Consider the following 43,261-nt stretch of genomic DNA (forward strand, 5'->3'; position numbering starts at 1 on the left):
CCCGGCGCTGGCGGCGGTGCTCGACCGGCTCGCCCCGCGCGCTCCCCGCCGGCAACTGGACACGCTCGACGTCAGCGCGTTGCTCGCGGCGATTCCCCCCACCGCACGACGCGGCGAGGTCGACGACGGCTTCGCGCCGCTGCTGTACGGACAGCCACCGCTCGAACCGGCGCACGACGTGTCCGTCGTCCACTTCACCGAACGGCGTCCCTTCCACCCCATGCGGTTGCACGACGCCATCGACGTGCTGCTCGACGGCGTGGTGCGCGCGCGTGGCCGGGTGTGGCTCGCCAGCCAGCCCGACGTGGCGCTGTGGCTGGAGTCCGCGGGCGGCGGGTTGCGCGTCGGCAACCTCGGCCCCTGGCTCGCGGCGACCGACGACTGGGAGGAGGCCGACGCGGACCGGCGCGCGGCCGCGTCGCTGCGGTGGGACCCGTACTACGGCGACCGCGACCAGGAGATCGTCGTGATCGCCAGGTCCGCCTCCCCGACCAAGATCACCGCGATCACCGCGGCCCTGCGCGCGGCCCTGGTCACCGACGAGGAGCTCGCGCTGATCGCCGAGCTCGACTTCGCCGACCCGTTCGCCGACTGGCACGAGGAGATGGAACTGTAGATGCGCACCCCGGTGACCGTGCTGTCCGGCTTTCTGGGCGCCGGCAAGACCACCCTGCTCAACCACGTGCTCGCCAACCGCGAGGGCCGGCGGGTGGCGGTGATCGTCAACGACATGAGCGAGGTCAACATCGACGCGGCGCTGGTGGCCGGTCAGGGCTCGCTCGACCGCACCACCGAACGGCTGGTGGAGCTCACCAACGGCTGCATCTGCTGCACGCTGCGCGAGGACCTGCTCGACAGCGTCGGCGAGCTGGCGCGCTCTGGCCGGTTCGACACGATCCTGATCGAGTCCACCGGCATCTCCGAGCCCATGCCGGTGGCCGCGACGTTCGACTGGACCTTCGACGACGGCACCAGCCTGTCCGACCACGCCCGGCTCGACACGATGGTGACGCTGGTGGACGCGGCGGGTTTCCTGCGCGAACTGACCACCGGCGACCGTCTCGACGCCCGCGACCTCGAAGCCGCCGACGGTGACGAGCGCTCGATCTCCGACCTGCTCGTGGACCAGGTGGAGTTCGCCGACGTGCTGGTGGTGAACAAGACGGACCTCGTGACGCCTTCGGAGCTCGCGCGGCTCGACGCCGTGCTGCGGCGCCTCAACCCGTCCGCTCGCCTGCTGCACACCCGTCAGGGCGTCGTGCCGCTGTCCGAGGTGCTCGACACCGGCCGCTACGACCCGATCACCGCCGCGCAGGCACCAGGCTGGGCCGCGGAGCTCGCGGGCGGGCACACGCCGGAGACCGAGGAGTACGGGATCAGGTCGGTCACCTACCGCGCTTCCCGGCCGTTCCACCCGTCGCGCCTGGCGGAGGCGCTGGCGGACTGGGAGGGCGTGTTGCGCAGCAAGGGTTTCTGCCACCTCGCGACGCGGCCGGACGTGCTGGCCGTCTGGTCGCAGGCCGGGCCGAACCTGAGCCTCGAACCCGGCCAGTTGCTCGGCACGCCGCAGGCCCGGCAGGAGCTGGTGTTCATCGGGGTCGACCTCGACGTCACCGAACCCGCCCGCCGCCTGGACCCCGCGCTGCTCACCGACTCGGAGCTGGCGGCCGGGCCCGAGGTGTGGCGGACGTTCGAGGACCCGCTGCCGGAGTGGGACATCAGCGAACTGCACGATCATCTTCGCTAACGTAATGAGGTGCGTGCCGTTCCGTACCGGGCCCAATGGGAGTCACCGGATCTCGTCGCCGACATCCTCTCGGGCGCCCTGCGGGCATCTGACGACCCGCTGTGGGCTCGATCCGGGGCGGATTCTGTCGACGAGTACGAGTTCTGGAGCTGGCGCGCCTGCGGGATGGCCTGCCTGAAGATGGCGCTGGCCTACTGGGGCCACGAGGAACCGCCGCTCGTCCAGCTCGCTGAGGAGGCCTCGGCCCACGGCGCCTACTTACGGCACGAGACCGGTGTAAATGGGATGATCTACGCGCCGTTCGCGTCCTACGTGGAGCAGCGGTTCGGGCTGACCGCTTTGAGCTGCCCCGAGCTGCCGCTGTCAAGGGTTGCTGCGGAGACCGCGGCCGGGGCGCTCGTGCTGGCCTCGGTGCACCACGGCGTGCGTCGGCCGGACACGACGCCACCTCACCGCGGTGGGCACCTCGTGCTGGTGATCGAGTGCACCGATGCCGAGGTCGTGTTCCACACCCCGTCCGGGGATCGCGCGGACAACCAGGCGTTCGCGACGGTCAGCCGTGAGAGGTTCGAACGGTTCTACGCCGGGCGCGGGGTCGTGTTGCGACCCTCACGAGCATCATTCGAAATGCCGACCTAGGCGCACCGGCGCAGCAATCGAAACGCGCCACGAAACATCACCGTTCGGCGGTTCTCAGCCCCATTCGCGCGGTCGATGCTCGACGTCGGATGCAGCTGATCGACGAGTTGGACAAGGGCGACGCAGACCTGCCCAACGACCTGCTGAACATGTTCTATGAACGTGACTACGACGCGGCCCGATCTGACCGACGGTGCTATCTTGCACAGGCTCGTTCACACCCGCTGGCATCAGTCCCAAGAGTCGACTCACGCACACTCCATGGACTGCGCAGCGATAAAACAGAACGTTTTGTCACCTCTAGCCTCACGGAAGTCCACCACTCTGGATCGATCCAGTCGGCGGAGCAGGAGGATTTCAGCGTGCAGGAACATCCGAACGTGTTCGTGCCGTCAGGCCGCACGTTCTCGGACGATGGAGAACCAGTGTCAACGCCAGAAGCCCCTCGTACGGCGGAACTACGCCGTGACGGCGTGAGCAATCCACAGGTGTGGGGGGCGGTTCCGCTGCGAAATCCCGATTTCGTGGGCAGGAAGCAGTTGCTGGATCAGCTCCGCCAGCGGCTCCTGGAGCCCGGTGCGACCGCGACCCTTCCCGAAGCGCTGCACGGCATGGGCGGTGTCGGCAAGACGCAGATGGTCGTTGAATACATCTACCAGCACGCGTCGGAATACGACGTCGTGTGGTGGATCTCGGCCGAACAGCCGGCGCAGATAACGTCGAGTCTCGTCGAACTCGCCAAGAGGCTTGGGGTACCCGAGTCCACCTCCGCGGACACCGCCATCCCCGCGGTGCTGGAGGCGTTGCGCCGGGGCGAACCTCCGCACTCCCGCTGGATCCTGGTCTTCGACAACGCCGACAGGACGGAGACCGTCCGCCCTTTCATCCCCGCCGGCAACGGCCACGTGGTGATCACCTCGCGCGACTCCACGTGGGCGGGCGTTGCCAGAGCGGTCGAAGTGGACCTGTTCAGCCGCGCCGAGAGCAAGCAGTTGCTGAGTCGCCGCAGCGGCGCGCTGACCGACGCCGATGCCGACCGGCTCGCCGAGGCGCTGGGCGATCTTCCACTGGCGATCGAGCAGGCGGCGGCATGGCGTGACCAGACCGGCATGCAGGCCGAGGAATACCTCACGCTGCTCGATCAGAACCGCACGGAACTGCTGGAAACCGGAACCTCGAGCAACGACCAACTCCCCGTCGCCGCAGCGTGGAACGTCCCGCTGAACCGGTTGAAGAGGGAGCACCGGGCGGCATTGCAACTGCTGCAGGTCTGCGCGTTCTTCGGCCCGGAACCGATCTCCCGCAACCTGTTCAGCGGCGTGTGCGGTGCCCCCGTACCCGAAGCGCTCGCCGAAGCGCTCAGCGACCCGATCAAACTTCACCGCGCGGTGAAGGAGATCAGCCGGTACAGCCTCGCCAAGATCGATCACCGGAACAACACGCTGCAGCTGCATCGTCTGGTGCAGACCGTGTTGAAGAATCGGCTGGACACGGGTGAGCAGGAGAAAATGCGGCACGCCGTGCATGTGCTGCTCTCCCACGGGGATCCCGGTGACCCGGAGCTCAGGGACAACTGGCCTCGTTACGCCGAACTGCTGCCTCACGCCACGATGTCGCGGGCGGCGGACGGCCTCGAAGAGCCGGTTCGTCTGCTGATGCTCAACCTCGTCCGCTACCTGCACGCCAGCGGTGACTACGGCGGCGCGCGGGATCTTTCCCACCAGTGCGTCGAGGCATGGCGAGCGCACCGCGACGAGACCGATCTGTACATGCGGGTAATGGCACGCAGCCACGCGGCGGCTCAGAACAGGATCGGCCAGAGCGCCGCCAATCCCGTCGTGTTCATGAGCCACTCCAACGCCGACCAGGACCGGTTCGTGGTGCCGATCACGAAGTCGCTTGAGCGGCGCGGCGTACGCATCTGGCTGGACCGCTACGACATGCTTCCAGGTCATCACATCGCTGGGGAGGTCTTCGAACAGATCGACAACGCCGACGCGTTCATCGTCGTGGTGTCCCGCCACACCCCGGAATCCGCATGGGTGCCGAGGGAGGTCGACCACGCCGTGAAGCGAGCCGACCGCGACAAGGATTTCCGCCTGATCTGCATCAGGCTGGACGGTGTCGAAGCTCCGGCCGTACTGGGGAACATCGCGTCCGTCAAGATTGATGCGTCACTCGACTACGGCGACCACCTCGAGAAGATATTGCGGGTGATCTACCGCAAGCCCGATGAGCGCGACCTGGGCCCTGTCCCGGAGTGGGCCAACACCTAGACCTCGCCGCCTCCGACTGCGACGAACGATCCGGCGCTGACCGAACTGGTCGCGGTCAGCGCCGTGTTCTTCGAGCGACAGAGCTGAACCGCCGAAATTCCATGATCTCAGGAATCTGTCCTCCTGCTCCTTTCGGGTGAAAGGAGCAGGACCGGATAACACCTTGAGCTCCGCCGATCGATTCCCGGTGCACACAGACGGCGTGAACGCGTCGCGACACCCGGCCGGAGGCGCGAAGTGGAATGTCTACGCATCCCGCCACGACGAATGATCGCGATCGTCCTGATCACGATTTCGTGCGCCTTCCTGCTCATCACCCCAGGTGCTACCGCCACCAAACCGGAGAGCGGCGATCGGTGGCTCACCGAACAGATGCTGGGCTTGAAGGAATTGCGGGGCTACTACCCGCTCACCAACCACGAGGTTCCCGCGGCAGAGGTCATCCAGGGAAACGGCGTCTACTTCGACACCATCAGGCAGGGCAGCCTGATCACCGCGCACCTGCGTGGTTACGCCTCGATGGACGGGTCGTCCGACCTCGACATGTGGCTGATCGAGACCACGAACGCCGAGTTCTCCGGTGCACACCGCGGTGAGGCGCGTCCCGGCTTCGACGCACGCTTGAACACCTTCACCCAGGAACGCACCGACGACGAGAGGACCAATCACACCGTCATCTTCGGACGTGGTCGGGTCAAGGCGAAGATTTCGCTCATGACGAGTTCGCCCGCCGACACCGCTGTTTCGACGATCCAAGGCATTGCGAACCAGCAGTACGCGAAACTCGCCGACTCTCCAGATCTCTCCGATCAGAAGGCCGTGTCGCTCAGGACAGTGCAGATCCGCCTGTACGTCGGCACCGTGCTCACGCTGTTGTTGCTCCAACTGGGGATCTGGCTGGCAGTCTGCGTCAACGACCGCAGCACCCGCGAACGCATCCTCCGGTTCGTGTTGCGGAGGCAGCTACAGCCGTGGCGCGGCCCGGCTCGGTTCGACGATGTCTCCGACGAGGCCCGGACGCGCGCACGAAACCACACACGGGGTGCCGTCATCCGCGGCGCGATCTTCCTCGCGCTGTTCACCGCCACGTACCAACTCACGACCGTGAGGCAGTTTCTTCTCTTCGCCGCGCTTGGTGCGGTCGTGTCGCTTGTTCAGGTGTTCACCGCTCGCCGCGGGTTCGCGGCTGTGCAGGGCTTCCGGGCCTCACTGGTCGTCGTGGCGACCAGTGCGACCGGCATCGCGCTCGCGGGCACCGGCCTCCAAGCGATCCTGTTGACGGCGGTGGCACCTCTGGCCGCTCCCGCCGAACTCTCCCAGGAAGGTCTCACCAAGGCCACGCAGATCTTCTTCGTCATCGGCCTGATGCTGCTTGCCCTCGCAGACATCCCTCATCGGCTCGCACGACGCTTCGCCTCCCGCAACGCACAGAGGAGACTCGCAGCGGACGGGCGACAGGAAATCCTCCTGCTCCGATCGTTCCTCGACGACAACCTCAAGATCAGAACACGACGAACGGGCCGGCACAACCTGCTCGAACGACTGGCGCTGCGCCGGCGGGAACGAGTGGAAGAGCTCGTCGCCTGGTGCTTGTGGCGCCAAGGGCCGGTGGTTGCGCTCGGCGAACCAGGAACGAAGCTGCCACCGTTGGGCGCGGCCCGCACCTATCACGGCGCCGACTGGCAGCAGGCGGTGAAGGACAAGATCCACTCCTGCCGTTTCGTGGTGTTCCTCGTCGGGCGCACTCCGTCGCTGAAATGGGAGATCTCAGCAGTGCGGCAGGCAGGAGCGCTGCAGCGTGCGATCTTCGTGATTCCGCCGGTTCCGCTGAAGGAGGCGCGTGCGCGCTTGACCGTCCTCGCAAGCGCCTTGGGCATGGACGAGCAGGTGTTCCCGCCCTTCGACCTGCGACACGAGTTCACCCTCGTTCTCGGGTTCGACGTGGACGGCACGCCACGCCTGCACGTGGCGGACGGCCGGGACGACACGGCGTTGCTGCTCGCGCTCGAACACGCGGCCGAGGCGGTCCAGCCCGCTGCTCAGGTGTGGCTGGCTGATCCGTCGCCGGCCGCAGCGGCCGTGCCCAGGTCAGTCGATTCACTGTTGCGGGTGTCGCCCACCCGTCGTGAGGCACGCGCCGCGAGGTGGAGCCGAAGATGGCAGACCTGGCCCTGGCTCGCGAGCATCTCGCTCTCGTTCCTCTCCAGCGCTCTGGTGGCAGTCGGTCCAGCCGCTCCGCCTCTCCCGCCGATGCCCGGAACGGCACTGTCCCAGACACCGCTCAGCTCGACCGCCGTCGTGGGCGCGGGGAAGTTCATCGGGGCCGATCGAACGACCAAGCAGCTCGTTTCGCTTGATCAGACAGGCACCACACCGGTGCACACGATGACCGAGATCCCCCAACTGTTGACCGCGACCGACAACATGGTCTTCGTCTCCACGTTCCGGCCGTACACGCTCATCGCATTGCGCGGCAACGGCGCCGGGTACGACGAGATCTGGCGCGTTTCCCTGCCGTCCATCGCCTTCGGGATCCAGGTCGTGAACGATCGGGTCGCTGTGGTGACCCCGCGCACCGAGGAGGTTCGCGCGTTCGACGTCGGGACCGGAGCGAACATGACCACGACCAAGCTGCCTGGCGGCCCTCTCGCACTGGCTTCCCACCAGGGCCAGCTCCTGGTGGCCAGCACCGCGGACAACACGCTGACCTGGGTCGACCCGCACGCCGGCACCCCCGGCCGGAAAATGACATTGCCCGTGATTCCCGATCACCTCCAAGTGGTGGGCGACACGCTGTTCGTCAGCAGCATCGAGAACTCCGCTCTCGTCAAACTCTCCCTTGTGGACGGTCAGGTCCACGCTCGCGCCGAGATCGGCAGGTTCAACGGCATCATGACGATCGGGGCACGTCACGTGATGGTCGGCACGTACGACGAGACCCCAAAGCTGTTCCTGCTGGATGCCGGGAAGCTCGATCAAGAGTCCGTTGTGGACGTTCCACGTCAACTGACCGAGGCGATGTTCTCGGACTCGGCCTACTACATCGCGCTGGGAACTCCAGGCGTACTCACCCGCATCCCGGAAGAGCCGTGATCCCTGCACGACAGGCCACAGCCGTTCCACGAACAAGATCGCAGAGGTGCATCACCTTGAACGACAAGCAAACGATCTTCATCGCCTTCGCGAAAGAAGACGAGACCGCGCGTAATCTTTTCACGGGCCAGCGAGTCAGCGCACGCACGCCGTTCGAGTTCGTCGACATGTCGGTGAAGGAGCCGTACGAATCTCTCTGGAAGGAGCGAGTGCGAACTCGCATCCGCCGCTCGACGGGCGTTGTCGCACTCATCAGCTCGCACACGCCACGTGCGACCGGGCAACTGTGGGAGATCGCTTGTGCAGTGGAGGAGCGCAAGCCACTGATGGGCATCTGGTTGGAGGACTCCTACCGGACCAAGCCGCCGCAGATGGGTCTCGCACCCTGTCGCACGTGGACGTGGAACGCCGTGGCTGAATTCATCGATGGGCTCTGACATGAAACGCGCATTGCTGGTAGGTGTGGACCACTACGACCACCACAGGAACCTGAGCGGTTGTGCGAACGACGCGCGTGCGATCGAGCCACTGCTCGCCTTCAACGAGGACCGCTCCAGAAATCTGAGATGCCACTCGCTGACCGAAACAGTCACCCGGTCAGAACTGCGCACCGAACTGAAGGACCTGCTCGCCGCCGGCGCCGACTTCGCGCTTCTGTACTTCGCCGGCCACGGTGCACAAGAGACGAACGATCTCGCTCTGATGACCAGCGACAGCACGTCGGACGATCTCGGGGTTCGGTTCAGCGAAGTCCTCGCGCTGATCGGAAACTCAGACGTCAAAGAGGTGGTAGTGATCCTCGACTGCTGCTTCTCCGGCACGGCGGGAACCGTGCCCGGCCTCAGCAAGGACTCGGCAGTCGTGCGCTCAGGCGTCTCGATCCTCACTGCGAGTCGCGGAGACCAGTTGTCCGCCGAGGTCGACGATCGCGGCGTGTTCTCGTCTTATCTCGAGGGCGCTCTGGACGGTGGAGCAGCCGACGTGCTCGGCCAGGTCACCGTGGCAGGTCTGTACTCCTATCTCTGGGAGTGCTTCGACGATTGGGGCCCGCGTCCGACGTTCAAGACCAATGTGGACCGCCTGCACGCCGTGCGGAGGTGCAAGCCGTCGATTCCAGTGGACACGTTGCGGGAGCTGACCAACTGGTTCCCCAGTGCGGACTACGAGTTTCCGCTCGATCCGACCTATGAGCCCGACAAGGAGAAGACGCAACTTCCACCACATCCCGTGAACGAGGCTGTCTTCGCCAAGCTGCAAGCTTGCCGTGCGAACAAGCTCGTCGAGCCGGTGGCACACGAACACATGTACTTCGCGGCGATCAACCGCGGGAGCTGCCGCCTCACTCCGCTCGGCAAGCACTACTGGTCGTTGGCAGAGCAGGATTTGTTGTAATGATCATCGGCGTCAGCGGACACCAGCATCTGCCCACTGCGGCGCGGGCTCACGCGGAACGCGACATCCGTGTTCTTTTCGACCGCCAGACCGAGCCAGCGGTCGGCATGTCCAGTCTGGCAGCAGGTGCGGACCAACTGTTCGCGCAGGTAGTGCTCGGTGCAGGTTGTGCCTTGCACGCGGTGATCCCTGCGGCGGACTACGAACACACGCTCACCGGCGCGGCACAGGACAACTACCGCCGTCTACTCATCGCGTCCGCGCAGGTGACACGGCTCGACTTCGAGCACGCGGGCGAGACCGCCTACTACAGCGCGGGCCGATTCATCGTCGACCATTGCGACCTGCTCGTGGCCGTGTGGGACGGTGAACCCGCCCGCGGGCTGGGAGGCACCGCTGATGTCGTGGCGAAAGCCCGCGAGGTCGGGCGCGAGGTTCTGGTCGTCTGGCCACAGGGTGTGCGACGGCAATGATCACCACTCTGCAGGGACTCGTTGTCGCGCTGCTGGCCTTGTTGCCAGGAGCGTCGTACACCTTCGCGTTCGAACGCGTCGCCGGCAGCTACGGCATCACCTTCTCGGATCGGCTGGTTCGTTTCCTCGTTTCATCCGCGCTGCTGCACGCCGCGCTCTCCGGACCCGAGTTCCTGCTCTACCGGAACTTCGTCGTGGGAAAACGGTTGGTGGAGGGCACGGTCTCTTGGTGGGTGCTCGAACTGCTGGCACTGGCATACGTGATCGTTCCCACGGTCGCGGGCACCGTGCTCGGCTGGGGGCACAAGCACCACAAGAGGTGGGCGGTCCTGATCGTCGGCGAGTCACCCGAGCCGCGGGCGTGGGACTACTTCTGGCGACACGCGGAGCAAGCATTGGTCCGGATCAGGCTCAAGTCAGGGACGTGGCTCGCGGGCTATTACGGCACCACTGCGGACGGCCGTCGCTCATACGCCTCGGGCCATCCAGAAGAGGGGGACCTCTACCTGGCGTTGGGACTGCAGGTCGACCCCGTCTCCGGTGAGCTCGCACTCGCCGACGGGGTCCCTGTTCCCGTCGCCGGTGAACGTGGACTGCTGGTCAGATGGCCAGAGATCGAATACATCGACATCCAGGAGTACTAGATGACCAGGAAGCAACGCACTCCTGACCCTTCGGACCGCACACCTCGCCAGCCCGCGACACCGGCCAACGAGTCCAACAAGCGCGGAGGGTACGCCGCGCCCGAGAAGCCGTTCTCTCTTCCGTCCGCGCCGGCAGGGCCTGCGCAAGGCGGTCAGACGCCGAAGGAACCGGACACCGGGAGCGCCTCTTCCGGAACGTAACGACGTCCCTGCCCGGCACGAGTGTGGCGAGGCCGTTCTGCGCCCATTCGATTACCGAATGAGCGCCGTGGGCATATTCGTGCCGACCAGGAACAGCGCCCGGTGAACCGCTTTGCGCCGGTTCACGTACTCGCCTGCGTACCGGTAAGGTCCGCGACCTGCGAGTCCGGCAAGGCCGAACGGGTGAAAAATGCCGAATTCCCGTCAACCAGGTCAAACAATCGTCAAGGGTGCCGTAGCGAAATTCGGCACGGGGTCGATATCGCGGGCAGCGACCTCGACGGGGGCATCTGCCGGCGGTCGGGCCACGGACGATCGCGGGAACGAGGTGCAGGTGACCAGGGTCTTCCTCAGCTACGCCGAAGAGGACGGCAGCGCGGCCAGGAGGGTCGCGGCACTGCTGGAGCAGCACGGCTTCGACGTGTTCTGGTACGAGAAGACCAACCTGGGCGTGTTCAACCAGACGCTGGCGACCGAGCTCGGCAGGGCGGACCGGTTCGTGGCCCTGTTCTCCCGCCACTACCAGCAGTCCGACTGGTGCATGAAGGAGTTCTACACCGCCGACCGGATGGCGACCGACACGAAGACCAATCGGCCGGTGATCACGGTGTGCGACGTCGGCGAGTTCGACGAGCCGGTGGACCCGTTCGTCGGCAACCACGCGCGGCAGGACCTGCGGACGCTCAGCGAGACGCGGCTGGCCGGGCTGCTCGCGACCTTCGGGGTGCAGGCGGCGGCGGCAGAGGAGGGCGGGAGGTTCCGCAACCGCGAGCAGGAGCTGACCAACCTGCTCAACGCGCTGAGCCTGTCGAGCGGGCAGGACCTGTGGGTGGTCGCGGCGCCACCGAAGATGGGCAAGTCGTGGTTCCTGCGGGAGGTGGAGCGGGGGCTGACGGCGAAGAAGTGGGGTGGGACCCGGCTGCTCGACCTCGCGCGGTGGCCCGAGCTGTGGGGCGCGCCCGCCAAGGTCGTGGTGGAGCTGATGGGCGTGAACGTGGTGCCCGAGGACGACACGCTGACCGAGGACGAGATCGAGGACATCGCGCGCGAGGTCAGCAAGCGGGGCGACAACCAGCTCTACCTCCTCGACAGCGCCGAACGGCTGGACCGCCACACGGCGGCCGAGGTGCGGAGTGCGTTGACCGACGTGTACGCGCACCTCGTGGAACGTCGGGTGCGCAAGCGGTTCAGCATGATCATCGGCACGCGGCGGCCGGACACGTGGCGTGGGCTCGGGCGGTACCGGCAGCACCGCTTCCGGACGCTGGTCCTGTCGGAGTTCAAGCTCGAGGTCATCGAGGACGCGGTGCGCGACGGCAGTCCCGACGCCGAGGACAGCCTGGTCCGGAAGTCGGCGTTGTTGCTGCAACAGGAGAGTGACGGTCTGCCGGCCCTGCTGCTGGCCTGGCTGCGCTGGGCGCAGGACGCGAACCTGATCGGCATCGAACGGGGACTGCGCAAACCCGCGACCTTCGACGCCGTCACCGCGAAGTACGTGAAGACCGAGCTGCTGACCCGCGACGTGCTGTTCCCGTCCGGCGACGGCAACGTGCTCGCCAAGAAGGCCGTCGAGCTCGCGCTCAAGGTGCTGGTCCCCTACCGCTTGGTCACCCAGTCGCACCTGAAGTTCCACTACGACGACGACCAGGCGCTGCGCGACGCGGTCGGCGCGGCGGGCTGGAAGTTGCGCGACCTGTGGGCCGCACTCAACTCGAACTCGTTGCTGGAGCCCCGCTCCGGCCTGTGGCGGGTGATCAACCCGCCGATCCGGCGCGTGCTCTACCGCTACTACTACCGCTCCGACGACGAACGGGTCACCGCGCACGAGGAAGCGAAGTGGTGTTACCAGCGGTGGACCGTCAACGAGGCCGGCAGCGAGCAGGTCACGATGATGAAGGAGTGTCTGTGGCACGAGCTGTGCCGGCAGCTGTTGCAGCAACCTTCCGAGCTGCGCCAAGCTTTGCCGGAGGCCGCCGGCCAGTACGCGAAGGCGTTTCTCAGCTCCGGGCTCTACGACCGGCGTGAGTTCGTGGAGTGCGTGCACGAGCTGCTCATCGAGGACCACGAGTTCCAGCTCGCGCTGTACGACCACACCGGCCTGTTCCAGGAAGTGCTGTCGGCCATCGACACGGCGGTCTCGGAGGGCACATGACTTGGCGCGGCACCGAGAACGACCACTTCTACATCGGGCGCGAGGAGGAACGCGCGGTCCTGGGCGTCGTCGACGAGGTGCGCGCGGACGGCACCAGCCGGGCGGTGCTGCTGTACGGGCCGGGCGGGGTCGGCAAGACGAGGCTCGTGCGCGAGCTCGCGGACCGCGGGCACGACGGCGCGGTGTGGATGCCGCCGATCGACGTCGACGACTCGGAGTACTGGCTGCTGACCAACCTCGAGCACGACATCGCGGTGAGGCTGGACCCGGAGCACGAGTTCTTCGAGAAGTACTTCCACCAAGCGGCGTCGTTCGAGGACGTCACGCGGCAGCGGATCGGCCTGGAGACGATCAAGGGGCACCTGGAACGGCTCAACGAGCAGTTCGTGGAGTGCTACCGCGCGTTCGTCGCGGCCAGCGGTACCACGGTGGTGATCACGCTGGACACCGTCGAGGCGGTGCGCGGCATGTCGTCGTTCCTGGTGAAGCTCACGCAGTGGATGAAGGAGTTGCCCTCCACGGCGTTCGTGGTGTCGGGAAGGCCGGTGCGGGGCGAGGATCCGCTGCGGGAACAACTCGGCGGCGTGCACCGGCCGTTGGAGACGAGGGTCGTGGCGCTGGGCGGGTTCAGCGCTGCCGAGATCGCGGCCTACTTCGACGCGGGACCGTTGCGGGGCTCGCTCACCGCGGCCGAACGCGACCGGCTGGCCGAGCTGACCGAGGGGCATCCGCTCTGGCTCGCGCTCGCCGTCGCCTATCTCGTGCACCAGGACCCGCCGCGGGAGATGACCGAGGACGGCGAGATCACCGACAAGCGGCGTGACCTGTTCCGGCGGCAGCTGATCACCCCATTCCGCGACACCGGGTTCTGGGCGGAGGCGATCAAACGACTCGCCGTGGTGCGGCACAGCGTGAACCAGACGATCTGGCAGCAGCTGATGAACGACCGAGGGCTGCCCGCGGACGCCGAGTCGTGGGACGAGGCGTGGGAGCTGTTGCTGGCCCGGCCGTGGGTACGGCCGCGCGCGAACCAGCGTTACGTGACGCTGCACGACGCGCTCGCGGAGGAGCTCGCACAGCGGCTGATTCCGTTGGAGGACAGGGACGAGACGTGGCGGAAGACGCTGTGGAGGAACGCCGTGTCCGCGTACTCGGCGTTGTACCGCGAGAAGAGCTCGGAGCAGGAGCGCGAGCTGGAGTCGTTGCCCGAACGCATGAACACCATGCCGAGCACCGGCGACGAGGCGTTGCGCGAGCTGGTGCGCCTGCCCGCCGACAAGCGCGAGCTGGACCAGATCCGCACCGCCGAACTGCACTACCTGCTGCTGCTGTCCTCTGAGGACGGTACCGCCCGGTTCATCGAGTTGCACGAGGAAGCCAAGCAGGACAACGACCTGCTGTTCGAGGAGCTGATCTGCCACGAGCTCGAACGGTTCCTGCCGCACGCCCGGTTCACCGCGCCGCTGGACGACGTGCTCGGCGTCGCCGTGCGCAGGTTCCAGCGCTGGCTGATCGACGACGCGCCGGTGCGGTACCTGGAGATCACGCTGATCATCGCGTCGTTCCTCACCCACAACGAACAGCCCGCGGCCGCGATGGCGCTGCTGCAGGACGTGCCGCTGGGAGACGCGGGACCGGAGATGCGGTACCGGCTGGCGAACGAGCGCGGCAACGCGTGCATGCGCATCCCCTCCCGCATCGCCGACGCGAAGACGTTCTTCCAGGAGTCGGGGCGGCAGGCGCAGCAGCTGCCGTTGCCCGCGCAGGCCAGGCGCGTGGCGCAGGCGAACAAGGAGCTCGGCTTCTACTACCGCAACATCGGTCAGTGGGAGGAGGCGGACAACGCCTACCGCCAGGCCAGGGACACGCTGGCGAGCGTGCTCGGACCCGGCAGCACCGACGACGCCCGCGAGGAGATGGCGTCGATCCAGACGAACTGGGCGTACCTCAAGGCGTTGCGCGGCTCGTACGTGGAGGCGCGCAACCTGATCGAGAGCGCCGTACAGGTGCGGAGGCGGCTCGGCAACCGGATCCAGGTCGGTATCTCCCTCAGCGTGTGCGGCGAGGTGCACCGCTACGAGCGGAACTTCCTGGAGGCGTGGAACGACTACCGCGAGGCCGAGGCGATCTTCCAGGCGCACGGCAGCTGGGCGTGGCTCGGGCAGATCTTCCAGGAGCAGGCGATCTGCCTGTTGCAGGCGGAGCAGGCCGGCGTCCCGCTCGCCGGCGACGCGCTGGAGCGGGCGCAGTCGCTGATCGAACGCGCGCTCGAGATCTGCCGCGACCGGGCGATCCGCGGCTACCCGTCTGCGCTGAACCGGGCGGGCCGGATCTTCGGCATGACCGATGTGGACAGAGGGCTCGACTACCTGCAGCAGTCCATCGTGGCGGCCAAGCGGATCGCGGACGGATGGTTCCTGTCGGCGAACATCATCGAGTACGTCGAGCTCGCCTACCGGGCGTGGTGCGCGACGGGCCGGCAGGAGTACCGCGACGACCTCGACCGGCTCACCGGTGACGTGCGCGATGCGATCACCCAGTACGACTTCTTCGACCTCAAAGGACGCTGGGAGCTCATGCGCGGGCACCTGAACGCGCAGGACTCGCTGGCGGCGGGGAACGAGGACGGACTGCGGCGGGCCGTCCTGCACTACGGCGACGGCTTCACCCTGCTCGCGGACCGGCGGGTGGGATCGCACGGCGCGGCGGCCATCTCCACGGAGTTCAAGCGGTTCCAGCAGGTCTACGATCAGCTCCCCGAGGACATGAAGATCGAGTGGTATACGGTTCTGCGCCGGATGTGGACGGCGGAGAACGAGCAGAAGCAGTTCACCTCCCTGCTCGCCCGCCTCGAACAGCTCTACTGATCCCGCCGCAGGAGGCAGTGCACCATGAGTTCGACCGGCGTCCGGGCGTTCGCGTTGTCCAGCTACGACGTGCCGCACGGGCACGAGCTGGTCGTGCGCAGTTGCGAGGACTGCGCCTGCCCCACCAGCGGCGCGCGCTCGGCGCGTCCGGACAGGACAGTCCACTCCGGACGTCCGCTCGTGCGGTCGCGGGACGTGCTGGAGATGCCGTTGGACTCGGGGCACTGGGTGCTGTTCGCCCCGCAGGGCAACGGCGGCGTCGTGGTGGTGAACGAACGCGGCCTGGACGTCTTCCGGCAGTTCCGCTCCCCCGTCGCGCCGCGCGACCTCGCCGGGCACGACCAGGAGGCCGTCACCCAGGTGGTGCGCCGGCTGGCCGAGCAGGATCTCGTGCACGAACCGGGCTCGCCGGCTGTCGCCTCGTTCGCCGAGTCGCGCGAGCTCACGGCGTGGCTGCACGTGACGAACGCCTGCAACCTGCGTTGCACCTACTGCTACGTGCACAAGTCGTCCGACGAGATGGACACGGCGCTCGCGAAGTCCAGTGTGGACGCCCTGGTCGATTCCGCCTTGCGGCACGGCTTCCGCGCGCTTCGGCTGAAGTACGCGGGTGGCGAGGCCAGCCTGAACGCGGCCGTGCTGCTGGAGCTGCACGACCACGCGGTGGCCCGGTGCGCCGAGCACGGGCTCGATCTGAGCGCGGTCGTGCTGAGCAACGGCGTCGCGCTCTCCCCTCGCTTCACGCGCGACCTGCGGCAGCGGTCGATCAGGGTGATGATCTCGCTGGACAGCCTCGGCGAGACGCACGACGCCCAGCGCCCGACGCTGGGCGGCAAGCCGTCCGCGCACCTGGTGATGCGCACGATCGACCAGCTGATCGAGCGGGGCCTGCCGCCGCACCTGTCGATCACCATTACGTCCGGCAACACCGCGGACATCGCCTCGGTCGTCCGGTTCGCGCTGGCCAGGGACCTGACGTTCAGCTTCAACTTCTTCCGCGACAACGCCTGCACCGGCGACGCCTCCGGGCTGCGCTACGAGCAACAGGCCATGGTCGACGGCGTGGCGGACGCGTTCGCGGTGATCGAGGAGGCCATGCCGCCGTGGAGCGTGCTGGGGTCCGTGCTCGACCGCGGTCAGCTGGTCGAGCCGCGCCGCAAGGCGTGCGGGGTGGGCGACGACTACGTGGTGATCGACCAGCGCGGGCAGATCTCCCAGTGCCACATGGAACTCGACTCCCCCGTCGGCCACGTCGGCGTGGACGACCCGATCACCGCGGTGCGCCGGCCCGGCATCCGCAACCTGCTCGCCGAGGAGAAGGAAGGCTGCCGCGACTGCACGTGGCGCAACTGGTGTTCGGGCGGATGCTCGGTGGCGACGTTCCGCGCGACGGGCCGGTTCGACGTGCGGTCGCCCAACTGCGGCATCTACAAGGCGATCTACCCGGCCGCGCTCCGGTTGGAGGGCCTGCGGGTCCTCCGGTTCGCGGAAGCCTGACCCGGTTCGTTCACCTTTCTGAACAACCGGCAGAACCACCGGCAGAAGTGTTCCAGCCTGCAACAACGCCGTTCACAGTGCGACTATCGAACTGTGAGCACCACGTTCGGGGACTTTCTGCGCTTCTACCGTTCGCGCATTCCGCTGACGCAGGAAGAACTGGCGGAACGCACAGGTCTGAGCATGCGCGCGATCAGCGACATGGAGCGCGGCCGCACTCTCACACCGCAGTCCCGGACCGTGCAGCTGCTCGTCGGCGGGCTCGGGCTGGAGGGCGAGGAGGCGGCGGAGTTCACCGCGCTGGCTCGTGCCAGCCGCCTCCGCGCGGCGGAGGAAAGGCCTGAGGTCCCGGAGGCCGTGGCGGCCGCGGTGGCGTCGTTCACCCTGCCGCCCGTCCTCGTCGAACTCACCGGCCGGGGTGCCGAGCGGAAGTTGCTCGACGGGTTCGCGTGCGACGCCGAGGCGTCGTCGCGGCTGCAGATCGCGGTGCTGCACGGCGCGCCCGGTGCGGGCAAGACCGCGCTCGCCATCGACGCCGGTCACCGCCTCGGCGCGCGGTTCGCCGACGGCTGCGTGTTCCTCGACCTGCGTGGCACGGAGAGCACGCCGGTGCCGCCGGAACGGGCCGCTCAACGGCTGTTGCGGTCGTTCGGAGTGGACGAACGCGCGATTCCGAACGACCCGGACGACCGGTTGTCGCTGTACCACTCGTTGCTGCGCGAACGCGCGGTCCTGCTCGTGCTGGACAACGCCGCCAACGAGGCACAGGTGCGACCGCTGCTCGCCTCCAGCCCCGGCACGCTGGTGCTCGTGACCAGCCGCCGGACGTTGAGCGGCCTGGACGCCCGGCACCGGCTGGCGTTGGGCCTGCTGCCGCTGGACCGTTCCGTCGAGTTGTTGCGCGTCGTCGCCGGTCCCCGCCGCCTGGCCGCCGAGCCGGACGCGGCCGCGCGGGTCGCCGGGCTGTGCGGTGGCATGCCCCTGGCATTGCTGATCGCGGGCAACCGGCTGGCCAGCAGACCACAGTGGACGATCACGCACCTCGCCGACCAGCTGGAGGACGAGCGGCGCCGGTTGTCCGTGCTGCGGGCCGGTGACCTGCAGGTGCGGGCGGCGTTCGAGATCTCCTACCACCAGCTGAGCCCCGGCGCCGCGACGCTGTTCCGTCGGCTGGCGCTGGTGCCGAGCCCGGACACGAGCGCGGACCTGGCCGCGATGCTCACCGAGTCCGGCGAGGAGGCGTTGGAGGAGCTCGCCGACGCGAGCCTGGTCGGCATCAGCGAGACCCCCGGCCGGTACACACTCCACGACCTGCTGCGGGTGTTCGCCGGCGAACGGCTGGAGGTCGACGAGGACCCCGCCGACGTGCGGGAGGTGAGCACACGGCTGCGGCACTGGCTGCTCGCGACGGCAACGCAGGCGGCCCGCGCGTTCGACCAGGACAACCCGGCGCACTGCAAGGAGTCCGCCGGACGTTGGCTCGCCCTGGAGCAGGAGAACTGGCGCGGCGCTCTGAGGTCCGCCGTCGCCGCCGGCGAACACTCACGCGTTCTCGCGCTGGCTCAGGCGATGCACTGGTATTCGGACCTGCACGGTGTCGGCGAGCTGTGGCGTGAGGTGTTCAGCGCGGGTGCCTTGGCGGCGCGGGCGTTGGGGAACGCACGGGACACCGCGGAGCAGCTGAACTATCTCTCGTGGGCGCTCTACGCGCTGTGCGGGCAACCACACGAAGCACTGGTCGTGCACGAGGAAGCAGCGGCCGTTCCTGCCGACGACATCCTGACGGAGGCGTGGACCTGGTACTACGGCTCCGCGATCAGGCGCCGCCTGGGACAGCTCGACGAAGCCGTGTCGCTGAGCCGTCAGTCCGTCGCGCTGTTCGAGCAGGCGGGCTACCTGATCGGCGAGAACCTGGCGCTGTCGCTGCTCGGTCTCATGCTGCACACCGCGGGCTCCATCGACGAGGCCGTCGAGGTGCAGCAACGCGGCGTGCTCCAGCACCGCAAAGCCGGCGGCGACGAGGAACTGCTGTCGATGATGCTCATCCGGCTGGCCAGCACCTTGGCCGCCGCGGGCGAGGTGCCGTCGTCGCTGGACCTGCTCGACGAGGCGGAGTCGTTGTTCCTCCGGCACGGCACGACCGCCGGTGTTGCGCGGGTGCGACACCACCGCGGTCTGGTACTGCTGGACGCAGGACGGCTCGGCGAGGCCCGCTCGCAGTTGCTGGCGGCGTTGGACGAGGCCCGGCTGTCCGACCACCGGGTGGAGATCATGGCGCGGCTGGCGGATCTCGCGGACGCCGCCGGCGAACCGGGCCAAGCCCGCGCGCTGCGAGTCCGCGCGCTGGCGGAATGCGGCCGCTACGACACCCCAGCGGTGCGCACAATCGCTGCCCGCCTGTCCACAGCACTCAACTAACCCCGCTTGCCCACGTGCACGCGGGGCCCCCGCGTGCGCTCCAAGTGAACGAAAGCTCCCCGCGTGTCCTTACCGACAGTAAGTTCAGCGGCGGCGGCCTCGCGGGCCGATGCGGCGGCCGTTGGCCAGGTCGAAGAAGTGCAGCTGCTCCAGACACAGGTGCACGCCGACGTGTTCGCCGTGCACGGGCCGCACGTCCGGACGCACGCGCAACACGAGTTCGCCGGTCCTCAGCTCGTGCAGCCCGCACGCCTCGACACCGGACGCACCGACGTCGACCGACACCAGCGTTTCGTGGCCGTGGTGTTCCAGGTGCCGCACCTGGCCGGTCAGCACCGGGCCGGACGCACCGGCGGCGGCCGGGCGCAGCGCCTCGGTTCGGGCACCCACGGCGATGTCCTCGCCGTCGTAGTGGGCGACCGCACGGGCGCGCATGTCCGGCCACGGCAGGTCGACGGACTGACCGCCGATGTGCAGGGCCACGTGGCTGTCGACGACGACCTGCACGTACGCCTTGAGCAGGCTCATGCGAGGACTGCCGAGGAACGCCGCCACGTGCATGGTCGCGGGGTGCCGGTAGACCTCGTCGGGCTGGCCCTCGTCCTCCAGGACGCCGTCGCGCAGCACCGCGATCCGGTCGGCCATCGTCTGCGCCTCGATCTGGTCGTGCGTCACGTACAGCACGGTCAGCCCCAACGAGCGTGCCAGGCTCACGATCTCCGCGCGCAGACCGGAGCGCAGCACCGCGTCCAGATTGGACAGTGGTTCGTCCATCAGCAGCACGCGCGGGCCGCGCACGATCGCCCGTGCCATGGCCGCGCGCTGGCGTTGGCCGCCGGAGAGTTCGGCGGGGCGGCGCGACAGCAGGTCGCCGATGTCGAACGCCGACGCCACCTCCGCGATCCGTTCCGCCCGCTCGTCGCGCGCACACCCGCCGACGTCCAGCGGAAAGCCGATGTTGTCCGCCACCGTCAGGTGCGGGTACAGCGCGAAGTCCTGGAACACCATCGACACACCGCGGGAGCGGGCCGGCACGTCGTCCGCCTCCACGCCGCCCAGCACGACGTGGCCGGAGGACGGGCGTTGCAGGCCCGCGACCATCCGCAGGATGCTCGACTTGCCGCAGCCGGACGGGCCCAGCAACACCACGAACTCCCCGTCCGCCACGGAGAGGCTGACGTCCTTCACCGCGACCGTGCCGCCCGGGTAGACCAGGCTCACGTCCCGCAGTGCGACGGCGGTCATTTCGTCGACCCTGCCAGCACGCCCTGCACGAAGTACTTCTGGAACAGGAGGAACACCGCCAGCGGCACGATCATCGACAGGAACGCGCCGGTCGCGAGCAGGTCGATGTTGGTGCCGAACTGACGCAACTGGGCCCGCAGCGCCACGGTGATCGGCGCCGAGTCCTGGTCCGCGAACACCAGCGCCACCAGCATGTCGTTCCACACCCAGAGGAACTGGAAGATCGTCAGCGACGCGATCGCCGGCTTGGCCACCGGCAGCACGACCCGCTTGAAGATCACCCACTCCGTCGCGCCGTCCATCCGGGCGGCCTCGATCAGGTCGCGCGGGATGCCGGCGAAGAAGTTGCGCAGCAGGAAGATGGCGAACGGCAGGCCGAACGCGACGTGGAACAGCACCACGCCGGTGATCGTGCCGAACAGGCCGAACGCGCCGAACAGCTTCGCCACCGGGATCAACGCGACCTGGATCGGCATCACCAGCAACCCGACCACGACCACCGTCAGGGTCTCGCGGCCGGGGAACTCGATCCACGACAGCGCGTAGGACGCCAGCGACGCCATCACCACGACCAGGATCGTCGCGGGCACGGCGATGTAGAAGGTGTTGAGGAACGACTGCCACACCGCGTGGTTCGCGACCAGCTCGGCGTAGTTGGCCAGCGTCAGCTCGGCCGGTTTGGTGAACACGGTCCACCAGCCGCTCGCGGTGTTGGCCGACTCGTCGCGCAACGACGCGATCAGCAGACCGAACACCGGAACCAGCCAGAACACCGCGACCAGCGCGAGCAGCACCTGCACGAAACCGTTGCCGAGCCGGCCGAACACGCGGGACACCACGCCCCGGCGAGGTGCGCCGGACACCGGCACGTCGATGCGGACCTCTTCGGCCACCAGGGTCATGACCGCTCCCGTCGGAATCTGCGGATGTTGAACAGCATCGCCGGGGCGACCAGCAGGAACAGGATGACGGCCAAAGCACTACCCGCGCCCTGGTCACCGCCCGTGCCGAACGAGACCTGCCACATCTGCAACGCCAGCACGTTGGCCTCGGACTGCACCGAACCCGGTGCGATGACGAACACCAGCTCGAAGATCTTCAACACGTTGATCACCAGCGTCACGAACACCACCAGCAGCACCGGGGACAGCAACGGGATCGTGACGCGGCGGAACACCTGCCACTCCGTCGCGCCGTCCACCCGCGCGGCCTCCAGCGCGTCCCGCGGGATCGCCGAGAGTCCCGCCGCGATGAACGTGATCGCGAACCCCGTCATGATCCAGATCCACGATGAGATGATCACCGGGGTGATCAGCCCCGGACCGAGCCAGGTCTGGCCGCGGAACGGCAGCTCGAAGTTCGACCGCGGCAGACGCACGGTGACCTCGCCCACAGCCAGGTCGGGGAACGTGAACCTGCCGTCGTCACCCGTGGTCGTGCGCGCCACGACCTGCCCGTCCCGCACGGCCTCCACCGCGATGCCGGGCAGCCCGCGCTCGATCACGTCGACCTTGCCCGCGTCGCCGCCGGCCGACACGTCCAGCCACACCAGGCCGCGCAGTTCCCCGTCACCCGCCTGAGGGGTGGACGCCGGAAGTGCCTGCGCGGGCACCTGCTGGGGGTTGAACCCGATGAGCGGCAACATGACCGTGTCGCCCGCCCGCACCGGCTTGTTCGCGGCGAAACCCGCTTCCGTCGCGGTGTAACCCTCACGCGGCCGCGCGCCGGGATACTGCGAGGAAGGGCTGAACATGTCGTGCACGCCGACCAGGACCGCGTTCACCACGCCCTGGTTCGGCGCCTCCTCGTAGACGAGCCGGAAGATGATGCCCGAGGCGAACAGCGAGATCGCCATCGGCATGAACAGCACCAGCCGGAACGCCGTCGCCCACCTGATGCGCTCGGTGAGCACGGCGAAGATCAGGCCGAGCCCGGTGACGGCCGCGGGGGCGACCACCACCCAGATCACGTTGTTGCGGAACGCGGTCAGCGTCCGCGGGTCGGTGAAGGTGTCGACGTAGTTGCGCACGCCGACGAACTCGTCACCAGTGGCGTCGAAGAAGCTTCGGATCAGCGAGAACACCAACGGGTACAGCACGAGCGCCGCGAGGACGAGCAGCGCGGGCAGCAGGAACGGGATCGCCTGCCGGGGCGAGCGCCCCGGCGCGGCGTCCACGCTCGTGCTGAGCCCCCATTTTTTGGGTGTCATTTGCCGTACGCCTTGGCCGCATTGGCTTCCAGGCGCTGCATGATCGGGTCGACGTTCTTCGGGTCGGCCAGGAAGTCCTGCAGGTCCTTCCACTCCCCCGCGCCCTTCGTGCCGCCGAACGCGGCCGGAGCGAGGTCGGACATGTCGAACCGGACGTTGTCGCCCGCGTCGACGATCCGCTTGGCGAGGTCCTGGGTCACGTCGTCGGGGTAGGACGACTCCGGGATGTCCTTGTTGGGCGAGAGGAAGCCGCCGAGCTCCGCCCAGATCTTGCCGGAGTCCGGCGAGGCGAGGAACTTCATCAGCTCGGTGGTCGCCTTGTCGTCCTTGAACTGCACGGCCATGTCACCGCCGGCGACGACCGCGTCCTTGCTGCCCGCGACCGACGGGAACGGGAAGAACTTCGCGTCCTGACCGACCTTCGCCTTGGTGTTCGTGGTGATCACGCTCGCCACGAAGTCCGCCTCGAAGACCATCGCGGCACTCGACTGCTCACCGAAGACGTTGATCACGGACTTCGGGAACTCGGTCTGCAGCGCGCCACCGGCGATCAGCGTCGGGTCACCCCACAGCTTCGCCAGTTCCTCCAACGCCTTGCGGACCGTCGGATCGGTCCACGGGATCTCGTGCTTCGCGAGCTTGTCGTAGTTCTCCGGCCCCGCGGTGCGCAGGTAGACGTTCTCGAACCAGTCCGTGAGCGTCCAGCCGTCCGCACCGCCGACCGACACCGCGGCCAGACCGGTCTCGGAGATCGCCTTGCTGGTCTTGATCAGGTCGTCCCACGTCGCCGGCGGCGTCGCGCCGACCTGCTGGAAAGCCTTCTCGCTGTACCAGAACGCCGACTTGTTGGCGGTCTTGAAGGTGAAGCCGTAGAGCTTGCCGTCGACGCTCGCGAACTGCTTCCACACCGCCGCGTTGTGGTCGGTGACGGCCTTCTCGACGTCGGCGTTCACCGGCTTCACCGCGCCCGCCTTGGCGAACTGGGCGACCAGGCCGGGTTGGGCGATCAACGCCACGTTCGGCGGTGTGCCGCCGGAGATTCTCGTCTGCAGCACGGTCGGAAGCTCGTCGCCGGCGGGCGTGTACTTCACCTCTGCGCCCGTCCTGGTCTTGAACTCCTGCAACACCTTCTCGAAGTTCTTCTGCTCGTCACCGGTCCACGGACCGACGACCTCGACGGTCTGGCCCGTGAGGTTCTCCGTGGCGGAAGTCCCCCCGGCACCTCCCGTGCACGCGGCAAGTCCCGAGGTGGCGAGCGCGAGCAACGCGATCCACTGCTTCCTCATTGAAGCCCCTCATTTCCAAATGGAAGACCCGGTGGCCGGGTCGAAGAAGTGCAGCCGGGAGGTGTCCACCCAGGCGGCGACGGGTTGTCCTTCGTAGATGCGGGTGCGGGGACTGAACCGCCCGACCAGGACGGTGCCCTTGCCGGAGGTCTTGGGCAGGTCGTCGGTGCCGGCGTCACGCGCCAGCTCACGGGTGTCGTCGGTGACGACGGGCGGGACGTCGACAGGGAAGTGCACGAGGACGTCCGACCCCATGGCCTCCACCAGGTCCGCGACGGAGTGAAGGATCTCGCCCTCGCGGGCGTCGGCGAGCGCGGTGTCCTCCATGTCCTCCGGCCGGATGCCGACCACGACGTCGCGGCCGACGTACTCCCGCAGCGCAGGCCGTTGCCGCAACACGGATTCCGGCAGCAGCAGGGCGTCGGAGTTGAGCGAGACCCAGAAGCGGCCGTCGTTCTCGTCGAGCCGCGCGGACACGAGGTTCATGCCCGGCGAGCCGATGAAACCGGCGACGAACAGGTTCACCGGCCGGTCGTAGAGCTCCTGCGGCGGCCCGACCTGTTGCAGCACGCCGCGTCGCATGACGGCGACGCGATCGCCCAAAGTCATGGCCTCGGTCTGGTCGTGCGTGACGTACACGGTCGTCACGCCGATCTCGCGCTGGATCCGGGCGATCTGCGCCCGCATCTGCACCCGCAGCTTGGCGTCCAGATTGGACAGCGGCTCGTCCATCAGGAACGCCTGGGGTGCCCGCACGATCGCCCGGCCCATCGCGACGCGCTGCCGTTGCCCGCCCGAGAGGTTGCGGGGCTTGCGGTCGAGATGCTCGGTCAGTTCGAGCACCTCGGCCACCTCGCGGACCCGGTGGTCGATCTCGGTCTTGGCGAGCTTGCGCAACGTGAGCCCGAAAGCGATGTTGTCGTACACGTTCAGGTGCGGGTAGAGCGCGTACGACTGGAACACCATCGCCACGTCGCGGTCACGCGACGGCACGTCGTTGACGACCTGCTCGCCGATGCGGATGGTGCCCTCGGTGATCTGCTCCAGCCCGGCGATCATCCGCAGCGCCGTCGTCTTGCCGCAACCCGACGGGCCGACGAGCACCAGGAACTCACCGTCGCGGATCTCCAGGTTGAGGTCGGTGACCGCACGGGTGCCGTCACCGTAGGCCTTGCCCAGACCCGCCAGAACGACTTCTGCCACGCCAACTCCCTGGTTCGGTGTGATTGCAGACCGTAGGCCCGCGCGCCCTAAGGGAGATTTAAGGACGAAACACGATCTCGATAAGCTCGAACGACCTCTCCCAATCGGCGGGTTCGCTGCTTACGCTGCGTGTATGTCGAAGGTGCTGGTGGTCGAGGACGACCCGGTGGTCCAGGCGGCGCTCGTGCACGCGCTGACCGACCTCGGGCACGTCGTGCAGGCCGTCGGCACCGCCGTCGCGGCGTTGCGGGAAGCGGGCACGAACGAGCTCGACCTGGTGATTCTCGACCTCGGACTGCCTGATCTGGACGGTGTCGCGGCCCTGCGGATGCTGCGCGGGGTGAGCAACGTGCCGGTCATCGTGGCCACCGCCCGCGGGGCCGAGAACTCGGTCGTGAGCACGTTGAACGCCGGGGCCGACGACTACATCGTGAAGCCGTTCTCGTCCGAACACCTGGCGGCGCGCATCAACGCCCTGCTACGGCGAACGGGTGGTTCTGCCGGAGTTTCCACATCGGACGTCATGGTGCTGGGCGAGTTGTCGGTCGATCTCGGTCAGCGGATCGCGACGCTCGGTGACTGCGCGCTCTCGTTGAGCAGGCGGGAGTTCGACCTGCTGGCCTACCTGGCGGCACGACCGGGACGCGTGATCTCCCGGCGGGAGATCATCCAGGCCGTGTGGGGGCACCCGTACGTCGGTGACGACAAGACGATCGACGTGCACGCGTCCTGGTTGCGGCGCAAACTCGGTGAGACGGCGGCGCATCCCCGTTACCTGCACACCGTGCGGGGCGTGGGGTTCAAGCTGGCGGCGCCCGAATGAGGTCGGTCATCACCCGTGCGCTGCTGCTGGCGGCAGGACTGGTGACGGTGGTTTTCCTGGCCACGGCTGGGTTTCTGCTGCGCGGACAGGCCGTTTCGGCTGCCGCGGCGGCTGATCAGCGCGATGCGGCGGTGGTAGGTGCGGTGCTCGCGGTTTCCGCGGACCCCGACGCCGTCCGGGGAACGATCGCGCGCACGTCCGCCGGGGCCGAGGGACGACTGTCCGTGGTGCTCGCGGACGGCACCCGGCTCGGCGCCGGCGGCGGTTCCGCGATGGTGTCCGTTGGCGGAGCGGTGGTTTCGGTGGTGCCTGCCGCTGTGCCGTTTCCGTTCGGGACGGCGCTGGTGGTCGTCGGTGTCGCCGGTCTGGTGCTGGCCGGCGGGATTTTCCTGGGGCATCGGCCTTTCACGCCGGTGATCACCGCTTTGCGAGTGCTGGCCTCGTCTTCCGGGCGGCGGGTCCGGTTGACCGGGCCCCGGGAACTGGAGGCGCTCGCCGAGTCGATCAACGAGGCCTCGACGCGGACCTCGCAGCTGGTCGCGAAGGAACGCGAGATGATCGCGGACGTCTCGCACCGGTTGCGCACCCCGCTGGCCGCCCTGCGACTGGACGCCGACGCGGTGGGCTCCGGGCCCGTCGCCGATCGGATCCGCAGCGCGGTCAGCACGCTGGGGCACGACGTCGACCGGATCATCCAGGCGCTGCAACCGGTCGAGAGCGAGGCGGCGAGCACGTGCGACGTGGCATCGGTGGTCGAGGCGCGGATGAAGTTCTGGTCGGCGCACGCGGACGACCAGGGACGGGTGTGCGAGATCGACGTCGGTGAGCCGGCCTGGGTGCCGTTGTCACCCGACGCCCTGGCGGCCGTGGTGGACGCGTTGCTGGAGAACGTCTTCCGGCACACTCCCCCGGCCGCGCCGGTCGGGGTGTCGGTGGTGCGGCACGCGGGCTGGGTGACGCTGGTGGTCGAGGACGGCGGAACGGGGGTCGCCGATCCGTCCTCGGCGCTGCACCGGGGCATCAGCGGAGGCGGATCCACCGGACTCGGCCTGGACATCGCCAGGGCCGCCGCGGTTGCCACCGGCGGGACGATCCACCTGGAACGCGGCCGGCTGGGCGGAGCGAGGGTGCGGTTGCGGTTCGGGGAGGCCAACAGCCACCACGCGCCGGCGAGCCCGCGGGCGTGGCGACTGTGGCGCGGTCATCCCTGAATCGCGGTCACTCCTGGATCAGACCGCGTCGACCTTGAACGGGTCGTGCTCGCTGAGCAGCTTGTCCAGCCGGGCTCTGTCCACCCGGCTGCTGATGGAGGTGTCCTCCTGCCGGTCCCTGATCACCTTGGCCAGCGTGAACGCCGAGGTGATCGAGTAGAGCATCGCGATCCCCAGGAACGCGCGCACCCATCCGTCGACGGGCAGGAACACGACTCCGAGGCTGACGGCGATCAGCGAGAGCCCGAACGAGAGGACCGCCTGCAGGTAGAAGGCAGCGGTCGTCGGGGTGTGCGAGGGCGTGGTGGAAGTCATGATCCTGAGAGTCCTGGGTCACCGCCGGGCTGTCATGAGTACGGCTACTCATGTCCTGGTCACAGGTCGAGCAGCCGGGCGCACCGGACGAGTCCGAGGTGGGAGTAGGCCTGCGGGTGGTTGCCCAGCGACTGTTCCGCGACCGGGTCGTACTCCTCCGGCAGCAACCCCGTCGGCCCGCACAGCGCGGCGAAGCTCTCGAACAACTCCTCGGCGTCGGCTCGGCGGCCGGCCTTCAGATAAGCCTCGATCAACCACGTCGTGCACAGGTGGAAGCCGCCCTCGTCGCCGGGCAGGCCGTCGTCGCGCAGGTACCGGTACACGGTCGGGCCGCTGCGCAGGACCTCCTCGATCGCGACGACCGTGGAGCGGAACCGTTCGTCGGCCGGATCCAGCAGCCCGGACAGGCCGACGTGCAGCGAGGCGGCATCCAGATCCGTGCCGTCGTAAGCGGTGGTGAAGGCACCGACGTCCGGGTTCCAGCCGTGGTCGAGCACGTCCTGGGCGATGGTGTCGCGCAGCACCGGCCAGTCGGGGTCGAGCGGACGGCCGAACGCGCGAGCCAGCGCGATGGCGCGGTCGAGGGTCTGCCAGCACATCACGCGGGAGTAGACGCGGTGGCGCGGCACGTGCCGTTCCTCCCAGATGCCGTGGTCCGCCCACGACCAGCGGCGCGTCACGGCCTGGACCATCGCGGTCACCACGTCCCAGTCGCGGTCGGCCAGGGTGCCGCGGGCCAGCGCCAGGTCGTGCACGAGGTCGGTGATCGGGCCGAAGACGTCGAGCTGGACCTGCTGGTCGGCGAGGTTGCCGACGCGGACAGGCCCGGAGCCCGCGTAACCGGGCAGGGTGGAGATCACCTGTTCCGGGCCGAGCGCGGTGCCGTGGACCGTGTAGAGCGGGTTCAGGTGTTCCGGGCCGGGGGCCGTGGCCAGCACGCGGTGCAGCCAGCCGAGGAAAGCCTCCGCCTCGCACAGAGAACCCAGTGACACCAACGCCTGCACGGTGAGGGCGGCGTCGCGCAGCCAGCAGTAGCGGTAGTCCCAGTTGCGGATGCCGCCGATCTGTTCGGGCAGCGAGGTCGTGGCTGCGGCGAGCACGGCGCCGGTGTCGCGATGGCACAGGGCGCGCAGCGTGAGAGCGGATCTTCGCACCAGCTCGCGCCGGGTCGCGGGCAGCCGCAGCGCGTCCGACCAGCCGATCCAGTCCTCTGTGGACGGTTCGGCGTCCCAGCGCAGTTCGAGCACGAGCGGTGGGATGATCACAGCGGTGGCCGTGCCATCGGCGATCTGCCAGTCCACGCCGGGGGAACACAGCTCGATCGACGTGCCCGCCACGCGCAGACCGTCGGCAGTGCGTTCGAGCCGCACGGGAACCTGGCCGAAGTCGGGCCGTGGCGCGAACTCCACGACCGCGGGCGCCCTGCCCTCGACGACGCGTGTCAAGCTTCCGGCGAGATCGTCGGTGACTCGCAAGCTCGTCCAGCGGGTCTGCACGGTCATGGTGCCGGATGCATACCGTTGGCCGAGCGGCAGTTGGTCCTTTTGGGGCCTGATCGAGAAATGTCCTTCGCCGCCGAGCAGTTTGGCGAACAATGCGGGTGAGTCCGGCGCGGGGTGGCACAACCACGTCACGTCGGCATCCGGCGTGACCAGCGCCAGGGCCCGGCGGTCGGAGAGCAGGCTGTGCCGTTCGATCGGTACGGCCGTGCGCACCAACGGCAACTGGGTCAAGAAGTCCATCACGAGCGGAAACGTAAGAGCACGCCAGGGCCATCGGACCTGTGTTGGTCAAGACTTAGGGCCGTCCTAAAGCTCTTTTATTACATCAAGTTCGTATGCGTGGATTGTTCGCGTTGAGTCATCTCGATAGGGTCCGCGTATCAGTCCAGGTTTGACGTTAGGCGGCATCCTTTGATCGGGCAGCGTGGTCGGGTGCCGTCGGACGCCGACCTCATCGACGCCGTGCGCGACGGCAAGGTCGAGGCCTACGGCCAGCTGTACGAACGCCACGTGCGATCCGCCAACATCCTGGCGATGCAGCTCTCCACGTCCTCCGCGGACGCCGACGACCTGGTCTCGGACGCGTTCGCCAAAGTCCTCGCCGCGCTGCGTTCCGGTGGAGGTCCAGGAGCGGCGTTCCGGCCCTACCTGCTGACGGCGGTGCGGCACGCGGCGTACGACCGGACGCGCAAGGAGAAGCGGCTCGAACTGGCCGGGGACGTCGAGGAGGTTCCGGGCGCGACCAGGGCCACCAGCGTGCCGTTCCGCGACAAGGCGGTGGAGGACCTCGACCAGGCGATGGCCGCCACGGCGTTCGCCACGCTGCCCGAACGGTGGCAGACGGTGTTGTGGCACACCGCGATCGAGGGCCAGTCGCCCGGCGAGATCGCGCCGTTGCTGGGACTGACCGCGAACGGCGTCTCCGCGATGGCGTTCCGCGCCCGCGAAGGACTGCGCAAGGCGTTCCTGCAGGCGCACGTCAACCAGGAACCAGCCGAGAAGTGTCGTGCCACCGTCACCAAGCTCGGCGCCTGGACGCGCGGCGGGCTCAAGGGACGCGAGGCCGTCCAGCTCGACGCGCACATGGACGACTGCGCCGAGTGCCGCAAGCTCGCCAGCGAACTGTCCGACGTCAACGGCGCGCTGCGCGGCATGATCGCGCCGATCGTGCTCGGCACGGGCACCGCCGGCTACCTGGCCGCCGCCGCGACCAAGGGCGCGGCCGTGTCCCTCAGCGCGACCTCCTGGCTCGGTGTGGCCGCCTCGGCCGCCGCGGTCGTGGTCGTCGCCGCGTCCGGCGTCGTCAGCACGGACGGTTCGTCGACGCCCCAGGCCGCCCCGCCGTCCACGTCGTCGACGACCTCGGCCGGTTCCGTGCAGCAGACCAGCCAGCCGGGCTCCATCCCGAGCTCCGGCATCGTCGTCGCGCCGGGCAGCACCGCCGGCTCCGCCACACCGGCGGCCGACGAGAACGTCATCACTGCCACGGGTCCGACCACGACCACCTCCTTCGCCCCCGCGGCGGGCGGCACGCCCAGCCTCGCCGCGAACGCTCCCGCCGAGATCGCGATGACGACGGAGGGCCCGCCCAACGAGATGAACATCGCCATCACCAACAACGGCTCGGCCCCCACGACCCTGCCAACGTTGACGCTGACCATGCCCGACAAGGTCAAGACGGTCGGTCCCGGCAAGATCTCCGCGGGGTTCGTCGGCTGCCCGGCGGGCAAGGACACCGTCACCTGCGAGGGCGGGCAAACGCTCGCGCCGGGCCAGACGATCACGTTCCGGGCGCGGCTGCAGGCCGGACCGAAAGCCGGGAGCGGCACCATCACGGGCTCCGCGGGCCAGCTGCGGGTGAACATCTCGATCACGATCTCGTAGGTATTCCAGGTCGGACAGCGAGAACCGGTGCGACGACGCACCATGAGCCGGTGGAAGAGCTCACGGCGGCGCTCACCGGGCTGGAGGCGCCGTTCCGCACGCTCGTCGACGACTCGGAGTGGGCGCACGCGAGCGTCGAGGGCCTGGTGCTCGACGTCGGCCGGTGGTGGACCGCCGGCGCCGAGACCCGCCTCCAGCCGCAGGTGACGTTCAGCGACGCCTTCAGCGAGGCCGCGCGTCACCGCGGCGGCGTGTACGTCGAGGGGTTCATCTGGGTGAACGGCGGCGCGGTCGCCGCCGCGTGGTGCGGGCAGGGCGACCGGGTCGTGTACGGGCCGCGGGCGGAGCAGTACCTGGGAGTGCCGCTGTCACCGCACTTCTGCCGCCGGATCCAGCAGCGCAACGGCACAGCCGCGGTGCTGATGAGCAAGCATCCCAAGCTGTTGCCGTTGCTGCGAGACGGACTGCCGCGCGGCGCCGTCCTTCCCGGAGGACGGCCGGGACCGCGGTCACTCGGTGCCTAGCGCCGCGAACCTCTCCTCGGCTTCCTGTGCGTGCCGCGCTGCCCGCACGGGGTCAGCAACAACCTTGGCGAGGTGCTTGTGCGCGTTCGCGGCCTCACGCTTGTCGTCGATCCGTTCCGCCAGATCCAACGCCTCGCGCAACAGCGCCTCGGCTTCAGCGGGCCGCCCGGCCGCGGTGAGCACGTCGCCCAGGTAGTTCAGCACGACGGTTTCGGTGGTGACGTCACCGATCGCGCGCACGGCCGCCAGCGCGGAGGTCAACGCGTCGAGCGCCTCGTCGTGCCTGCCCATGGCGTGCAGGATCATGCCGAGCGCGCTCTGGGTGTCCGCCTCGTCGCGACGGCTGCCCATCTCGCGCATCAGGGTCAGCGCCGACGTGCAGGCCTCCAGCGCCTCGTCGTAGCGGCCGAGCGCGCTGTAGATGTTGCTGACGTTGCTCATCGCCTGCGACTCGAGGTGCCGGTCGCCGAGCTCACGGGCCACCGTGATGGCCTGTTCCAGCAGGTCGGCGGCCTCGGCGTGGCGTTCGAGAGTCCGGTAGACCAGGGACAGGTTGTTCAGCGTGCCCGCCACGGCCTGCAGGTCACCCTGCTCGCGGAGCATCTCGATCGCGCGCTCGTTGTAGTAGATGGCGTCGGAGTACCGGCCGGTCTGCCAGAACACCATCGCGTAGTTCTTCGTCGTGATCGCGAGCGCCGCCGGTTCGTCCTTCGCCGCTTCCAGCGCCAGCTCGTTGATCGTGGCCCAGTCACGCGTGTACCCGCGCACCATGCAGAAGTACGTCATCGCGCGCGCCAGTTGCCACGTGTGTGTGCGCCAGTCGCCGTCGAGCGACAGCGCCACGGCGGCGACGAGCGTCTGCCGTTCGGTCTCCATCCACTCCACGGCGTGGTCGTAGTCGCGCAGCACGAGCCGCGACGCCGGCCGGTAGGTGATGTCGACCTCGTACTTGCGGGCCGCGGGCGACATCAGCCGCATCGCCTGGTTCGTGGTGTCCAGGAAGTGGTCGAGCAGCCGGGTCAGCGGCTCGCGCGACGAGTCCACTTTGGACTGAGCGTACTGCCGGAGCAGGTCGTGCATCCGGTACCGCCCGAGCGTGGCCGCCTCCAGCAGGTGCACGTCGACGAGGTCCTCGAGCATCCCGTCGCACTCCAGCAGGTCGAGCTCGCCCAGCGCCGCGGCCTGGTCGACGTCGAAGTCCGTGCCGTGGTGCAGGCCCAGCAGGCCGAAGAGCCGCTGATGTCCGGGCGGGAGCTGACCGAACGACAACGCGAAGACCGCGTCCAGCTCGGATAATCGTCCCTCGCGCAACCGCGTCGCGAGGTGGGCGGTGGTCCACGTCGGACGGCTGCGCAACCGGCCGGCGGCCAGTCGCACGGCCAGCGGCAGCCGGCCGCACAGTTCGACGACCTCGCGGGCCGCCTCGTCGGTGCCGCGTTCGTCGCCGACGATCGTGGCGAACAGCTGCAGCGCCTCCGCCTCGGACAGCACGTCCAGCGTGAGCGTCGACGTGCCCTCCAGCTCGACCAGCCGCGCCCGTGACGTGACCAGCACCAGCGACCCCGGCACGCCCGGCAGCAGCGGCCGCACCTGGGCGGCGCTCGCCGCGTTGTCCAGCACGACCAGCAGCCGCCGCCGGGACAGCTCGGCCCGCCACACCGCCGCCCGTTCGTCCAGGCTCACCGGGATCTCGTCCAGGCCGAGCGCACGCAGCAGCACGTCCAGCGCGTCCGTTGGTTCCACCTGCGCGCGTCCGGCCGTGTGTGCGTGCAGGTCGATGAACAGCTGACCGTCCGGATACTCCAGCCGGTGCGCCAAGTGCACGGCCAGCGTCGTCTTGCCGACACCCGGCATGCCGTCGATCGCGGAGATCACCACCGCCGACCGTCCGGTGACGGCCCTGGTCAGCCGTTCCATCTCGGCCTCGCGGCCGGTGAAGTCCGCGACGTCGCGCGGCAGCGTGTTCAGGGCGGGCCTGGGTTCGTCGCCACGCAACAGCCGGGCGTGCAGCTCGCGCAGTTCGGAGCCGGGATCGGTGCCCAGTTCCTCGGCCAGCAGGACCCGCACGTCCTCGAACGCCTGCAACGCCTCGGCGGGCCTGCTCGCCCGGTGCAGCGCGTGCATGAGCTGCAGCCACAGCTGTTCGCGCAGCGGGAACTGCTTGGTCAGCCGCCGCAGCTCGCCGATCAGCCGCTCGCCCTGTCCCAGCTCGATCGCGAGCCGGGCGTGCTGCTCGGCGACGGTGAGCCGGCGTTCCTGCAACAGGGTGAGCTCGGCCTCCAGCCGTGGCCCGATCGCGAGCCCGTCCAGTGCCGGGCCCCGCCACAACGCCAGCGCCTCTTCGTACTTTCCCGCCGCGGCCCGGTGATCGCCCTGTTTCAGCGCCTCGTCACCGGCGGCGCACAGCTGCCCGAAAACGGTGACGTCGACCTCGTCGCCGGACACCTTCAGCCGGTAGCCGCCGGGCACGGTCACGAGGTCGTCCAGCACGAGCTTGCGCAAGGCCGCCACGTACGTCCGAATGTTCGATTCCGGTGCCGCGGGCGGAGATTCCCACACCGCTTCACTCAAGTGTTCAAAGCTGACCGTCTCGTTGGCGTGCAGTGCCAACGCTGCCAGCAACGCCCGTTGCCGGGGCCCGCCCAGCCGCAGTTCGACGCCCCCACGCCAGATCTGCAGCGGCCCAAGAAGCCGATACCGCACTCACCCTCCTCGCGGGGCATGGTGCCAGAACTCCGGACTGCTGTGCGGAATTTGTGCGGGCGATCTTGGAAACTCTCCTCACGCCGCTGCGAACGGAGAGTACGAGATGGACAGAAGCAAGTGGCCGGCGCAGAGCTGGTCAGGCCAAGCGGCACGATCGCTGCTCCAGTCGTGCGGCGGGCCAGGCCTCCGCCAGGCCGAGTCGCCGTAGTCCGGTTGACGCGCACTCGACCAAGACATCGGATCTCAGCACCTCGGCAACGAGGGGAATTTCTTCCCACTTCTGCGGAAAGGCGAGATCAGAGCCTCTTTTACGACATCGGTGGGCAGCGACACACGACGTGACCGGGCTCGACTGAGGTCCGATGTCCAATCAGAGCCCTACGATGACTGTCATGACCGAGACGGCGAAACGGCGCCCAGGGCCGCGGATCGAAGAAGTCGCGCGGGTCGCAGGGGTTTCCAAGTCGACCGTTTCGCGCGTGATCAACGACGAGCAGTACGTCAGCGCGAAGGCCCGCGAGGCCGTGCACGCCGCGATCGCCGAGCTGGGCTACTCCCCCAACCAGGCCGCGCGGGCGCTCGCGGGCAACCGGGCGAACGCGATCGCCCTGGTGGTCTCCGAGCCGACCGGCCGAGTGCTCTCCGACCCGTTCTTCGCCGGCGTCCTGCGCGGGATCCACGCCGAGCTCGCCGGGCGGCACATGCAGCTGTTGCTGATGATGAGCCAGCCGTCGGACACCAGCGACCTGGTCATGTACCTGAGCAGCGGGCACGTCGACGGCGCGCTGCTGGTGAGCCTGCACGGCGACGACCCGCTGGTGCCGATGCTGGCCGAGATCGGGCTGCCGGTGGTGTCCGGCGGACGGCCGCTCGGGAGCACCTCCGTGCCGTTCGTGGACTCGGACAACTTCACCGGCGCCCTGGACGCCACCCGGCACCTCGTCTCGCTGGGCCGCGAGCGGATCGGCACCGTCGCGGGCCCGAAGGACATGGCCGTCGGCGCGGACCGGCTGAGCGGTTTCAAGCGCGGCCTGGCCGAGGCCAAGATCGCCTCCGACCTCGTGGTGCACGGCGACTTCACGCCGGAGAGCGGCGCGCGGGCCATGGAGCGGTTGCTGCAGAAGGCCCCTGACCTCGACGCGGTGTTCGTCGCGGCGGACATCATGGCCCTCGGCGCCCTGCAGGTGCTGCACGCCCAGGGCAAGCGCGTGCCGCAGGACGTGGCGGTGGTCGGGTTCGACGACTCGGTGTTCGCCACGACCGCGACACCGCCGCTGACGACGATCCGCCAGGACGTCGAGGAGCTGGGCCGCACCATGACGTGGCGGCTGCTGTCCGAACTGGCCGGCGAGGCCGGCCTGCCGCCGTCGCTGTTGCTGCCGACCTCGCTGATCAAGCGGGCGAGCGCGTAACCATCGGCCACAACTGACAGTCGACGACGGACCGCTCGCCGATCTCCCTCAACGAGCGGGTTCGCGGCCAACACCCCTGCTCGGCGCACGCACTCCGACCATCCGACGTCTCCACGCCGTGCGTAACAAACTGGGAGCGTTCCCAGAATCTGACCCCTGGGCCCATTGACAGCCCCATGTCGTGCGGTTAACACTCTCGAAAACTTCTGGGAGCGCTCCCAGAATCCGCCGCAGAGACCGAGGGAGTTCTCCCGTGCGACACCGCAGTTGGGTCAGCGTGCTCCTGCTTTTAACCGCCACTACAGCGTGTTCGTCCGGTGGGGCGACCGAGGGCGGCACGACCGAGCTGACCATCGCGACCTTCAACGAGTTCGGCTACGAGGAGCTGTTCAAGGAGTACGAAGCGGCGCATCCAGACGTCAAGATCACCCAGCGCAAGACCGGCCAGGGCGCACCGCACCACCAGAACCTGTTCACCAAGCTGGGCGCCGGCTCCGGACTCGCCGACATCGAGGCGGTCGAGGAGGGCTTCCTCGCCCAGGTGATGGCGAAGTCCGGGCAGTTCAACGATCTCAAGGAGATCGGCCCGAAGATCGAGGACAACCGCTGGCTGAAGTGGAAGACCGACGCGGTCACCACCAAGGACGGCAAGCTGATCGGCTACGGCACGGACATCGGCCCGCTGGCCATGTGCTACCGCAAGGACCTCTTCGAGAAGGCGGGCCTGCCGTCCGATCCCGAGGCCGTGAAGTCGCTCTTCGCCACCTGGGACAGCTACTTCGCCGCCGGTGACCAGTTCGTCGCGAAGTCCGGCGGGGTCGCGTGGTTCGACAGCGCCTCGCAGGTCTTCAACGCGATGCACAACCAGCACGAGGTCGGCTACTTCGACAAGTCCGACAAGCTCGTCGTCGAGACCAACCCGGCGATCAAGGCCGACTGGACCGCCGTGACGAACGCGGTCGCGAAGGGCCAGTCCGCGAAGCTCGTGGCGTGGAGCAACGAGTGGAACTCCGGCTTCAAGGCCGGTGCGTTCGCCACGAAGACGTGCCCGTCCTGGATGCTCGGCGTGGTCGAGGGCCAGGCGGGCCCGGAGAACAAGGGCAAGTGGGCGGTCACCGAGGCGTTCCCGAACGGTGGCGGCAACTGGGGCGGTTCGTACCTGACCGTGCCGAAGCAGGGCAAGAACGCGAAGAAGGCCGCCGAGCTCGCCGCGTGGCTGACCGCGCCCGAGCAGCAGGTCAAGGCGTTCCAGGCCAAGGGCACGTTCCCGAGCCAGGTCGAGGCGCTGAAGTCCCCGTCGCTGCTGGAGAAGACGAACGCCTACTTCGGTGACGTCAAGGCGGGCGCGCTGTTCGCCGCGCAGGCGCAGAAGGTCACGGCCGCCCAGTACAAGGGTCCGACCGACGGCCAGATCCAGGACAACGTCTTCAGCCCGGCGTTGCAGTCGGTCGAGCAGGGCAAGAGCGCCGAGGAAGGCTGGAAGACCGCGGTCGCGGAGGCCCAGAAGGTCGCTAAGTGACCGCCGTGCTCACCAAGGTGGACCGCGAGCGGGAGCAGGAGCCCCGCTCGCGGCCGCCGCGCCATCGACTGTCCGCTTTGGACGCCAAAGTCTCGCCGTACCTCTTCGTCGCGCCGTTCTTCGTGTTGTTCGGCGCGATCGGGCTCTTCCCGCTGCTGTACACGGCCTACGTGTCGCTGTTCGACTGGGAGCTCGGCGCCGACGAAACACCTTTCGTCGGGCTCGAGAACTACACGACGTTGTTCAGCGACAGCCAGTTCTGGAACGCGCTGTTCAACACCTTCAGCATCTTCCTGCTGTCGAGCGTTCCGCAGGTGATCGTCGCGGTCGTGCTCGCCGCGCTGCTCAGCGCGAACCTCCGTGCGCGGACGGCGTGGCGGATGGGTGTGCTGCTGCCGTACGTCGCGTCGCTGGTCGCGTTGGCGATCATCTTCGGCAACCTGTTCGGACCGCAGTACGGGCTGGTCAACGGCATGCTGTCGGCGGTGGGCATCCCGCCGATCGACTGGCAGGCCGACACGTTCGGCAGCCACGTCGCGATCGCGTCGATGGTCAACTGGCGGTGGACCGGCTACAACGCGTTGATCGTCCTGGCCGCGATGCTGGCGATCCCGCGCGAGGTGCACGAGGCCGCCACGGTCGACGGCGCCGGTCCGTTGCGCAGGTTCTTCAGCATCACGCTGCCGATGCTGAAGCCCACGCTGATCTTCGTGATCGTCACCTCGACGATCGGCGGGCTGCAGATCTTCACCGAGCCGAAGCTGTACGACCCTTCGGCCGGCAGCGGTGGCGGGGCGGAACACCAGTACCAGACCGTCGTGCTCTACCTGTACCAGTCCGGGTTCCAGCAACTGGACCTCGGTTACGCGTCCGCCATCGCGTGGACGCTGTTCCTCGTCGTGATCGCGGTCGCGGGGCTCAACTTCCTTCTCACCAGGAGGGCCGTGCGATGAGACGTCCGTCCTTTGTGGTCTACGGCGTGCTCGCCGCGTTCGTACTGGGCTCGGCGTTCCCGTTCTACTGGTCGTTCCTGGTGGCGAGCCGGGACAACTCGGTGCTGACCGGGGATTTCACGCTGATGCCGGGCGGGAACTTCTTCTCGAACGCCGCGCGGGTGTTCGACACGATCCCGTTCTGGAAGGCGCTGGGCAACAGCTTCATCGTGTCCGGGACCGTGACGCTGTCGGTGGTGCTGCTGTCCTCGCTCGCCGGGTTCGCGTTCGCCAAGCTGCGGTTCCGCGGCCGCGGGCTGATGTTCCTGTTCGTCGTCGCGACGCTCGCCGTGCCGACGCAGCTCGGGATCATCCCGCTGTACATGGCGATGGCGGAGTTCGGCTGGGCGGGTGAGCTGGAAGCGGTGATCGTGCCGAACCTCGTCACCGCGTTCGGGGTGTTCTGGATGCGGCAGTACCTGGTCGACGCCATTCCGGACGAGCTCGTCGAGGCGGCGCGGATGGACGGCTGCAGCCTGTGGCGGACGTTCTGGCACGTCGCGCTGCCCGCGGCCCGCCCGGCCGCCGCGATGCTCGGCGTGTTCACGTTCATGCAGTCCTGGAACGACTTCCTGTGGCCGTTGGTCGTGCTGAACGCCGACAACCCGACGATGCAGGTCGCGCTGGAGAAGCTGCAGAGCGGTTACTACGTCGACTACTCGCTCGTGCTCGCCGGGACGACGCTGGCGACCGTCCCGGTTCTGATCGTGTTCATCGTGCTCGGGCGGCAGATCGTCGCGGGTGTCATGCAGGGTGCTGTGAAGGGGTGAAGGTGGAGAAGATCGCTTTCCCGGAAGGTTTTTTGTGGGGCGCTGCCACGGCGGCGTTCCAGGTGGAGGGTGCGACCGACGTGGACGGCCGCACCGACTCGATCTGGGACGCGTTCTGCCGCGTACCCGGCAACGTTGTCGGCGGCCACACCGGTGAACCCGGGGCCGACCACTACCGGCGGGTGGACCAGGACGTCGCGATGATGGCCGAGCTCGGCCTGGGCGCGTACCGGTTCTCGATCGCCTGGCCGCGGGTGCGGCCGGATGCCGGAGCGGTCAACCAGGCCGGGCTGGACTTCTACAAGCGGCTCGTGGACACGTTGCTGGAGCACGACATCAAGCCGTGGCCGACGCTCTACCACTGGGATCTGCCGCAGAAGCTGGAGGACACCGGCGGCTGGGCGAACCGGGACACCGCCTACCGGTTCGCCGAGTACGCCGAGACCATCGTCGACGCGCTGGGCGACCGGATCGAGTCGTGGACGACACTGAACGAGCCCTGGTGCGCGGCGTTCCTCGGCTACGCCGCCGGAATCCACGCGCCAGGACGGGCCGAGCCCGACGCCGCGGTCGCCGCGGTGCACCACCTGCTGCTGGCCCACGGGCTCGCCGGAGAGGTGATCCGCAGCCGCGACAAGCAGCTGGGCATCACGCTGAACATGTACCCGATCATCCCGGCCGATCCGGACTCCGCGGCCGACCGGGACGTGGCACGCCGGCTCGACGGGCTGCAGCAGCGGATCTTCCTGGACCCGTTGCTGTGCGGGTACTACCCGGCCGACATCGTGAAGGACCTGGAGCCGTTCGGGTTCTCGAAGGTGATCCAGGAGGGTGACCTCAAGATCATCAACGCCCCGCTCGACATGCTCGGCGTCAACTACTACACCGAGCACTACGTCAGCGCCGAACCCGGTGACGAGGGCCCGTCGCCGTGGGTGGGCGTCGAGAAGCTGTCGTTCCCCAAGCGGGACGCGCCGGTCACCGACATGGGCTGGGAGGTGCGCCCCGACGGCCTCACCTCGGTGCTGCTGCGGGTGCACAACGACTACCCGAAGGTCCCCCTGTACATCACCGAGAACGGTGCGGCCTTCCAGGACCTGCACGATGGTGACGGGGTCGAGGACGTCGACCGCACCGGTTACCTGGAGTCCCACCTGCGGGCCGCACACGCCGCCATCGCCGCCGGCGTCGACCTGCGCGGGTACTTCTGCTGGTCGTTGATGGACAACTTCGAGTGGGCGGAAGGCTACGCGAAGCGGTTCGGCATCGTGCACGTCGACTACGACACGCAGGTGCGCACGCCGAAGAGGAGTGCCCGCTGGTACTCCGCTGTGGCGCGCAGCAACGCCGTCGCGTCATGACGCGACGCCCCGGTATCGACGAGGTCGCCCGGTTGGCCGGGGTGTCGAAGTCCACCGTGTCCCGAGTGCTCAACGGCGCGCCGCACGTGAGCGCCCGCGCCCGGGACGCGGTGCGACGGGCGGTGATCCAGCTCGACTACACGCCGAACCAGGCCGCCCGGTCGCTGGCCGGCCACCGGGCGAACGCCATCGCCCTGGTGGTCTCGGAACCGAGCGGCCGGGTGCTGGCGGATCCGTTCTTCGCCGGCGTGATGCGCGGGGTGCACGCCGAACTGACCGGGCACCGCACGCAACTGGTGCTGATGATGAGCCAGCCAGGCGACGTGGGCTCGTACCTCACCGGCGGCCACGTGGACGGCGCCTTGGTGATCAGCCTGCACGGCCACGACCCGCTGCTGTCGTTGTTGCACGACAACGGCTTGCCGGTCGTGGCCGGCGGCCGCCCACTGGCCGGCGGCCCGGTCCCGTACGTGGACTCGGACAACTTCACCGGCGCGATGGACGCGACCGAGCACCTCATCTCCCTGGGATCCAAGCGAATCGCGACCATCGCCGGCCCGACGGACATGGCGGTCGGCCTAGATCGGCTGTCCGGCTGGCGGCGAGCGATGTCCGGCCGCCGAACGGACCTGGTGGCGTACGGCGACTTCACCCCCGAGGGCGGCGCGTCCGCGATGACGACGCTGCTGACCCGCGACCCCGAACTGGACGCGGTGTTCGTGGCCGCCGACATAATGGCACTAGGGGCGTTGCAGGTGCTGCACGCGCACGGCCGACGGGTGCCCGACGACGTGGCCGTGGTGGGGTTCGACGACTCCGTGCCCGCCGTGCCGCCGTTGACGACGGTGCGGCAGGACGTGGAACGGTTCGGGCGCATGCTGACGTGGCGCCTCCTCGCCGAGATCGAGGGCGACGAGGGGCTGCCGCCGTCGGTGCTGCTGCCCACCTCGCTGGTGGTGCGGACAAGCGCCTGAGTTGCACCCGCAGGAAAGGGATTCATCGGTGATCGTCGACGCTGCGTGACACCAGCGGGCGGTTTTCACCCGATCGGCACAACTTCGCGGCACTCTCGGTAACACCTGGAGTGGTCTCTCGATGGTCCTGCCGTACGAACCCACCCTGAGGGAGTGCGACGTGATCGAGAACTCGGCCGCCGGTCTGGTGATGGTGCCCGGCGAGGTGACGGTGACCGTCACCGGCGAGGAACACCACCAGGACGTGCTGGCCCGGTACGCCGTGCCGGACGGTGTCACGCGGCAGGTCGCCGTGCACCTGACGTGGTGCATGATCGCCGCGGGCAAGTACCGCGGTCAGCGCGGCGTCGAGGTGCGGCTCGACGGGCAGCGGGTCGGTGAGCTGACTTTCCTGATGTCGCAACGGTATGCGCCGGTGCTGATGCACGTGGAGTCCGGTGGTGGCTCGACCGGGTCGGCGGCGTTGATCGAGCGTGGCAAGAACGGCCTGCTGCAGATCGTGTTGCGGATGCCGCGGGAGATTCCCCGTGGCGCGGTGGTGCCTGTTGCGAGCTCACGGTCGTGGGTGCCGCCGGTGGCCATCGGCGCGGCCAGCCTGTTCGCGTTCTTCATCGCCATTGTTGTTGTCGCGGCGGCGATGAGCGGGCCGACCGACGTGAACAAGGCGTCGTCGGGGCTGTCGACCACGGCCGCACCGACCACTACGACCAGTTCGGTGCCGACGAGCACTACGACGTCCACGACCTCGTCCACCACCACGACAACGACCACTACTACGACGACCACCACCACCACTCCCCCGGCGGTCGCGCAGCCGAAGCCGCAACCCCAGCCGCAGCCTCAGCCCAACCCTCAGCCACAGCCGCAACCCCAGCCCGTGCCCGCTCCGGCCCCGCAGCCCGCGTGCGACTCGAACTACAGCGGGTGCGTGCCGATCGCGTCCGACGTGGACTGCGCCGGCGGCAGCGGCAACGGGCCCGCGTACGTGTCAGGCCCGATCCGCGTCATCGGCAGTGACGTCTACGGGCTGGACAGCGACAAGGACGGCATCGCCTGCGAGTGAGTCAGGCTCGGAGGAAAGCAGAGGACCGGGCAGAATGATCAGGTGGAGATCCCCGAGGACGTGGTGCGCGCGGTCGGACCGGACGTCGAGTGGTCCGGAGACCACGAAGGGCTGTCCGGCGACGTGTGGCGAGCGGGTTCGAGCTACGTGAAGCGTGCCGGCGTGGACGAGCGCGACCGGTTGCTGTGGCTGGGCAGGCACTTCGAGGTGCCCGAGATCAAGGCGTACGCCGACGGGTGGCTGGTGCTGGCCGATGTCGGCGCGCCATCGCTCGCCGCCGTCGATCCGGTGCTCGCGGGGACCGTCATGGGCACGGTGCTGCGAGCGTTGCACTCGTTGCCGGTGGCCTCATGCCCTTATGACGCACGGATTCCCGTCGTGCTGGAGAACGCTCGGCGCAACGTCGAGGCCGGCCTTGTCGACGCGGACGACTTCGACGACGACAACCGCGGAGTCACGCCGTCCGCTCTGCTGGAGCGCTTGGTGGCCACCGCGCCCGAGACCGAGGATCTCGTGGTGGCGCACGGAGACTTCTGCCCGCCGAACGTGCTGCTGCGCCCGGACGGCTCGACGGTGTTGATCGACGTGTCCCGGCTGGGGGTGTCCGATCGGCACCGCGACCTCGCGTTGGCCCACCGGGAACTGGACGACGAGGCCGAAGTCGCGTTCGACCACGCCTACGGCCTCACTCCCCGTCCCGAACTGCTTGAGTGGTACCGATTGCTCGACGAGTTCTTCTAGGGCGTGTCCTGCGGATCTTCACCTGAGGTGGAGGACGATGCAGGCGAGGACGATCTCCGCGCGATGGTAGGCGGCTCGTTTCGCGAACCTGGTGGCCAGGCCACGAAACTGCTTGAGGCGGC

The 43,261-nt window shown here is 68.4% G+C and carries 32 protein-coding genes and 1 pseudogene (1 of these 33 only partly in view); 25 read left to right on the plus strand and 8 right to left on the minus strand.

The annotated features are described in order from the left end of the window. The 13 genes from mrf to G7043_RS44400 form a co-directional block, all read left to right on the plus strand. Window positions 1–616: the 3' portion of a ribosome hibernation factor-recruiting GTPase MRF gene (mrf, locus tag G7043_RS44340; protein ID WP_166055154.1), read on the plus strand. It extends 482 nt beyond the left edge of the window; the window shows 616 of its 1,098 coding nt (coding positions 483–1,098); its start codon lies beyond the left edge, outside the window; the stop codon is at window positions 614–616. After that, window positions 617–1,747 carry a GTP-binding protein gene (locus tag G7043_RS44345; protein ID WP_166055156.1) on the plus strand — a complete coding sequence of 377 codons (1,131 nt, stop codon included), beginning with the start codon at window positions 617–619 and terminating at the stop codon, window positions 1,745–1,747. 9 nt (window positions 1,748–1,756) lie between these two features. Further along, window positions 1,757–2,386 (plus strand): C39 family peptidase, encoded by a 630-nt coding sequence (locus G7043_RS44350; RefSeq protein ID WP_166055158.1) that lies wholly within the window; start codon window positions 1,757–1,759, stop codon window positions 2,384–2,386. Between the two features lie 89 nt (window positions 2,387–2,475). Beyond that, window positions 2,476–4,662 (plus strand): FxSxx-COOH system tetratricopeptide repeat protein, encoded by a 2,187-nt coding sequence (fxsT, locus tag G7043_RS44355; RefSeq protein ID WP_166055159.1) that lies wholly within the window; start codon window positions 2,476–2,478, stop codon window positions 4,660–4,662. Window positions 4,663–4,929: 267 nt separating this feature from the next. Beyond that, entirely contained in the window at window positions 4,930–7,755 is a 2,826-nt protein-coding gene (locus G7043_RS44360) for a YncE family protein (protein WP_166055161.1), read from the plus strand. 56 nt (window positions 7,756–7,811) lie between these two features. After that, window positions 7,812–8,192 (plus strand): TIR domain-containing protein, encoded by a 381-nt coding sequence (locus G7043_RS44365; protein ID WP_166055163.1) that lies wholly within the window; start codon window positions 7,812–7,814, stop codon window positions 8,190–8,192. Window position 8,193: 1 nt separating this feature from the next. Continuing rightward, window positions 8,194–9,147: a caspase family protein gene (locus G7043_RS44370; protein WP_166055165.1), complete on the plus strand. Its 954-nt coding sequence runs from the start codon at window positions 8,194–8,196 to the stop codon at window positions 9,145–9,147. Further along, window positions 9,147–9,620: a hypothetical protein gene (locus G7043_RS44375; RefSeq protein ID WP_166055167.1), complete on the plus strand. Its 474-nt coding sequence runs from the start codon at window positions 9,147–9,149 to the stop codon at window positions 9,618–9,620. Before G7043_RS44370 ends, G7043_RS44375 begins: the two co-directional genes overlap by 1 nt. Beyond that, on the plus strand, window positions 9,617–10,264 hold the full coding sequence (locus G7043_RS44380) for a DUF6338 family protein (protein ID WP_166055169.1): 648 nt from the start codon (window positions 9,617–9,619) through the stop codon (window positions 10,262–10,264). Before G7043_RS44375 ends, G7043_RS44380 begins: the two co-directional genes overlap by 4 nt. A 535-nt stretch (window positions 10,265–10,799) precedes the next feature. Then, window positions 10,800–12,617, plus strand: coding sequence for a toll/interleukin-1 receptor domain-containing protein (locus tag G7043_RS44385; RefSeq protein WP_166055171.1), 1,818 nt, complete (start codon window positions 10,800–10,802; stop codon window positions 12,615–12,617). Then, the gene (locus tag G7043_RS44390) at window positions 12,614–15,484 is read left to right on the plus strand and encodes an ATP-binding protein (protein ID WP_166055173.1); all 2,871 of its coding nucleotides are present in this window, start codon (window positions 12,614–12,616) and stop codon (window positions 15,482–15,484) included. Before G7043_RS44385 ends, G7043_RS44390 begins: the two co-directional genes overlap by 4 nt. A 24-nt stretch (window positions 15,485–15,508) precedes the next feature. Then, window positions 15,509–16,981 (plus strand): radical SAM/SPASM domain-containing protein, encoded by a 1,473-nt coding sequence (locus G7043_RS44395; RefSeq protein WP_166055175.1) that lies wholly within the window; start codon window positions 15,509–15,511, stop codon window positions 16,979–16,981. 93 nt (window positions 16,982–17,074) lie between these two features. Then, window positions 17,075–19,399 (plus strand): ATP-binding protein, encoded by a 2,325-nt coding sequence (locus G7043_RS44400; RefSeq protein WP_313888399.1) that lies wholly within the window; start codon window positions 17,075–17,077, stop codon window positions 19,397–19,399. An 84-nt stretch (window positions 19,400–19,483) separates the two neighbouring features. Here the strand turns inward: G7043_RS44400 and G7043_RS44405 are convergent, their stop codons facing one another. From G7043_RS44405 to G7043_RS44425, 5 genes are read right to left on the minus strand one after another with little or no spacing between them, the layout of a single operon-like run. Then, window positions 19,484–20,644, minus strand: a complete 1,161-nt coding sequence (locus tag G7043_RS44405) for an ABC transporter ATP-binding protein (protein ID WP_166055177.1) — start codon at window positions 20,642–20,644, stop codon at window positions 19,484–19,486. Then, entirely contained in the window at window positions 20,641–21,546 is a 906-nt protein-coding gene (locus tag G7043_RS44410; RefSeq protein WP_166055179.1) for a carbohydrate ABC transporter permease, read from the minus strand. The genes G7043_RS44405 and G7043_RS44410 overlap by 4 nt, the downstream gene beginning before the upstream one ends. Next, window positions 21,543–22,853, minus strand: a complete 1,311-nt coding sequence (locus tag G7043_RS44415) for an ABC transporter permease subunit (RefSeq protein WP_166055181.1) — start codon at window positions 22,851–22,853, stop codon at window positions 21,543–21,545. Before G7043_RS44415 ends, G7043_RS44410 begins: the two co-directional genes overlap by 4 nt. Beyond that, window positions 22,850–24,139 carry an ABC transporter substrate-binding protein gene (locus tag G7043_RS44420; protein WP_166055183.1) on the minus strand — a complete coding sequence of 430 codons (1,290 nt, stop codon included), beginning with the start codon at window positions 24,137–24,139 and terminating at the stop codon, window positions 22,850–22,852. The genes G7043_RS44415 and G7043_RS44420 overlap by 4 nt, the downstream gene beginning before the upstream one ends. A gap of 9 nt (window positions 24,140–24,148) precedes the next feature. Further along, a complete protein-coding gene (locus G7043_RS44425; RefSeq protein ID WP_166055185.1) occupies window positions 24,149–25,342 on the minus strand; it encodes an ABC transporter ATP-binding protein in 1,194 nt (397 codons plus the stop codon). Window positions 25,343–25,475: 133 nt separating this feature from the next. Here G7043_RS44425 and G7043_RS44430 point away from each other — a divergent pair, with 133 nt between their 5' ends. Then, window positions 25,476–26,165: a response regulator transcription factor gene (locus G7043_RS44430; RefSeq protein WP_166055186.1), complete on the plus strand. Its 690-nt coding sequence runs from the start codon at window positions 25,476–25,478 to the stop codon at window positions 26,163–26,165. Then, on the plus strand, window positions 26,162–27,376 hold the full coding sequence (locus G7043_RS44435; RefSeq protein WP_166055187.1) for a sensor histidine kinase: 1,215 nt from the start codon (window positions 26,162–26,164) through the stop codon (window positions 27,374–27,376). Before G7043_RS44430 ends, G7043_RS44435 begins: the two co-directional genes overlap by 4 nt. An 18-nt stretch (window positions 27,377–27,394) precedes the next feature. Here G7043_RS44435 and G7043_RS44440 read toward each other — a convergent pair whose 3' ends face one another. Continuing rightward, window positions 27,395–27,691, minus strand: a complete 297-nt coding sequence (locus tag G7043_RS44440; RefSeq protein ID WP_166055188.1) for a YiaA/YiaB family inner membrane protein — start codon at window positions 27,689–27,691, stop codon at window positions 27,395–27,397. 59 nt (window positions 27,692–27,750) lie between these two features. Further along, window positions 27,751–29,397: pseudogene (locus tag G7043_RS44445) on the minus strand (glycoside hydrolase family 15 protein); the annotation flags it as partial. A 228-nt stretch (window positions 29,398–29,625) separates the two neighbouring features. On the opposite strand from G7043_RS44445, the gene G7043_RS44450 reads away from it, so the two are divergent. Together G7043_RS44450 and G7043_RS44455 are read left to right on the plus strand one after the other, a co-directional pair. Beyond that, window positions 29,626–31,077, plus strand: coding sequence for a sigma-70 family RNA polymerase sigma factor (locus G7043_RS44450; protein WP_166055189.1), 1,452 nt, complete (start codon window positions 29,626–29,628; stop codon window positions 31,075–31,077). A 50-nt stretch (window positions 31,078–31,127) separates the two neighbouring features. Further along, the gene (locus G7043_RS44455; RefSeq protein WP_166055190.1) at window positions 31,128–31,601 is read left to right on the plus strand and encodes a hypothetical protein; all 474 of its coding nucleotides are present in this window, start codon (window positions 31,128–31,130) and stop codon (window positions 31,599–31,601) included. Here the strand turns inward: G7043_RS44455 and G7043_RS44460 are convergent. Next, window positions 31,587–34,304, minus strand: coding sequence for an AfsR/SARP family transcriptional regulator (locus tag G7043_RS44460; protein ID WP_166055191.1), 2,718 nt, complete (start codon window positions 34,302–34,304; stop codon window positions 31,587–31,589). The two genes, G7043_RS44455 and G7043_RS44460, sit on opposite strands and share 15 nt — an antisense overlap. A gap of 395 nt (window positions 34,305–34,699) precedes the next feature. On the opposite strand from G7043_RS44460, the gene G7043_RS44465 reads away from it, so the two are divergent. From G7043_RS44465 to G7043_RS44500, 8 genes are all read left to right on the plus strand, one after another. Then, a complete protein-coding gene (locus G7043_RS44465; RefSeq protein ID WP_166055192.1) occupies window positions 34,700–35,719 on the plus strand; it encodes a LacI family DNA-binding transcriptional regulator in 1,020 nt (339 codons plus the stop codon). Window positions 35,720–35,972: 253 nt separating this feature from the next. Beyond that, a complete protein-coding gene (locus G7043_RS44470; RefSeq protein WP_166055193.1) occupies window positions 35,973–37,238 on the plus strand; it encodes an ABC transporter substrate-binding protein in 1,266 nt (421 codons plus the stop codon). Between the two features lie 5 nt (window positions 37,239–37,243). After that, window positions 37,244–38,191 (plus strand): carbohydrate ABC transporter permease, encoded by a 948-nt coding sequence (locus G7043_RS44475; protein WP_313888401.1) that lies wholly within the window; start codon window positions 37,244–37,246, stop codon window positions 38,189–38,191. Further along, window positions 38,188–39,000: a carbohydrate ABC transporter permease gene (locus G7043_RS44480; protein WP_166055197.1), complete on the plus strand. Its 813-nt coding sequence runs from the start codon at window positions 38,188–38,190 to the stop codon at window positions 38,998–39,000. The genes G7043_RS44475 and G7043_RS44480 overlap by 4 nt, the downstream gene beginning before the upstream one ends. A gap of 11 nt (window positions 39,001–39,011) precedes the next feature. Beyond that, window positions 39,012–40,361, plus strand: coding sequence for a GH1 family beta-glucosidase (locus G7043_RS44485; protein WP_166055249.1), 1,350 nt, complete (start codon window positions 39,012–39,014; stop codon window positions 40,359–40,361). Continuing rightward, on the plus strand, window positions 40,358–41,335 hold the full coding sequence (locus G7043_RS44490; protein WP_166055199.1) for a LacI family DNA-binding transcriptional regulator: 978 nt from the start codon (window positions 40,358–40,360) through the stop codon (window positions 41,333–41,335). Before G7043_RS44485 ends, G7043_RS44490 begins: the two co-directional genes overlap by 4 nt. Window positions 41,336–41,495: 160 nt before the next feature. Next, entirely contained in the window at window positions 41,496–42,398 is a 903-nt protein-coding gene (locus tag G7043_RS44495) for a hypothetical protein (protein ID WP_166054904.1), read from the plus strand. Between the two features lie 42 nt (window positions 42,399–42,440). Next, window positions 42,441–43,139, plus strand: a complete 699-nt coding sequence (locus G7043_RS44500; protein WP_166055201.1) for an aminoglycoside 3'-phosphotransferase — start codon at window positions 42,441–42,443, stop codon at window positions 43,137–43,139. Window positions 43,140–43,261 lie beyond the last annotated feature (122 nt).

The organism is Lentzea alba (assembly GCF_011067745.1).
GTDB lineage: Bacteria > Actinomycetota > Actinomycetes > Mycobacteriales > Pseudonocardiaceae > Lentzea > Lentzea alba.

Bases quoted from the DNA above. Each gene is read 5' to 3' on its own strand.
- G7043_RS44345 (WP_166055156.1), top strand. From the start codon at position 617: ATGCGCACCCCGGTGACCGTGCTGTCCGGCTTTCTGGGCGCCGGCAAG.
- fxsT (WP_166055159.1), top strand. From the start codon at position 2,476: ATGCAGCTGATCGACGAGTTGGACAAGGGCGACGCAGACCTGCCCAAC.
- G7043_RS44360 (WP_166055161.1), top strand. From the start codon at position 4,930: ATGATCGCGATCGTCCTGATCACGATTTCGTGCGCCTTCCTGCTCATC.
- G7043_RS44370 (WP_166055165.1), top strand. From the start codon at position 8,194: ATGAAACGCGCATTGCTGGTAGGTGTGGACCACTACGACCACCACAGG.
- G7043_RS44375 (WP_166055167.1), top strand. From the start codon at position 9,147: ATGATCATCGGCGTCAGCGGACACCAGCATCTGCCCACTGCGGCGCGG.
- G7043_RS44380 (WP_166055169.1), top strand. From the start codon at position 9,617: ATGATCACCACTCTGCAGGGACTCGTTGTCGCGCTGCTGGCCTTGTTG.
- G7043_RS44390 (WP_166055173.1), top strand. From the start codon at position 12,614: ATGACTTGGCGCGGCACCGAGAACGACCACTTCTACATCGGGCGCGAG.
- G7043_RS44395 (WP_166055175.1), top strand. From the start codon at position 15,509: ATGAGTTCGACCGGCGTCCGGGCGTTCGCGTTGTCCAGCTACGACGTG.
- G7043_RS44405 (WP_166055177.1), bottom strand. From the start codon at position 20,644: ATGACCGCCGTCGCACTGCGGGACGTGAGCCTGGTCTACCCGGGCGGC.
- G7043_RS44410 (WP_166055179.1), bottom strand. From the start codon at position 21,546: ATGACCCTGGTGGCCGAAGAGGTCCGCATCGACGTGCCGGTGTCCGGC.
- G7043_RS44415 (WP_166055181.1), bottom strand. From the start codon at position 22,853: ATGACACCCAAAAAATGGGGGCTCAGCACGAGCGTGGACGCCGCGCCG.
- G7043_RS44420 (WP_166055183.1), bottom strand. From the start codon at position 24,139: ATGAGGAAGCAGTGGATCGCGTTGCTCGCGCTCGCCACCTCGGGACTT.
- G7043_RS44430 (WP_166055186.1), top strand. From the start codon at position 25,476: ATGTCGAAGGTGCTGGTGGTCGAGGACGACCCGGTGGTCCAGGCGGCG.
- G7043_RS44435 (WP_166055187.1), top strand. From the start codon at position 26,162: ATGAGGTCGGTCATCACCCGTGCGCTGCTGCTGGCGGCAGGACTGGTG.
- G7043_RS44440 (WP_166055188.1), bottom strand. From the start codon at position 27,691: ATGACTTCCACCACGCCCTCGCACACCCCGACGACCGCTGCCTTCTAC.
- G7043_RS44465 (WP_166055192.1), top strand. From the start codon at position 34,700: ATGACCGAGACGGCGAAACGGCGCCCAGGGCCGCGGATCGAAGAAGTC.
- G7043_RS44480 (WP_166055197.1), top strand. From the start codon at position 38,188: ATGAGACGTCCGTCCTTTGTGGTCTACGGCGTGCTCGCCGCGTTCGTA.
- G7043_RS44490 (WP_166055199.1), top strand. From the start codon at position 40,358: ATGACGCGACGCCCCGGTATCGACGAGGTCGCCCGGTTGGCCGGGGTG.